The sequence below is a fragment of the Ohessyouella blattaphilus genome (genome assembly GCF_024721265.1).
In the GTDB taxonomy this organism is placed as follows: Bacteria; Bacillota; Clostridia; order Lachnospirales; family Lachnospiraceae; genus Aequitasia; species Aequitasia blattaphilus_A.
This window is the reverse complement of record NZ_JAMXOC010000010.1, coordinates 1-57671: the sequence shown is the minus strand read 5'-3', so window position 1 is coordinate 57671 and position 57671 is coordinate 1. Positions and strand designations below refer to the sequence as shown.

Below are 57671 nucleotides of genomic sequence, written 5' to 3'. Positions count from 1 at the left end.
TTCGGATTCAAAGCCAACAGCTCGATCAAATCAAACTCCTTGGCTGTTAAATTAATTTCGTTTCCACCTATAAAGACCGAGTGACTATCGCAGTCAATGCGCATGCCGGCCTTTTCGATGACTCGCTTCTTGCTTCCATGGTTCTCGCTCTTTTCCGTTCGGCGCATAATAGCCTTCATCCGGGCCTTCACCTCCAGGATATTAAAGGGTTTGGTTACGTAATCATCAGCACCATAATCGAGGCCAAGGATTTTGTCCATATCCTCGCCCTTTGCCGTCAGCATAATAATCGGCACATCAGAAAACTCACGAATCTGCTGACACACTTCGAGACCATTCATCTTTGGCAGCATCACGTCCAGCAAAATAATATCATAGCTATTGTCCTGCGCTAGCTCTAAGGCCGCTTCACCGTCCATCGCCGTGTCCACTTGCATATCGTCTTGTTCAAGGCTGAAGCGAATCCCCTTTAATATTAATTTTTCATCATCAACTACCAATACTCGTTTTGCCATGCTCTCTCCATTTATACCTTTATTTTATCTTTCAGGCGATTAAACGTACTCTCGCCAATCCCTGACACTTCCTGTAATTCTTCGATCGTTGTAAACTTCCCCGTTTCTTCTCTATACAAAATAATTGCTTCTGCTTTTGCCTCGCCAATCCCTGATAAGCTCATCAGCTCTTCTTTAGAAGCCGTATTTAGATTAATCAGCGTCTCTCCCGGAGCACCCTCGCTCTCGGCAACCACCTCATCCGCCTTTGGTACGTACAGGCGCATCCCATCACTGAGCACCTCTGCTAGATTAAGCAAAGACGCCTCGCCTTCGCCGGTCACACCACCGGCGGCCGCAATCGCTTCGAAGACTCGGGCTCCTTCTTCTAGCTCATAGACTCCAGGATTTATTACCTGACCGCAGACGTGAACAAAAATCGGCACTGGCTCTTCCTCAGGAAGCGCTTCTGCCGCTTCCACTTCTGAAAGTTCAATGACCTCTTCTTTAGTCTCTTTTTTACACGCCAAAAGCAGGAGGGCTAATCCTGCAATTAATAAACCAATAGTTATTCTCTTTTTCTTCATACGCACATCCTCAATAAACTCGCCAAATCGCTTATTAAGTTTCTCTTATGCACGCTTCTATTGTACTATATTCCGTTGTAAAAAAGCTATAGGGTTTCTTTCAAAATCTGGATCATCTGATCCACATGTTCTTTTTCGATAACGAGTGGTGGCACAAAACGAATCGTATTGCTACCGGCGCCAATTAATAAAAGCTTCTTCTCAAAGGCTTTTTGAATATACGCTCCAGGCGCTTCCTTAAGCTCTACCCCTTGCATAAGCCCCACGCCCCGCACCTCTTTGATAATCGGCTTCTGGGCCATTAACGCTTTCAGAGACTGCTCTAGGTAACTGCCCACCTCTTTTACATGGGTTAGAATATCGCTTTTCTGAAAGATTGTGGCGACCGTTTGCACCGCCTGAAGAGCTAACGGATTCCCGCCGTACGTCGTCCCGTGATCCCCTGGTGCTAAAGAATTCGTAGCCAGCTTCTCACTTAGACCAAAGGCGCCGACAGGAAAGCCATTGCCAATCGCCTTAGCCATAACGAGGATATCCGGTTTTACGTCGTATTGCTGCCAAGCAAAATAGGAGCCCGTTCGTCCCATCCCGCACTGAATTTCGTCATATATGAGCACCAAGTCGTGCGCATCGCAGAGCGCTCTAACACCTGCTAAGAACTCCTTTTGACTTGGGAAGATTCCCCCTTCACCTTGTATTGGCTCTAAGATAATCCCGCAAGTCTCGTCATCAATCAGGGCCTTTACGCTCTCCAAATCGTTCATCTTCCCAAAGCTTACTCCCGGTACTAACGGCTCAAAAGGCGTGCGGTAGCTTTCTGTTCCCGTTACCGAAAGGGCTCCGAAGCTACGCCCGTGAAAAGAATGCTCTAGGGCGATAAACTTATAGCGCCCGCTTTCTTTCCCGTAGGCGTATTTACGAGCGGCTTTAAGTGCCCCCTCAATCGCCTCTGTCCCACTATTGGTAAAAAAGACTCTCTCCATTCCCGAAAGTTCCAGAAGCTTCTCCGCCGCCGGTGCTGTGTTCTCACTATAATAAAGATTAGAGGTATGAATTAGCTTGTCAAATTGGGCTTTCATCGCCTCTTTATACTCTTCATTGCTATAACCAAGTGAGGACACGGCAATGCCCGCACCAAAATCTAGATACTTCTGGCCGTCGGTATCATATAAATATACGCCTTCGCCGCGTTCAAAAACCACGGGGAAGCGATTATATGTATGCAAAATCGCTTTTTCTGCCGCTTGAATATACTCCATCTTTACTCTCCCTTATAGAACTTGGTATTCTCATCGTCTAAAATCGCCGTGCCGATCCCTCTATTGGTGAAAAATTCAAGTAACAAGCAATGAGGAATGCGACCATCTAAAATATGCACCCGGGATACTCCTGACTCAATCGCTTCAATACAGTTGTTTAGCTTCGGTAGCATTCCGCCGCCGATAAAGCCTGAAGACATTAATTCTTTTGCTTCTCGGACGTGAAGCTCAGAGATCAGGGTTTCTGGATCTTCTGGATCCTTATACACCCCTTCAATATCGGTAAGGAAGGCTAACTTCTCCGCTCCCATGGCTTTAGCAATCACGCAAGCTGCGTCATCCGCATTGATATTATACGTGTTAAACTCATCATCCATGCCGATTGGGCAGACAATCGGGAGAAAATCCTTTTCCAGGAGGTCGTTCAAAATCTCGGAATTCACTTCCGTCACTTCTCCCACATAACCGATATCCTCGCCATCAGCTAGCTTTTTCTGCACTTTTAGAAGACCGCCGTCTTTTCCGCTTACACCGATAGCGCGAACGCCTAGACTTTCTACTAATTGCACTAGGTTCTTATTGACCTTACCAAGAACCATCTCCACTAGCTCCATGGTATCGTCATCGGTTACTCGCAACCCGTTAATGAACTTCGGCTCCATCCCTACTTTTCCGACCCAGCGACTGATTTCTTTGCCGCCGCCGTGAACGATAATCGGCTTAAACCCAACTAATTTTAACAAGGTCACATCTTTAATCACTTGTTCCTTTAACTCATCATCTACCATGGCGCTACCGCCGTATTTCACCACAATAATCTTACGGTTAAAGCGCTGAATATAAGGAAGGGCCTCAATTAAGACCTCTGCCTTATCTAAATATTTTTGCATTTCGTGTTTTTTTACCATCTTATTAGCTCCTATAATCTGCATTGATATCGATATATCCGTGGGTCAAATCACAGCCCCAGGCCGTACCCGTCTCCTGCCCCTGCTTCAAATCAGCAATCGCCTTTACGTATTCCTCTGAGAGGATCTTGGTTGCCAATTCTTCACTATAATCGGTAGCAACGCCACTGGCCATAATCTGCACGGTGCCGGCAGCACTTTCAAAGAATAAGTCCACCACCTCTGGGTCAAATTCTTCCCCGGCGTAACCCATCGCACAGAGAACCCGGCCCCAGTTCGCATCGTGTCCGGCAATAGCGGTCTTCGTAAGATCGGAGCACACCACCGACTTAGCAATCACTTGAGCTTGTTTCTTTGTTTTCGCCCCTTTCACCGTTACTTCAAAAAGAGCCGTTGCGCCTTCGCCGTCACCGGCAATGGCTTTTGCTAAGTATTCATTCACCTGATGAAGGGCTGCCTTAAAATCATCATACGCCTTCGTCCCCGGAAGAATCTCTTCATTTTCCGCTAGACCATTGGCTAATACTAGGACCGTATCATTGGTGGAAGTATCACCATCTACAGAAATCATGTTGTAAGTATCACTCACATCTTCACTAAGGATTTGCTGAAGCACTTCCTGACTAATTAGAGCGTCGGTGGTAATAAAGCTAAGCATGGTGCACATGTTCGGGTGAATCATGCCGGAACCCTTGGCCATTCCCCCTACCGTTACTTCTTTATCACCGATATTAAAAGCAATTGCTAGTTCTTTTTCTTTCGTATCTGTGGTCATAATCGCCTTAGCTGCAGCTGTTCCCGCGGCCACATCACCTGTCTTTGCTTTTGCAAGCGCCTCGATCCCTGAAAGCATCTTCTCTACCGGTAGTTGCATACCGATGACGCCTGTGGAACCCAGCAAAACCGCCTCTGAGATACCTAATACTGCCTGTGCCTTCTCGGCTACCACTTGACAATAACCATCCCCTTCGGCGCCGGTACAAGCGTTGGCAATTCCCGAATTCACCACAATCGCCCCGGCCTTTTCTTTCGCCTGCACAATCTTCATATCCCACTTAACCGGTGCTGCTTTTACCACGTTGGTGGTAAAGGTGCCGGCAACCACGGCTGGCGTGGTACTGATGATTAGGGCCATATCCGTTCTATCTTTATATTTAATATTTGCCGCTACCGCCGCTGCCTCATATCCTTTTGGGCTAGTAACGCCTCCTTTAATCTCTCTCATAAGCTATTCCTCCTCATTATTAAACGCCACAATGTTCTCCGTATTCAAAATAAAATCGTAACAGTTTAAATCTTCTCTTTTCGTCCAACCAATACCGTTCCAAAAGGCGTTACCACCATCATTTCTGACATAGGCAAGCAAAATCACCTTGGTAATGTCTTCCACTTTTAAGGCCTCCATTGCCTTTACCACCATGGCTCTGCCGATCCCTCGGCGGCGATAGTGCTTGTCCACACACACGTGGTAAAAACTAGCCACCCGGCCGTCGTGTCCACAGAGGATGCTCCCGACAATCTTACCGTCATATACCGCCACCATACTGGTGGTAGGATTACGCTTTAAGAACCTTTCTACATATTCCTTAGAATCGTCTACCTTCTTCATGCCAAAGCCTTCAATACGCTTCCACAGACGATAGACTTCTTCGTAGTCCTTCTCATTCATTACTCTTATCATTACTCTACCTCTAGGGGAACATCGGCACAAGGTCAAGTCCCATATTTTCTGGAAGTCCGAAGATCAGATTCATATTCTGAACAGCCTGACCAGCGGCACCCTTCACTAAATTATCCATCGCTCCCATCATAATCACTCGGTTTGTCCGAGAGTCCACTTTTACATTCACATCCACATAGTTGCTGCCCTTTACCCAGCGAGTCTCGGGACACTGTCCGGAAGGTAGTAAACGAACAAATTTCTCTTGCTGATAATGCTCTTCGTATAGTGAACGAATCTCTTCTTCACTAACTTTTTCCTTTAAGGTTCCATAGGCGGTAATCAAAATCCCCCGATTCATCGGCACCAGATGAGGTGTAAAGTTAAGCACTACCGCTTCCCCGGAAGCGTAGCTTAGCTGTTCTTCAATTTCCGGAGTGTGGCGGTGACTGGCCACACCGTAAGCCTTAATGCTTTCGTTCACTTCACAGTATAGATTATCCACCTTGGCACCGCGACCGGCACCACTGGTTCCCGACTTAGCATCGATAATCAAAGTGTTCATCTCGATGAGTCCCGCCTTGGCTAAGGGATAGATAGCTAAAGTTGAGCAAGTCGGATAACAACCAGGATTGGCGATTAATCTCGCCCCTTTAATCTGCTCCCGGTTTATTTCACACAAACCGTAGACAGCTTCGTTAATTAACTCCATGCTTTGATGGGAGATTCCGTACCACTGCTCGTAAGTAGCCACATCTTTGATCCGATAATCTGCACTCAAATCCACCACTTTCGTCTTTGCCAAAAGCTCTTTCGTCAAAATCCCCGCTAGATACCCTTGAGGCGTGGCGGTAAAAATCACGTCCGCTTGCTGGGCTAATTCTTCGAGATTATCGTCAAGGCATCTACCTTCTACGAGTTCAAACATATTTCTATATACACTGGCATACTCTTCACCTATATAACTGCGTGATCCATACCAGATAATCTTCACTTCCGGATGTCCTAATAAAATTCGTACCAATTCGCCGCCGGCATACCCGGTAGCGCCAATGATTCCTACCTTAATCATACTCATACCTTCTTTCCCGTCTTAAGAGCTTACGTTATGCAAAAACGAGCCTATGAAAAGGCTCGTTATAAGCTTTCGCATAATTATACATCATTTATGCATATTATGCAACATCTTTATTTTCTTATCTGACCATTACCAAAGATAACAAACTTGGTGGTGGTTAGCGCTGCTAAGCCCATCGGCCCGCGGGCGTGTAGCTTCTGGGTACTGATACCGATTTCGGCACCGTAGCCGAATTCACACCCATCGGTAAACCTAGTTGAGGCATTTACATAGACCGCGGCTGCATCCACTCGTTCCTGGAAAAGGTCCGCGTGCTCTAGGTGATTCGTCACGATCGTCTCCGAATGCCCCGTATTATATTCATTAATATGAGCAATCCCTTCATGGACGTCACCGACAATCTTTACCGAGATAATCCCGTCTAGGTATTCACTTCCCCAGTCATCAGCCGTCGCCTTTACAAGTTCTGGACTGATTTTTCTCGCCTCTTCATCACCGCGAATTTCAATTCCGTGCCCCGCTAGTCTGGCGACAATCTTTGGAAGCACTTGGCTGGCGATTTCCCGGTCGATAACCAAAGACTCACAAGCATTACAGACGCCTAATCGCTGGGTCTTGGCATTTTCAATAATATTTACCGCCATCTCCTGATCAGCAAAGCGGTCTACAAAGACGTGGCAATTCCCCGTTCCCGTCTCGATGGTAGGAACTGTACTATTTTCCACTACCCGGTTAATAAGACCCGCCCCGCCCCTAGGAATTAGCACGTCTAGGTATTCATTTAGCTTCATCATCTCATCAGCCACTTCGTAGCTGGTATCCTCTACCAAGATAATTCCGTCCTGAGAGATTTTACAACGATTAAGCCCTAATTTAATGGCGCTTGTAATTGCCTTATTGGAATTGATCGCATCTGAGCTCCCTCTTAAGACCGCTACATTATTCGTCTTAAAGCAAAGACCAAAAGCATCTGCTGTGACATTGGGTCTGGATTCGTAGATAATTCCCACCACGCCTAGGGGAACTCTCTTCTTTCCAATCCGCAGACCATTGGGACGAACCTTCACTTCATCAAACGCCCCCACTGGATCTTCTAACAGACTGATTTCCCGCAGGCCCTCGGCCATGGCGGCGATTCGCGCCTCATCTAAGTACATTCGATCAATGAGAGAGCTCTTCATCCCGGCTGCCTTTGCCGCTTCCACGTCTAGGCGATTACCGGTCATAATCTCGGCTTCTTTCTCTTCTAAGGCATCCGCTACCGCCAAAAGTGCCGCTGTCTTTTCCTCCTGACTTAAGTACGCAATGCTCTTCTTCGCCTCTTTCGCCCGTTTACCAATTACTTGCATGTAACTCATCCTCGCCACCTCCGTGTCTGCGCTTATTCACCTTATCCATATGCTTCTTGTAGATATCTTTGATCGGTGCCACCTCATTCTCACCCTTATATTCGCTATTTGCCGCCAGGAACAAGGTGCCGATCTTCTTTCCTGCCATCACGTCATTAATGGTATAGATACTCTTGCCATTTGCGATTACCATATCCGCATTGGCTTTCGTCGCAATCTTCGCGGCCTTAATCTTTGTCGCCATGCCCCCAGTCCCTACAGAACTTTTCGCACCGCGTCCCATTTTCACCAGATTGCTATCGATATTGCTAACTGTATGGACAAAGCGAGCATTTGGATTCTCTTTCGGATCGTCGGTGTAAAGTCCATTGATATCACTCATTAAGATTAGTAGGTCGGCTTCCACAAGCGCTGCTACGTAAGCTGCCATGGTATCGTTATCACCAAAATTGCCGTACTTCTCCTCATCTACCGAAATAGCGTCATTCTCATTTACAATAGGAATTACCTTCATCGCTGAAAGTTGATCAAAGGTCTCCTTTGCATGCTGGGCACACGTCTTGTTGGCGATAGACTCCTTCGTTAGAAGTACCTGAGCCGTCAAATACCCATATTCAGCAAACAGCTTCTCATAAATCATAATCAGCTTCCCTTGACCGACAGCCGCACAGGCCTGAGCTGTCGCCTTATCCTTAGGGCGCTCTTTCATTCCTAGGACATTGCGCCCGATCCCGATGGCACCTGAGGAAACGACGATAACTTCCTTCCCCTTGTTAATCAAGTTGGTCAGAATGCGCACGAACTTCTCTAACTTATCTAAATCGATATTCCCTGTCGCTTCATGGGTAATGGTTGATGTCCCTACCTTAATTACAATCTTTTGTTTATCCTTTAATGTCTCCCGTACATCCATAGCTCTCTTCTCCTTTAAACCTAAAGTATAATCGCATTTGTAGTTTGTGAACATAAAATAGAATTTGCGCTTGGCAAATTCTGGCGCCTTCGGCGTGTGCATACGCACAAAATACATTACGCCGAAGTGCGCATCCTCGCGGAGCGCTTTTTATGTAACAGGAAAGTTCAAAGAACTTTCTTGTTACATAAGAAAGACAGGGCTAAAGTTCACACTTTAGCCCTGTCCTAAAATTTTCCTAATAACAAATTTAAACAGCTCTACATGTATACCTTATCCTGCTTCTTACCATGTGAAATTTTTCTACGCAAAATAACCCCAGCGGGACTGGGGATACACGGCACAAAAATAACACTGCTTGCAGTGAGTGCAGAGGTTTCTTCTTTTAATTCATTTATCGCAGAAATGTACTTTTTCATCCGTCTGCTCCTCTTTACATGTGGTCCATTAGTTTTTCTTAATTATACATAAGTGTGTACTTTTGTCAAGTACAGTGTTAAACTTAAGGACGATTTAAGAAAATACTATTGCATATTTATTAAATATGTTGTATATTTATTTACAGTTCTAAATTCAGAGGAGGATTTTAAAATGAAAGAAAAAGTTGTACTTGCCTATTCAGGGGGACTTGACACTACTGCCATCATTCCTTGGCTTAAAGAAAATTTTGATTATGAAGTAATCTGCTGTTGCATCGACTGCGGACAAGGCGAAGAATTAGACGGTCTAGAAGAAAGAGCAAAGCTTTCCGGAGCTTCTAAATTATATATTGAAAACGTAATTGACGATTTCTGTGATAACTACGTAATGCCTTGCGTGAAAGCCGGTTCTGTCTACGAAAACAAATACCTATTAGGAACGGCGATGGCTAGACCGACGATTGCTGCTAAGCTTGTCGAAGTCGCTAGAAAAGAAGGCGCTACCGCTATCTGTCACGGTGCTACCGGTAAGGGAAATGACCAGATTCGCTTTGAACTGGGAATCAAAGCCCTGGCACCTGATCTTAAAATCATCGCTCCTTGGCGAATGACCGACGTTTGGACAATGGAATCTAGAGAAGACGAGATTGCCTACTGCAAGGAACACGGCATCGACCTTCCTTTTGATGCTAGTCACAGCTATAGCCGTGACCGTAACTTATGGCACATCAGCCATGAAGGCTTGGAATTAGAAGACCCTGCTGTAGAGCCAAACTACGATGACCTACTTGTGCTCGGCGTCTCACCTGAAAAAGCCCCAGACGAAGGCGAATACATCACCTTAAGCTTTGAGGCCGGTGTTCCTACAGCCATAAACGGCGTTAAGAAAAAGGTATCGGAAATCATCACTGATTTGAATGCTATCGGCGGAAAACACGGGGTGGGCATTATCGATATCGTAGAAAATCGCGTAGTTGGTATGAAATCACGGGGCGTCTATGAGACTCCTGGCGGTACCATCTTAATGGAAGCTCATGATCAACTAGAAGAACTGGTACTTGACCGTGATACCTATGCGGTAAAGAAAGACTTGGGTAATAAATTCGCCCAAGTTGTCTATGAAGGAAAATGGTTCACGCCACTACGTGAAGCGATTCAGGCTTTTGTAGATGTGACCCAGAAATACGTAACCGGAGAGGTTAAACTAAAGGTGTATAAAGGAAATATCATCAAAGCTGGCACCACCTCTGACTACTCTCTCTATAGCGAATCCCTAGCTAGCTTCACAACTGGTGAGCTATATGACCACCACGACGCGGAAGGCTTTATCAATCTTTTCGGACTTTCACTTAAAGTTCGTGCACTTAAAAAGCAAGAGCTCGACAGCAAGAAATAAAACAGCGTACAATTATCCCCTTGGGTGCATGCCCAAGGGGATTTTTTAGAAAAACGTGCTTTTCTCTTGCTAAAAACTCAGAAAAATGTGTTTTTTTTACTTATTTTTCTTAGAAAAACGTGTTACAATAATTTTAACAGAAAGGGGATGATACCATGAAACGAAATGCAATGCAAAATTTGATAAACTGGAAAGCTAATTCTGAGCGTAAACCCTTAGTCTTAAAAGGTGCACGACAAGTGGGAAAAACTTGGCTAATGAAAGAGTTTGGGGAAAATCATTACGCCAACTATGTCTATTTCAACTTCGATGAAGATGATGAACTAAAATCCATTTTCGAAGTTAACAAAAATCCTCAGCGGATTATCGAGTTGCTGTCTTTGATAATCGGCGAAAAAATCACTCCTAACGAGACACTCATTATCTTCGATGAAATACAAGAGTGTTCTGAGGCCCTCAACGCTCTGAAATATTTTAAAGAAAAGGCAAACGACTATCATATAATTGCCGCCGGAAGCCTGCTAGGAACCCTGCTTGCAAAACCAAAGTCTTATCCTGTTGGTATGGTTAATCTCCTCGATATTTCCCCTCTTACTTTTGATGAATTTCTCGCTGCTACTAATCCGTCTCTTTATTCTTACTATGATAGTATTCAAAAGAATCAACAAATTGAGGATATTTTTCACCAACGATTATTAGAAGCTTATAATAACTACCTCATTATTGGTGGAATGCCAGAATGTGTTAATTCATGGATTACTCATAAAGATCCTGTCATGATATCTCAAATACAAAAGGAACTAATCGAGGTCTACGAAAACGATTTTTCCAAACACAACGGAAACGTCAACAGTGGACGAATCCTAATGGTTTTCCGTAGTATCGTTGCCCAGCTTGCTAAGCCCAACGAGAAGTTTATGTATGGGTCTGTGCGCACCGGCGGAAGAGCACGTGATTTTGAGGAAGCGATTGAATGGCTAGTTTCCGCCGGAATGTTGTATCGTGTTTATAATGTCTCTAAAACAGAGCATCCTCTTGCCGCTTTTGACAAACTTGATCAGTTCAAACTATTTCTCTTTGATACTGGCCTTCTCAAACATATGGCCGGTATTGATAATGGCGCTATTCTCTTAAAAAGCGATTATCAATTCAAAGGACCGCTAACAGAAAACTATCTTCTTCAACAGCTTCATGGACAATTTGAAGTTGCACCACGTTATTTTTCCGATAAAAACAGCGAGATTGATTTCATCCTCCAATATGGCACAGAAATAATTCCCATCGAAGTGAAAGGTGGAGAAAACAAATCCGCACCTTCATTTAAAAGATACATTGGGGAACACCATCCTGGGAACGCTTTACGTTTCTCAAAAAGAGGGTATCGAAAAGATGGGGCTATTACCAATCTGCCTCTATATCTTGCGCGGAAGACCAAAGACATCCTTAATGAATATTAAGCTAATCCCTCGTATTCCATTAATCTCCTTTTGTTAGAATAGTTTAACGTTAAAGGAGGTAAATGAATTGCAAGAAAATATGATTATGTACAACCGTTTTTTTGTCGAAAACGAGCTTTACGCCCCCCGGTTAGCATCCAAGAAACCGGCTAAAAAGACCGCCATTCTAACTTGTATGGATACCCGCTTGACCAATCTCTTATCCGCCGCCCTAGGCCTTAAAGATGGGGATGCCAAAATTATCCGTAACGCCGGTGGTCTTGTCTTGAATGAATACGATACGACGATTCGTAGTCTGTTGGTCGCCATTCTGCAGTTTGATATTAAATACTTAGCCGTTATCGGCCACACCGATTGTGGTGTTAGCAAGCTTGCACCAGCTAATATCCAAAAGGAGCTAATCGATCGAGGTATCTCGCAAAAGGTTCTTGACGATTTTTCCAGTAAATGCTCCGCTTTTGCCGATTGGTTCACTGGGTTTAACACGATCGAAGAGGAAGTTAAAAAAAGTGTAAGGCTCCTCAGGAATCACCCGCTCATGCCAAAAGATGTAAGCATCCACGGGTATGTGATGGAGACGGAAACAGGTGCTCTTTCCCACGTACTTTAACCCCCTTCGAAGATTTAAAGTTCCTTATCAATTAGAAAAAGTTCCTTGGTTTTGCAATTCACTGCGAAACCAAGGAACTTTTTATTGTCTTATATAGAACTAGAACTGAATCACACCGGTAAAGATACCTACTACTAGGCAAGCAACACTAACATTCCACATCCAGCCAAAGCATCTTTTAATATGCGCTTTAATATCTACTCCTGCCAGGCCAATACCTAAGTATGTTGCCGGTACCACAGGACTAATAAACGTAGCACAGTTGCGACAAACTACCATAGCAATCGCCGTGTGTGCTGGATTGACACCAAACGCATTTCCTACCGTAATCAGTACTGGTAACAAGCCGAAGAAATAAGCGTCTGTACAGAACATCATCGATAGAGGTACCGATAACACACCAATAATAATTGGTAAGAAACGCCCCATTGAGGCTGGAATCAAGCTAGCGATAGCCGTTGCCATGTTGTTCATAATTCCCGAACTTTCCAAAACCCCTAAGAATACACCTGCAGCTAAGATCGTAGAAGCCATCATGAGAGCCGAACTTGCATGAGCTTTTATTCTTTTATTCTGGGCTTTTGAACCCGAGTAATTCACTAGAAGCGCTAGGGCACATCCAATCATGAAGGTAAAGTACGCTGGTAAATCTGACAAAAGCACAAGGGCTAAGATTACACTAAGGGTTAAGATTACATTGAAAACAAAAAGCTTTGGTCTGGCTAATTCTTCTTTATCTACCTCTTCTGTCTCCTCTAATTCGGAATAGTCTTCGACTTCCAAGGTGCTATTAATACCGGCACCACGCTTTTTTTCCACATAGCCCCAGAATAGTGCTGTACCAACGGCAATGACTATTCCCGCTATTTGCATAGGGATAAGCTGTAGCCACAAAGCATTTGCTTCTATTCCCAAAACGGTGGCGGCCCGCATTGTCGGTCCTCCCCAAGGTAAGAGATTCATAACTCCCATAGCCGTCACGCAGATTAGCAACAAGGTTGTCGGACGCATCTTTAACTTTTTGTATATTGGTAGCATAGCCGGAATCGTAATCAAAAAGGTAGAAGCACCGCCGCCATCAAGATGTCCAATCATTGCGATAAGACACGTCATTAGCGTAACACCGATTACATTATTACCTACTTTTTTAACCAAAGCATTGATAATCCTGTCAAACATCCCTACATCGTTCATAATCCCGAAAAACAATACCGAGAAGATGAACAGAGCCGCCGTTCCGTGGACACCAGCTACTCCTTCTTTCACAAATTCTCCCATTTCTCCAACGCTAAATGTACCTGTCGCAATTAGGACCACCGAAGTGACCAACCCCACACCAATAAAGGCAATAGAGGGAATCGTCACGTTCCTAAGCAATAGGACAATCACCATTAGGATTGAGGCAAACCCTAAGGCCGCCAACATTACTTCACTCATATACTTTCCTCCTCAAATTTATTTGATAAGTGAAGTATAAAGCGTTAACCTTACAGAACTAATCAGCTACTCTTAATACTTATTAAGAATGCTTCTAGCTTTTTCTAAAATCGCCACATCTGATAACGGTTTCTCTAAATAATCGTCAATAAGCCCCTGATTCTTCGCCTCTAGAACCTCTCGGTCTACCACATCTACGGCTATTAGTTTGATCAATTCTGGATATTTTCCTTTAAGCGACATCGCGAAAGTAATTCCATTTTCTCCACCAATGCTCTGGTCTAGGATAATAATACCCGTCTTTTCATTTAGTAGCTTCTCGGCTTCGGTGTAAGTGCGAGTAGTAAAAACCGTAATTCCAATCTTGGTTAGATTTTTTTCTAGCATGGACAAAACTTTCGGATTATCATCGACGATAACGATGCTTTCTTCATTACCACTTCTAGCATCTTGCGCCTCCTGAATATACGCTGCCGATACCAAGGGCAAAAAGATGGTAAACGTACTACCAACACCCTCTTCACTAGATACCAAAATCCTGCCTTTATGAGACCTGATAATCTGATCTGCTAGGGCGAGACCTAGACCCGTCCCTTCGCCCGCTTGCTTCGTGGTGAAAAAAGGGGTAAAAATCTGCTTAATAACCTCCTCGCTCATACCGCTACCGGTATCTTGTATTTCGATTTTTAAATATTCCGTCCATACCTCACTCTCAAAGTCTGTCCTTTTGGCAAGGGAGCTACGAATCCAAATGGTTCCTGGATTCTGACCAATTGCTTGAATTCCATTCAACACGATATTAAGCAAGACTTGACTTATCTGCGTACGATTCCCTAGGATATATGCGTTTTCTGCAACCTTCTCAGCCACTAATTGAATGTTATCTGAGCAGATAGACTGCACCATCTTAAGGGAGCGCTCCATCACTTCTTGAACGGATAATTTACGGAAAACCGTCTCCATATTCTTCCGGCTCATTGAAGACAATTGATGAATAATCTCCTTCGCTTTTAAAGCGGCATCTTGAATTTCTTTCACTTGCTCTTGTTCATCTACTCGGCCTTCCATCTCCAGCAAGAGCAAATCCGCATAACCAAGGATTGGTGTTAGCAGATTATTAAACTCATGAGCAATACCGCCTGTCATCGTCCCCATAATCTGCAAACGCTGGCTATGAGCGATATTTTCTTCACTTTTACGCATTTTCTCTAGCACATCGGTTAGCCCCGTTAAATACTCAATTTTTTCCGTATCTCTCTGTCTCTGAATCAGCAGACGGCCAATGTAGACAAGAACTAAGATCAATAAAACCGTGGCTGTCGCAAAGAGGATGACTAGCTTCATATACCCCTCAGCGATCGGCACATAAAAGTCGTCATAATCAATGACCGTACTCACAATTAAGAAGGTATCTCCAATCACTGCCGGTACATAAGCGCTTATCTTCTTAACCCGCGCGCCATCGGCGCCTTCTGGCCCATCCATCTTTTGCCACCAATAGGAGTAGTATTCACTAATCCCTTGCTTTCCTTCTCGCTGCTTTTCAATCATTTTTTCCAGACTGGAATAATCAGCTGAGGGATAAAGCTCCATTCGCCCCTCAATAACATTCAGCCCTAATTGATCATCCGTCGGGTACATTAAAATGACACCCTCACTATCCTTTATAACCGCATAACCATTTGTCCCCATAGGTACATTCGCCATGATAGACTGATAATATTTCTTGCCATCGAGAAGAATGGAGATATAGCCGCCAGCCGCTAGCTTACGCTTAATCGCCAGATACTTCTCTTCATTATCTAGAGCTACTAGTTGCAAATTTGTCTTTTCGTCTATCCGTGAATCTGAAAGCACCTCTTTAATGCCTTGGCCTAACGTGCTACGCACGAATGCCAGGTTATTGTCCTCCAAGACGATATCATAAACAAATAGCTCATGAACCTTAACGTATACGGCCACGTTTTCCCACGCTGCTTCTGAGGAAAAATCCTCATTTTGCGTCTCGCACAAATAATCCAAATCATAGATATAAGAAGGTAAATTCGCCTCCATCCCTTCACCGATTGACTTAGCAGTCAAGAGCATTTGTTCTTTTTGCTGCTGAATCATTTGCCCTTTATAGTCATTCCAAATATTAAACCCGATATAGAGAAAGGAAAAGAAGATTACGACACCGCCAACTATCAGTCCCGCGTTAATATACTTACGATTGTTCTTCCCTTTTTCCATGACTCACCTACCCTTTATTGACTTGCCACTTGGCTACCTTTATAATTGTATTATATCTTATGAAACTTACGATGTGGAGAATATTATGGCAAACAGAGTATTAATCGTTGATGACGACCCGGCAATTCGCAAACTATTAGAAAAGGTAATGCAAAGCAACGATTTAAGTTGTACCCTTGCAGAAAATGGGCATGAGGCGCTCGCGCTCTTAAAGGATCATACCTTTGATATCGTCCTTTTAGATATCTCTCTAGGCGATATGGAAGGCTTTGAAATTATTAAGCATATGCGCTCTCAAGGAATCAATACTCCGGTAATGGTTATTAGTGGCCGCAATGAAGACTTTGACTCTTTATACGGTCTTTCTCTCGGTGCTGATGACTACATCACCAAACCCTTTCGCCCTGTCGTCGTCGGTGCGAAAGTAAAGGCCATTTTACGGCGCAATCAACAACTCATGGACGAACATAAGACCATGATTGAGCGCGGTGAATTCTCTTTCGACACCACTACCATGCGTTTCTATAAAAGCGGTGAAGAGATTATCCTTTCCTATAAAGAAAGCGCTCTTATGTCCATGTTCCTCCATCATCCCGGCCAAGTCTTCACAAAGGATATGATCTACGAGCAAGTCTGGGGCACAGACATCGCTGTCGATGATAACGCCATTATGGTTTATATCAACCGCCTCCGTAGCAAGATTGAAGCAGACAGCAAAAAGCCCACCCATATCGTTACCGTTAGAGGGGTAGGCTATCGTTTTATACCATAATTAATATTAATAACTAGCACACAATACTATGAATAAAAATCGTCAGGGCCAAAAGATCGGCACTACCTCCAGGACTGATGTTACGCTGGATAAAATACCTATCCACTTCCTTACACTTACTCATATCTGCTCCTTGGAGACTAAGCGCTAGTTCTCGTACTTCAAGCAGGGTTTCTCGGTTACATCTTGCTAAGATATTCGCATCTTCTACTACTGCCATTAGGGAGAATAATGTTTCTTGCTTTACCCTGTTCCAATCCTTCCCTAGCGCAAGAGCCCTCACCATCTGGGGCATGGCCACCTCTGTAACACTCCGATAACCACTTAGCGCTTCTCCTCTTGCACCAGCGCCTCTTTTATTTCCTGCTAACTTGGCCACTTCCTTTTCTAGGGTTAAGCGTACTAGCTTCTGCTCTTCCTTAATTAAATTCTCAAGACTAATGGACCTTTGTTGTCTTAGGCAAAGACCATAAGCAGCACAAAAAATTCCTAACGAAAAGATTAATCCTTTATGGGTATTAACTCCCTTCGTCTGCCCGTACATTGCTTGCTCAGCGATCTTTCCCCACTTCCTAATTTCTCTAAAAATATCCTCATAAGGCCCAATTACATGAGCACCGGCAAAAGCCATCTTTGAAAAATAAGGGCGAAGAGTTGAGGCACTCACTTCGAAAAGCCGAACATCCATATCTTGATGGGCACCATTTGAATACAAATCAACTAGCCCTGGCTTAACGGTAGTATACACCTCTTCTAAAAGCGCTTGGTAAGCCAGATTGGCCACCTCTTCGCACTCCTTTTCATAACCGTAACTTATCTCTTGCACCTTCATGCTTTATCACCCCTTTAGTTTAAGTACTGACGAATGATTTCTCCGGCTTTACCTGCCACTTCTTCTTGTGAATGGGCCACGCTCCGGCAACAAAGCTTCGCATCTTGTCCACAAAGTAGACATTTACGCGGCTCTCTTCCAATTTCTACCCGGGAGATACTGCTGCCTTTTTCCATTACGTCAATATCAAAAAGACGACCCAGCGGATGATTTTCCTCAATCTCCACCATCTTTTCCTTCATTTCTCTGATGCTACTGCCACCTAAAGCGTAGATAGCACTATTACCAGCCCCGCAACACTGAGCTTTCTTTCGATAAACCACAAGACCGAGGTCGTGAAAAAGAGATTCTATCGTTTTACACCCATAAATAAACGCCCAATAACTCTCTTTCGTCACCTTAACTTTCCCCGGAATATTCATCCCAAAGCTTACCACTACCGCCTGCTCGTATTTCTCCATTAAGGCCTTTTGCAACTGGTCTTTCTCCTCACGAAAGTCTAACACTTCCTGCAGATTTACCACTCTTTCTTCCTTAATCATCTTGAACCACCTCGTTTTTACGCTCGCTTTTTTACCTGACGAACTACATCCATAATGGTACCGTCCCGACTTTCGATAATCCCTACCACCCGGTCCTCAAAAGCAACCTTCTTCGGTTCACCCGCAATGGAAAAGGCAATATCACGTAACTCTTCAATCGTCTTAAAAGGTAACTTAACCTCTTTCATGCAGTCAATCAGATCCTGTCTAGCTGGATTAATGGCAATCCCATAATCGGTAATAACCACATCAATCGATTCTCCAGGAGTCGTAACCGTTGTTACCTCATTACATACCGCCGGCGTTCTTCCCTGTAAGAGCGGCGTCAGCACAACGGTACACTTTGCTCCAGCCGCCGTATCTGGGTGTCCGCCCTGGGCGCCAGTAATAACCCCGTCAGAACCTACTACTACGTTGCAATTAAAGTTCACATCTACCTCTAGGGTAGCAAGAATGACAAAATCTAATTTATTAACAATGGCTCCTTTATTAAAGGGATTGGCATACTCTGAGGCAGAAATCCGAAAATGCTTCATGTTTTGCACCGACTTTACGGCATCTAAGTCAAAATCCTGGGTATCAAGGAGACAATCCACCTGGTTATTAAGTAGCAAATCACACATTGGTTTCGTCAACCCACCAACGCCAAAGCCCATCCGGATATTTCGTTCCTTCATAACTTTCGCTAGAGAGATCGTAGAAGCAATCGAAGCGCCACCAACTCCCGTCTGATAGGAAAAGCCATCTTTAAAGTAAGGGGTATTGATAACAAACTGAGTACAGTAATCGGCCATCATCAGCTTACGCATATCCGTTGTCGGTTTCGCCGCACCTGTGGCAATTTTTTCTGGATTACCAATGGCCTCCACTTCTACCACATAGTCCACCTTGGTCATGGAGATATGGGCTGGAAAATTAGGAAAGGGCACTAGGCAATCGGTAATCGCCACCACTTTATCGGCATAATCGCCATCCACCATAGAATAAGATAAGACGCCACAGTTTGAAACCCCACCGATTCCCCGACAATTCCCATAATCATCACAAGTCGGCGCCCCGATAAAGGCGATATCAATCTTAACTTCGCCGGACTCAATCGCTCGTACGCGACCGCCGTGTGAGCGCATAATGGCGTATCCTTTTAATTTCCCTTCGGAAATAGCCTGGCCTACTCGGCCTCTTACACCAGATGACTGTATCTGGGTAATGGTACCATCTTCAATATAATCACAAAGGGGATCGTGAGCTTTCCCTAAGGAACTGGCACAGATGGTAATGTCCTTAATACCTAACTCATGCACCTCTTTCATTACCATATTGACGATATAATCTCCATCCCGGAAATGGTGATGAAAGCTTAAGGTCATACCATCTTTGATCCCACATTTAAGCAAAACGTCACGAATACCAGCAACCAACTTATCTCCACCGGAGCGAATAACGCACTTCGTTTCCGGTCCTTTTTTTTCATAAACGTGCCCATCATAATAACGTACCCCCTTGAATACTTCTTTTTTTGTCGTCTCGATTACTTCTTCCGGTATATCTCGTCCCACATTATTCAGCATTTTTCATTCCTCCTAGTAAATTCCTGAGGCCTTAGCCATATCTAGAACCCGCTTTGCACCGTCATAAAAGGCAATATCAATCATCTTTCCATCTACAGTAAATACGCCAATGCCTTGTTTCTTCTTCTCGTCGATTTCCCTGACCACTTTTTCCGAAAAAATAATATCCTTCTTTGTCGGTGTGAAAATATCATGGACGATTCCGATTTGTCGCGGATTGACAATCGATTTACCGTCAAAGCCCATCAGTCTTATGGTCTCTACCTCTTGGCGAAAGCCATCCATATTATCAAGATCGGTGAAAACCGTATCAAAGCACTGCACTTTCGCTGCCCGAGCGGCAATAATAAGTTGCTGCCGAGCGCCCATTAACTCCACACCAGTTCCGGTAATGTGCGTCTGCAAATCCCTAGTGTAATCCCCTCCTGAAAGAGCTACTCCAAACATTCTCTCCGAGGCTTCACACACGTCTAAGGCTTTCATTACCCCTCTAGCAGATTCAACAGCGGCCATAATCAGAACTTTACCCGCCGGAATGTGATAGACTTTTTCCGCTTTCACAATTTCTTCTTCCACTAGTTTAATCTGCTGGGGACTCTCGGTCTTTGGTACCCGAATGGCATCGCAGCCACTGGCAACGGCACACCGCACGTCTTCCCGCCAGTATGGTGTGTCGAGACCGTTGATACGCACCACCTTTTCGCAGCCCCGATAATCAATGGTGGTTAACGCGTGAAAAAGTGAGTATCTGGCTGCATCTTTTTGATTCTCAGCCACCGCATCCTCTAAGTCGAAAATAATCGAATCTGGTTTATAGATATACGCATCCTTAATAAGTCCTGGTTTCTGAGCATTTAAGAACATCATGGTTCGTCTTAAACGTTTTTTATTTTCGTTCATGCGATTTCCCTCCATGGACCCGTCTGTCCGTTAGCACGATAAACGGCACATTCTACCCTGGCTCTAATGGTACAGTCTAAAGCCCCTTTATCAACGACAGTGATTTTCACACTTTCTACTGCTAACTTATCTAGAGTTTCCCTAATTACGTTCTCAATCTGTTCCCCGTATTGACTGATTACACTGCTAGTTAGTTCTAATTCAACCTCTCCTTGGCCGCTTTCTACGGTCACTTGACAATCGCTGGATTCTAAAGTTCCTGCTACAGCTGGTTTTACTATCTTCATGGAAAGCACCTCCTCCTTTATCTGTGCTTTCATTCTAAACTCGTTACCTTACAGGTAAAGGCACCTAATCTTAAAAAAAATTAAGAAAGGAAGCAGCGCTCCCTTTCTTAATTTTGTACTAATAATTCTTCTATTTTTTTCTCAAAGGCTTTGTCCTGTTCGGCGCTTCTTTTGGCAGGACCTTTCAGGCGCCCACCACTCATCCGCACTTTCTTCGCCGTATGCCGCGCCAAAAGCAGGGAGTCGATGTTGTAATCGGTATATACCATGCCGTTTTGACTAATCGGAATGCCTTTTCTTGCCAGGCACATGGCGGCCAATCCATAGTCCTGGGTTACAACAATATCCCCTGGCTGTACCATATTAACAAGAGCAAAATCCACGCTATCGCTTCCTTTGGAAACCGTTATGGTCCTTGCGCCCTCTACGGAAAAGGTATGAGATGTATCACAGAGTATGATACATTCCTTTTTATATTTCGTTGCCAACTGGACAGCGATCTTCACTACTGGGCAACCATCAGCATCGATTAGAATCGTCATTGCAATCTCCTGCTTTTAAAATATACGCGAATCGAGAAGAATATCAAACTACCAAAAGTGGCAATTAAGGTGGCACTCATAAACCACACCCCAAGGTTGCGACCAAAAATACTAATCCCCTGGACATATACGAACATTACCATCATTGTAAATTTTATGGTAATCAGGATATTACCCACCTCTTGGTGAACAACGTCTTTGTTGCGCTCCGTCATCGTAACCCCTGTATTCCACGTCCGCGGTTGTCGCTCCACTAAAGATATAATGAGGTATATGGCAATTAAAAACACCTGCACAAAGATTAGCTCGCCCTTACTTCCATAGCGATCCACTTCACCGGAAGCCCCGTAATGGGCTGGGACAACATCTGGAATATGAGACCAGTAGGCCACCAGAAAAAGAGTGGAACCGGCAACTAATATTAGGCTTAAGATATTTAGGATTTTTTGATAGATGCGCCATCCTTTTGTCATCTCAAATACACTCCTCTCCATGAATATTTCTCACCACTAGTGTACCATTTTCTGCTTCCCTTTGGTACAATATATGCAAAAGGAGGTATCACAATGAGTATTTTAGGCACATATATGGTCCCCCATCCGCCCCTTATCATTCCCGAAGTAGGTGAAGGCAAAGAACGAGGAGTCGCCGAGATAACTACAGCCTTTCATCACGTTGCCGAAAGAATTAGTGAGCAAAAGCCAGAAACTATTATCGTCATTAGCCCTCATCAAATAATGTACCGCGACTATTTTCACATCTCTCCAGGGAAAAGAGCCAAAGGCGATTTCTGGGATTACGGAGCTGAAGGTATCACGATTTCCGCAGATTACGACCGAGAATTTATCGCTAATCTCGAGAAGCTGGCAATCGCCAGAGACTTTCCAGCCGGCACCGAAGGCGAACAAACTAAAAGACTTGATCACGGTACCATGATTCCCCTTTATTTTATTAATAAATACTATCGTGATTATCAGGTTGTGCGAATCGGACTATCCGGTCTTTCTCTTACCGAGCACTATACACTAGGACAAATCATTAAAGAAACCGTTCAAGTCCTAGAAAAGGATGTGGTTATTATCGCTAGCGGCGATTTATCTCATCGGCTAAAGGATTCCGGTCCCTATGGCTATAACCCTGCCGGCCCCAAGTACGACCAGCAAATAATGGAAGTCATGGGCAGTGCCGATTTTGAAAAACTCTTTGATTTTTCCGAGACTTTTCTTGATGAAGCCGGGGAGTGCGGGCATCGTGCTTTTACTATAATGGCGGGCACTCTAGACCGTACAGCCGTTAGCAGTGATGCTTTAGCATATCAAGGTCCTTTCGGCGTCGGGTACGGAATATGCACCTACAAGCCTTTAGAAAAAGACCTTTCCCGTAACTTTAAAGAGCAGTATCTGGCAAAAGAAAAACTCTGGTTAGACGAACATCGAACCAGAGAAGATATTTATGTCAAACTTGCCAGACAAGCGATTGAACTTTACGTAACAACAGGACAGCAGCTTACGCTGCCTGAAGATTTGCCAAGCGAGTTCTATGAAACCACCGCCGGGACCTTTGTATCTCTCAAAAAGGACGGTCGGCTACGAGGTTGTATCGGTACCCTCCAGGCAACGAAAGAAAATTTAGGTGAAGAGATTATCGAAAATGCCCTTAGTGCTTCCACTAGAGATCCTCGCTTTGACGGGGTCTCCGAAGACGAACTAGATAAGCTTATTATCAGCGTTGATGTCCTCGGTCCGATGGAAGCAATCACCTCCGAAGCTGACTTAGACGTGAAGAAGTACGGCGTAGTCGTCACCTCAGGTTATAAACGCGGGCTACTTCTACCGAATCTAGAAGGCATTGATACAATCGCTGCCCAAATAAAAATCGCCAAGAACAAAGCTAGTATCACCGAGGACGAAGAATATTCGTTGGAGCGCTTTGAAGTCGTGCGCCACGAGTAGTTCTATTTCCCTACAAGGAGGAATCGCTATGCGAACTACATGTAATGTCTGCTTTCATATGTGTGAATTACTCCCAGGGCAAACGGGCTTTTGCAATGGGCGGCAAAATATCGACGGCAAAATCATCCCTCTTAACTACAGTAAAATCACCGCCCTTGCTCTTGATCCTATCGAAAAGAAACCCTTACGTAACTTTCATCCAGGTTCTTTGATTCTCTCTGTTGGAAGTTACGGTTGTAATTTGCGTTGCCCTTTTTGCCAAAATTTTGAAATCTCCATGGCCTCGAAGGCAGATATAGAAACTCAGGAGATAACACCCGAAGAACTCTGTAACCTAGCCCTTATGAAGCGCGAAAGCGGCAATATCGGCGTCGCCTATACCTATAATGAACCGCTAATCGGCTACGAGTTCGTAAGAGACACTGCCAAGCTAGTAAAAGAAGCCGGTATGGTAAACGTCCTCGTGACAAATGGCACCGCGAGTCCCCAGGTACTCAGCGAAATAAGCCCCTATATTGACGCAATGAACATCGACCTAAAAGGCTTCACGGATGACTTTTATAAGAAAGTCAAAGGGGATCTCGAGACAGTAAAGCGCTTTATCACCGAAGCCCACCAAAGCGCCCACATTGAAGTCACCACACTCGTCATTCCCGGAATGAACGATAGTGAGGAGGAAATTGGGGCTCTAGCAAAATGGCTTGCTTCCCTTGATGCAGATATCCCCTTGCATCTATCACGATTCTTTCCCCGCTATCAAATGCTAGATAATGAAGCCACCGAAATCGCAAAAATATACCGCCTAGCGGGAATCGCCAGACGGTATCTAAAGTATGTCTATATGGGAAATTGTTAGTGGTTTCATTATACTTCTTCTACCAATTTATCCAATACATATGAACAAACCTCTTGATGTATGAATCATGTCAACACCTCCACATATTTCATTACCTCATCTCTAACCCCCAGTTTCTCAGCATAACGGACGAGCGCTTGTAACTTCCTATCTGAAACCGCCATGTATTCTTTAATTGCAGCTTGAAAGATTTGGACATCCATTTTCTTTCGGTTAATGATTGTGTCGCAGATGGTTCGTTCTTGATCATAAACAATAATCATGTTTCCATATCCTGATTCAACCATTGTTGTCCCCATTTCATATAGCTCATCTTTCATCGTTCTTACTTTAATGTGCTTCTTACGCAAATGAACGGCATTATACCCCTTAGGAACAGTAACTTCTATTCTTTGGTATTCTCTATCTGTCAATCCATGAATATAGAGAGCTGTTTCGCCTGAAAAAACAATCTTGGGATTTGCTTTTTGTAATAAATAGAGTTCATCTGGCAAACATCCGGAGCCGCATAAATTCCATGACCTACTCTTTCATACCCATTTTCCTTAACAAAATTTGCCATGTAGGTTTTTGAAATGTCGTGACAAAGAACATCTGCTGTAAATAAATACCCATTATTATCATCTGCAATTTTTTTCAAAACTTCTTTTTTCATAATATCACCTTGTTTACTTTCATGTTTATAATATGTCATTTTTAAACATAAAAGTAAATCAAAGAATAAAAAGCATCCACCCCAGACTAGCCGTAAGCTATTTAAAACTTGGCTTTAGGGTGAATGCTTCACTATTACTTCTGACAATTTTTACAGTAATATGTTCCTCTACCACCAACCGCTTCTTTCGTAAGCTCCCGGCCACAAGTAGGGCAGTTTTTCTGACCATGGACTAAGAGATGGTCTTGGTAACCTCCACTTTCGCCGTTGCTGGAAAAAGTATGGATCGTCGTACCTTTGTAGCGAATGGCCTCGGTGAGAATAGTCTTCGAGGCTTCTAAGATTTCCTCTGCTTTCTTTTTGCTAAGCTTCTTTCCTGGTGTCTTGGGACTTAAGCCTACGCGGAAGCAGACTTCATTGGCGTAGATATTGCCAAGACCGGCTATCACACTTTGATCTAAAAGCAGTGATTTAATAGGTTTCTCACTCCTATGAATCCGCTGGTAGAAATAATCGCTAGTGATGTCCCAAGGCTCCGGTCCTAGTTTCATGAGGGAGGGTTCTTTTAGATAATCCTGTTTATCTACTAGCTTAACCCGTCCGAATTTTCTCACATCGAGATAGCGAAGTCTGGTGCCGTCCTCTAAGAAGAAGCTTAGGTGCTCATGCTTATCCCGGGGAAAGGCAGCATCTACTAGCTCATACTTGCCTTCCATTCGCAGATGGGAGATAAACGCGTCCTGGCTTAGGATAAATATCAAAAACTTGCCTTTGCGGTCGATACTTTCAAAGCTTTGACCGGTTAATCTCTTTGCGAAGTCGGCGGCGTCACCATCGACAATCTTCTCGTAATATACTTCTACCTTGACAATCTCTTTGGGAACCACGGTATCTATTAGCATCCGTCTTACTGTCTCTACCTCTGGTAGTTCTGGCATCCGCTCACCTTCCTTCTCTATTAGCCCTTAATATTGCCTTTTTCCACATGAGGCTTTACAAATTCATTGAATGAATATTCCCATAAAGCCTCGGTATTCTTCGCCGTTTCATGGTTGCGAACGAGAATCTGACTTAGGGTTACCCCGTGTTCCTTCCAGCTTTTACCACCGGCTGCCGCATTTAGCATCATCGGTTGTAAGCGGTCAAGAGCTACCGCGTACTTCGCATCTGCCGAGGTCCCTTCTTCAAATTCATGCCAAAGGCTGAGAAAATGGTCTCGTTGCAGTTCTGGCAGCATCCCGAAGATTCGCTCTGCCGCCTTCTCTTCCCGCTCTTTTTGGGTCTTTTTCGCGTCTTCGTCGTAGGCATAAGTATCGCCGGCATCAATCTCTACTACATCATGAATCAAAATCATCGACAAAACCCGACCAATATCTACGGCTTCTCCTGCATACTCCTGCAAAATTAGCGCAAACATCGCCATGTGCCAAGCGTGTTCCGCATCGTTTTCCTTCCTGCTGCCATCTGCTATATAAGTCTGGCGTCCAATCTTCTTCTCCTTGTCAATCTCTAGTAAAAAATCCATCTGCTGTTTTAACTTATCCACCTGAACTTCCTCCTATGCACTTTGATCAAATTGCGAGTTATACAGTTGCTCATAAAAGCCACCCTGCTGAATCAATTCGTCGTGTGAACCTTGCTCGATGACATCGCCGTCTTTCATAACGAGAATCATATCGGCATCACGAATCGTTGAGAGCCTATGAGCAATAACAAAACTGGTACGCCCCTCCATCAAGTTGTTCATCGCCTTTTTAATCCGCACCTCTGTCCGCGTATCCACATTACTGGTCGCTTCATCAAAGATGAGAATCTTCGGGTTCTGCAAAATCGCCCGGGCAATCGTAAGCAGCTGCTTCTGCCCTTGACTGACGTTACTTGCCTCTTCGTTTAACTCCATATCATAGCCACCTGGTAGCGTCTGAATAAATCGGTGAGCATGGGCAGCTTTAGCAGCGGCCACCACCTCTTCATGGGTGGCATCAAATCTTCCGTATTTGATATTCTCTTCAATTGTTCCTTTAAATAGCCAAGTATCTTGAAGAACCATGCCGAACTGACTACGCAGGTCATCTCTAGCATACTCTCTAATATCGTGGCCGTCTAGCTTAATAGAGCCGCTATTAACATCGTAAAAGCGCATCAATAGCTTAATCATCGTGGTCTTACCGGCACCAGTTGGTCCGACAATCGCTACCGTCTGACCCTGCTTAACCTTCGCTGAAAAGTCATTAATAATAATCTTTTCTGGGTCATAGCCAAAGCGCACGTGATCAAATTCGATATTACCTTCCACCCCGGCGATTGATAGCGGTTTCTTCGTACTCTCTACTTCTTCGGGCTCTTCTAAGAACTCAAATACCCGCTCCGAGGCGGCTGCCATTGACTGTAGCATATTAGCCACTTGAGCCACCTGCTGAATCGGTTGGGTAAAGCTACGTACGTATTGGATAAAAGACTGGATATCACCCACTTCAATCTTACTCTTAAGAGCAAGATAACCGCCGAGAATAACCACCACCACATAACCTAAGTTAGAGATAAACTGCATAATCGGCATCATCATACCTGAAAGGAACTGAGATTTCCAGGCTGACTGATAAAGCTTTTCATTGGTCTCATCAAAGGTCGCGATAACGTCCTTTTCTTTATTAAATACCTTGACAATATTGTGTCCACTGTAGACCTCTTCCACTTGACCATTGGCATCTCCAAGATACTTTTGTTGGTCCATAAAGAAGCCTTGGGATTTATTTACAATTACCGAAATCAGTCCCATAGATACCGGTAGAATCAAAAGTGCCACTAAGGTCATCACTGGGCTGATGCTTAGCATCATCACCAAAACACCGATGATCGTCGTTACCGAAGTAATAATCTGGGTTGCACTTTGGTTAAGACTCTGGCTAAGGGTATCCACATCGTTGGTAATTCTGGAAAGAATCTCCCCGTGGGTCTGCTTATCAAAATAATCCATCGGTAGACGATTAATCTTTTCCGAGATTTGCTTACGCATTCGATACGTAATCTTCTGGGTCATCCCTGTCATAATAAAGCCTTGAATAAAGGTTAAGACCGAGGACAATACATACAGTCCTAAAAGGAAAAGGAGAATCTGACCAATCTTACCGAAATCAATGCCGTCGCCGCCCTGTACTTTAGAGACTAAGCCGGTAAATATTTCGGTGGTGGCTTTACCGAGAATTTTCGGTCCCACAATATTAAAGATGGTACCGCCTACGGCAAAGATAACCACAAATATCACACTTATCTTATACGTTTCCAAATAGCCAAAGAGTTTTTTCATCGTGGGTCCAAAGTTCTTCGCTTTTTCTCCTGGCACGCCCCCCGGAGGGCCACCTGGTCCCCGACCAAATCCTGGGCCTCTATTTTGTTTCTTTGGTTCTGCCATTTTTAGCCCACCTCCTTCATGTCTTCTGCAAGCTCGCTCTCTGATAACTGAGAAGCCGCAATCTGATGGTACGCTTCACAATTTCTAAGGAGTTCTTTATGGGTGCCTTCGCCAACAATCTTGCCGTCGTCTAGCACTAATATTTTTTCTGCATGGGCAATTGTACTGATTCGCTGAGCGACAATAAGTACCGTAGCATCCTTCGTCTTCTTTGCTAGCTCTTTTCGCAGGGTTACATCGGTCTTATAATCAAGCGCGGAGAAGCTATCATCAAAAATATATATCTTCGGATCTCCCGCTATCGCTCTGGCAATGGATAGGCGCTGCTTTTGCCCACCAGAAACGTTCGTACCACCTTGGGCAATTGGACTATCGTACCCATTTTCTTTTTGTGTAATAAATTCTGTAGCTTGCGCAATGTCCGCTGCTTCCTTCATCACTTCTTCGCCATTTTCTGGATCTGAATAAAGAATATTCGAGCGAATTGTTCCGGAGAAGAGCACGCCCTTTTGAGGAACGTAGCCGATATCCTTTCGGAGATTGTGCTGAGTCACTTCCCTAATATCTACACCATCGATTAAGATCTGCCCACCGGTCACATCGTAAAATCTGGGAATCAAGTTAATCATCGTCGACTTACCGCTACCAGTACTACCGATAATAGCCGTGGTTTCTCCCGGTGTAGCCACAAAGGAGACCCCTTCAATAACATCTTCCTCTGCATTGGGATAACGGAAATGCACGTCTTTAAATTCGATTTCCCCTTTGCCTGACTCTGGTAAGGTCTTGGGACTTTTAGGATCTTTAATCATCGTCTCACTAGTCAAGACTTCATCCACGCGAACGGCCGAGACGGCAGCTCGTGGTAGCATAACGGAAATCATACTAATCATTAAGAAGGACATGATAATCTGCATCGTATACTGAATGAAAGCCATCATATCACCTACCTGCATCGTTCCTTCGTTAATTCCGTGAGCGCCGTTCCAGGTGATCAATACGGTGATACCGTTCATAATCAAAATCATCATCGGCATCATAAAGGTCATCGCCCTATTAACAAAGAGCTGGGTTTTCATGAGATCCTTATTGGCTTTATCAAACCGCTTTTCTTCATAGTCCTCGGTATTAAACGCCCGAATAACCTGAAGGCCTGTTAGAAGTTCACGGCTTACAAGGTTGACTCTATCCACTAGCTTTTGTACTAGCTTAAACTTAGGCATAACGGCGATAAAGAGGGTCATCACCACCGTTAGGACAGCGATAATGCCCACACCGATAATCCACACCATATCTACATTTGTATGGAAGACTTTCCAGACACCACCAAGAGCCATAATCGGTGCCATCAGGACCATTCGCAGCATAATTATCGTAATCATCTGAATCTGTTGAATATCATTAGAGCTTCTGGTAATTAGTGATGCGGTAGAGAACTTATCGTACTCACTATTGGAAAAGCCCACTACCTTTTTATAAACATCACCACGTAGTCGCTTACCGACACCGGCACCTGTACGCGCGGCTAAGAAGCCGACGATTACGCTGGCTACCATCCCGATAGCCGCTAACCCTAGCATCTTCGCACCAGTCTTAAGGATATAGTTATTTTGCATTTTTTCCAGATTTACATTGGCGTTTTCGTATGCGCCTTGGATATACACCGCTGTTGCCTGCTCTAGCATCGTATCTGGGATATCCTTTAGCTTATCTTGAATCGCTGCCGGGTCCATGGCCGCCTGAGCATTTGCTCCCGCTTCCCCGGATTTGTCTGCTTCGGCTGCCGCCTGAGAGGCTGCCATAATGAGAAACATCGGCTCTTCTACAGCATCTTCTAGCTTCTCGCGCTTGGCGTCGTTATCCTTAACAGACTTCTTTAGCTTTAACACTGGGACCTTTTCGGTCGAGTGTTTCTCATCCTTTTCATAACTCTCTTGCAGAAGCTCAGCGGTCTCGGGGGATGACACCATCTGGAGCTTTCCCATGTCCTCTTCACTTATGTAGTGGGGGACTTTTTCGCTAATACCCTTTTGCTGAATACCAACGTTAACGATATTAGACGTATAGGTAGGTAGCGACAAGTCGCAATATACCTGCACGATTAATACTAACAAAATCGCTAGAACGCTGGCCCCAAAGGGCTTTAGAAACTTAATTAATTTATTCATCTACTTGTTTTCCTCGCTTTCTGTGGGGTGATTTGTGCTCGTGCATATCTAGGTGTACTTCTCGCATCACCTCGTACACATCCTTCTCCTCATTGTCTTCCAAATTGGAAATGACTTGAAGCAATAGACGTCTAAAGATTATTTTTTCTTCTGCCGTCATATTCTCACAGATTAGCTGATCCATTCCTTGGATCGCATCCTCAATTTTCTGAACCTGAGCTAGGCCCTTTTCCGTAATGCTAATACGAACTATCCGCTTATCTTCGGAATCTAAGGTTTTTTCAACCAATCCCATATGTTCCAGTTTCTTTAGTGCTACCGTCATAGAGGGCGCCGTAATACACGAGCGCTTCGCTAGCTCCGCTTGGGAAAGCTGGCCCGCGGCTCGCAGACTATAAAGGATTCGCGCCTGACCTGGCTTAGCTTCTATGGTATTCATCCGCTTCATTGACCGATAACCTAAAAGGTGTCCCAGCGTCGTTATCAGCATAAAAAACGGTGCACTATTACCCTTTTTCATTTTTTTCACCTCTTTTATTGATTAGATGTCTAACCAATACTTTAACTCATCTTTTTTATTTTTTCAAGACCATTCGTCGCTTAATTTAACTTTATACTTTTTTAATAATTGTTAGACAGAAAACGAAATAAGACCCTAGGGTCTTATTTCTGAAGTGGTTCTCTAGTTTGCTAATTTCTCCTTGGCTATATCCATACTTTCTACAAAGAAAAAGCTTTTTCCACGATTGCATTCGATTAGGAACGCATCAAAAGAGGGTGTGGAGTACTCGCTAAAATCGCCGACCACCGCTACCTTCTTCCCGTAGTTTACCATCTTCTGAAGTACCTCTCCGGCAAATCCTGTGGATAACCAGTAGAACTCCTGAGGAAACATCTCCTTTTTCATAATTAACTTGTTGCATCCATCCTGATAATCTATGGTTCCCGCCAAATCAAGCATCTCTCCTGGACTTTTAATCTGTACGTCATCGCTAGCAATCGCAATTTTATCGTTGTTTATTTCAATAATTTTATAATTCATAATTTGTACCTATGCTTCTTCCTTCGTAATCATTACAATCATATCTAACATGGTTTTGACAAAGTCGATTTCACCCCAAAGAGATACACGTACGATGCTCTGAGCTTCAATATACTGCGAGCGTAGAGACGAGTTCGTCAAATCATCTGGCTTTGCATTCATCGTCGCTGACAGCAAATTGATAATTCTAAGAGCCTCTTCTTCATCTAATACCTGGATATCAATAACCGAGGAGCTAGTAATCTTACGAGAGGTAAATACCCGTTCATCCCCTGTCTTATTCGCTTCAAGAAACACACTCAAATCATGACCACTGATCCGCCACGCTTTACCGACCTTTACTGCAGGTAGTTTTCCTTCCCTTATATATCTTTGAATCGTCTTCGGATGAATACCAAGTGTCTTCGCCACATATTCTACCGATAAATAGTTCCCTTCCATAGCAAAAAGCTCCTTTCTGTTCCTTTTAAGGTAATTATAAGGAACAATGAGGAGCTTGTCAAGTTTTTTTATGGTTCTTATAGTTCATCTGAATCTAAGACAATGGTAAAGGGACCGTCATTCACTAACTCCACCTGCATCTCGGCGCCAAAAGACCCTTTCTCTACCACCGGTACCTCTTCTTTACATTTGCGAATAATATACTCATAGAGAGCTTCGCCAAGAGCTGGTGAACCGGCCTGAGTAAAGCTGGGGCGATTCCCTTTCTTACAGTTGGCATATAGGGTAAACTGAGAGATAAGGAGTAAGCTACCGCCTACCTGCTCTAGAGATAGATTGGTCTTTCCTTCACTATCTTCGAAGATCCGCAGACCGATCAGCTTACGCACCATCTTATCGGCGATAGCTTCCGTGTCTTCATCGGCAACACCAATAAGCACCATGTAGCCTTTGCCAATTTCACCGATGACTTCACCAGCTACTTTTACACGACTTTCGGTTACTCTTTGAATAACAAACTTCATCAGCCTACTCCTTCACCATCTGCACATAGGGCAAATCTTCATAGCCGAGGGACTCATAAAGCCTCTTTGCCCGGTTGTTATCTGGCTCTACCTCTAGGCGGATTCTAGAAACCTTACTTTCAACATTCGCCTCCATAAAGGCAAAGAACTCTTTGCCAAGGCCCTGCCCTCTAAATTCCGGTAGCATAAAGAGCTCTTCAAGCCAAGCCACCTTGCCACCCACCTCTTGGGAAAACGTAAAGCTAAGCAGGGCGTAACCGGCAACCTGATTATCACTTTCTAAAATATAGGCCTTCACATAATCGCTAGAAGACATTAATTCATTCCACGTATTTTCAATATATTCATCAGGAATGCTATGAAGCACAGCCTCTGACTGATAAAAAGCTCTTACTAGGTCTAGATACACATCCTTATCCTTTGGTTCCACACTTCTAATCATGATACTTCTTCTCCTTCTAATTCTACTACCTTTGCTTTACTTGGTAGCTGCACTTGAGCAATTAAAATTGCCCCAAACATCAACAAACATCCCAGTAGCTCCTTTGGACTTAGGTACTCTTTTAGCACTAGCCAACCAGCCAATACGGAAAAGCATGCCTCCATACTTAAAATCAAAGAGGCCACCGTGGCCTTTACATACCGCTGTCCAATAATCTGTAACGTATATGCCACCCCACAAGAGAGCACGCCTGCATATAAAAGGGGACCAATCGCCGGTACAAACGTCGAAAGCTTTGGACTCTCCGAAAAAAGAATCACCGGTAGGGATAAGCCGCCTGCCACAAAGAATTGTAAGCAGGACATCTTAACTCCCGGCGCTTTCATGGTGAAATGATCAATCACCATAATATGTACGGCATAGACAAGGGCTGATAAGAACAGGATCATGTCCTCTTTTGCCAAGACAAATTCCTCTGAGACGCAGAGAAAATAAAGTCCCACAAAAGCCAAGCCTACAGCTAACCAAATCTGCAGTCCGGTTTGTTTCTTCATAAAGAAGCAGATTACGGGTACGAAGACAATATAAAAGGCGGTGATAAAACCTGTCTTACCGGCAGTGGTATAACGAATTCCGATCTGCTGCAAGGTACTAGCCACAAAAAGCACTATGCCACAGGCAAGTCCGCCGATAAGCAAATCCTTACGCCGGTAGTTTGCCTTAGGCCTTTCTCCCTTTCTATCTGATCTATCTAAGAACCAGATACAAGGGAGTAAGGCGATTCCGCCAATAATACAGCGAACGCCATTAAATGTAAATGGAGGCAGCATATCTGCCCCAAGACTTTGAGCTACAAACGAGGTCCCCCAAATAAAGGACACTAGTGCTAACATAATAATTCCTTTAACCTTCATAACTATTCCTTTTTCATTCCTTTATTCCTCGAACTTTATCCCTTCTTTAAGTATGGACGTACACTTCGGACAGCGCACCGCCTGATACGGAATGGTCGAAAAACAATACGGACATTCCTTTGTTGTCGGCTCACTATCCATCTCTTCCTTCTGTTCTCCTGGCATCATCTTCCCTGCTGTCTGTGACAGACTGTTCATACCCTTGATAATCAGAAAGATGACTAACGCCATAATTAGAAAACTTAAAATCGCTTCGATAAACTTTCCATATGCTAGGGTCGCCGATCCAATTTTTACAGCCAGCTTATCGACACTTTCTACATGAGCCACCATATTGATAAGGGGCGTGATAATGTCTTCCACTAGGGAGTTTACGATTTTTTGAAACGCACCACCGATAATCACACCCACTGCCAAATCAATCACATTTCCCTTACTGATAAATTCCTTAAATTCTTTCAAAAAGCTTTTCAATGTTTACACCTCCAGTTATTAGACCTACTGTCCATTCTAGCCTTTAAGATACAGTTCTTCAACCACCAAATCCTCTAACGCATTCATATTCTCCCAGGAATGTTCAAGCTCCCGGGAATAACTGCTACTAATATTTTCCAAAAGCTCCCTTGCTTCTTCTGGCTGCTCACACTCCAGATTCGCCTGCCAGAGGCTGCGAATCAGCTCTACATTAAAGAGTGCCATCTTAACAATTGCCAGTGGATTCGCACTATAGGCAGCCCCCGTATAGTAACTAAGAATAAAGTACGCCAAAAGCTGGCGAAAATAGAAATCAAATTCTGGCAATTTTTTCGTTTCTTTACGCTCTGGTGCCGCTAGACTCTGATCTGCCATTTGTACAAATCCTGGATCTCTGAATTCGCAGTGGACTTTCATTAGCTTCCAGCCTCCTCGCACCTCTCTCCTATAATCACCAGCAAAGTCACTGGTAAGAGAACGCTTTTGCCAAAGGTTTGCCGCCTCTACCTCTTCAAGATCTTCCTCGTCCGTATAAGACTGAAGGATTTCACCGGCTCCCAGTAGCTGTCCTCGTAGCTCACTGTAGGATATCTCTGAATCGTAGATTAGTCGTAGCAGCTCTTTTCTAGTTTCTTTCAGAAAACGGTAAAGTACCGTATCGAATTCCTCAAAGAACTCAGTCTCCTCATCCCTTGTATGTGTAAAAAAGAGGGGTTTCTCTTGGGCTAGTAGTAAACGAATTCCTTCTGGACAGGAGATGGATATCGTCAGTTCTCGCTCTCCTTCAAACTCCTCTACGTGACGGGGGTACATCCGGCAGGTATCGCACAGATAGGACGCACCGCACTCCTTATAGATTTCACACAGATTGTCTTTTCTTAGAAAAGCACAACGCCCTTCTCTATCTTGATAAAAGCATTCTTGCTCTAAGTCGATACCCTCAAGCAGGCTTCCACCTATGGCTTTATATTTATCTAAGCTTTCCTCATCGATGACAATCTGCCAACCGGCACAGCATGTCTCGGGGCACTTGTCTGCTAAGCATTTAAATTGATCATAATAGTTAATTTTATAATATTCCATAGCTCCCATTCTACAGGAAAAAGCGGCCGCTAACAAGCGACCGCCTTCATTTCATACTTTATTTATATTTTTTGAGCCATTCCATAGCAACCCCTACGTAAGTCGCCGTTCCCACTGGCATAGCCCCTTCATCAAAGAACACTTTTGGATGGTGGAGCGGATATTCATACCCATCCTCGGAATTCCCAGCACCTAGTGCTAAGAAGACCGCCGGAACTCTGGTCGAGACGTGAGCAAAATCTTCTGATCCCGTCTTAAAGATTCCTGACTTTTCTCCCAAATCGAGAATCTGATCCTCTGATAATATCTGAGGCAGAAGTTCTTTTACCTGATCCACCATCACTGGATCTGAGGCCATTGCCGGACACTGGGTAGGGAACTTAACCGTCGCTTCTGCCCGGAAGGTCCTAGCAATCCCATCAGAGATTTCTTCTATCCGCTTCAGTACAAACGCTCTCACGCTCTCATCTCTCGTTCGAATGGTGCCGCTCATAAAAGCGGTATCTGGAATTACATTCGATACCGCGCCGCCGTGAAGCTGTCCCATGGTTAGGGCAAGTGAGGCGCCTGTTGGCATTTCTCTAGCGTGAATCGATTGCAGAGCCTGATAGATATGGGTAATCACATTTAAGGGATCCACCCCGGTATTTGGCATCGCTCCGTGACAACCTTTACCTTGGACGTGAATTTCAAACCAATCTGCAGCTGAGAAGTTTGACCCAGCCTCTGGCATAATAACGCTTCTTGAAGCTAAAGGCATTCCAGAAAAGACGTGGACAAAGGCTGCGGCATCGACTTTTGGATTCTCGAGAATACCGGCCTCTACCATTTCAATGGCGCCTAAGAGGCTTTCTTCTGCCGGCTGAAACATCAGCTTAATAGTCCCCTCGATTTCGTCTTCATGTTGCTTTAAGATACGGGCAGCGCCTAAGAGCATCGCCGTATGCATATCGTGTCCACAGGCGTGCATGCTTCCTGTCTCTGACTTGAATTCATGATCTCCTTCTTCTTGAATTGGCAGCGCGTCCATATCGGCCCGTAATAAGAATACTTTACCCGGCTTCTTGCCACCCACTAGCGCCACCACGCCTCTGGCACAGTCTTGGGGCTCATAGCCCATCTCTTTTAGCTTTTCCATAACGAAGGTCTTCGTCACCGGCAGATCTAGTCCGATTTCCGCGTGTTGGTGAACGTAGCGCCGATTGGCAATAATTTCTTCCTCAATTGCTTTTGCTTCCTCTAAATATTTCATTATAATCCTCCATTTATTTTTATTTATGCTCGTTCCGACACTTCCCGTGCGCCTGCTTTCTGGGCTTGGCCTCTTTTATATAAGAAGAAGGACCAGGCCAAAGAGATGAATAAGAACAATATCATCATCGGACCTTGCTTACTCATAAACGTCCCGTAGGATAAGCCCACGGTTAAGACAACTGAAATAAGCGCCGGTAGCCAAGACGTCCGTAAGTCCCGGACGATTACCGGAAAGCCAAGGGCTCCCATAATGGCAGGCATGACGTTGGCAAAGGCCGGTGCTAAGACAGGGCTATTCAGCAGTGGTAAAAGCTGAGCGGCTAAAACCATGCCCACAAAGAGTACCGCTGTGGTTACTAAAGAAGAGATCGCAATGGAAATCATCGAAATTGCATCCCCTTCATCAGAACCCGTTTCTACACCAGCGATTTTACGACCGCTAGTAGCGGCGGGAATCTTCATATTCATGACGTTACCTGTGACAAAGGATAAATACTGGCCACCAGCACCGATAATCGGTAGGTAGGACAAAAACTCGATTACCGCTACCGGGCCAAAGACCATCAAGACCGAGCCGATGGCAGCAAAGGTCGTGCCCCAATCAATTTCTTCTTTAAAAAACAACGAGGTTAAAAAAGGAACCCCAAGAAGTGCTACGATAATTAAAAATGACGATATACGTCCGACTAAATGTACTTTTCTATTGTATTCACTCATGCTCATTTTCCTCCTATGAAATAATAATCGCCATCGCCATACCCATGATCATCGCCATTGGGAAGGAGAAATCAGAGAGCCACTTAAGGCTTAGTTTCTTAGATATCCAGTCTAGTAACACCACCGCAATTCCCGCTGTCAGACAGACAACGATTCCCACCGGATCCTGGAAATTAACGGCGCGAGGTACGAACATGACACACATCAAGCCAATAAACATAGCGCCCGCCGCTACCTTCATAAAGCCCCCACTTGACTGGGCACTTTTTACACGGCCGTCATAGAACTTAAGCAGTAACACATTTACCAGCGGCCAAACAATACTCACGCCGCACATTACCCAGACGGCGCTGATAAACGCTGGACCCGATACACTAGCATCCCCCATACCTTCGTATCCAAACATTCTCAGGGTCATATCTGCAGCGGCTGACTCATAGCTTACCGAACCGATAACTGAGAGTCTAAGCCAAGGCACGTACTTTCCTAGTGACGGCATAAGCGCTGCTACCGTAATTACGATTGGCAGTGATGGTAAAAGTGAAAACACTGCACTATTGACCATCGCTTTCTTGACGTTCGTCTGGTTCATGTTCAGTTCTTTCGTTCTTTTTAGCCCCATCCTCACAAAGATAACCGACTGTCCTACCACTAATAAAATAGGTACCAAACAGAGGATAAATAGGGTTTGTGAATTGGCAATTTCTAAAAAATTTTTCATTTCTTCCCTTCCTTTCCTGAATATACTAATTGCTTATTATAATATCTAGGTATTGTCTGATTATAAACAGCGACTCTTTGTCTCTATTAGTCAATTATTAACGTGTTTTTCCTAAAGGCTTTCCGCGCACAAAAAAAGACAGTCATTTCTTGTCATGACTGTCTCTTCTTCGTTATCATATAGAGAACTACCGCATTATATAAGAGATCGGTATTAAGAACATAGCTTCCGTCGTAGATATTTTCATCATACACGCTTAGACCATTGGCGATATTGTATTGGATGTATTCAAACACCTCGCCATCGTTAAAATCGGGATAACCGGCATTGGTAATCTGGGTAATCGCCCCAGACTGCTGCTTGTTACAGACCACCTTCTTAATCTGGTACACCCCGTCGGTAAGATTGGTAAGCTTGATCTCTATATTTTCCGTTAGAGAATCGGTAATCGTATCATCCACAGAATACGTCGGATTAAGATACTTAGGATTCCAAAGAAGAATGGCATAATCGCCGCCTTCCGTAATCGAGGCAATTACATTTTTTTCACGATAAATCATGTGACTGCCGATTCGGTTCATAATTTCTAGCACTGGATAAATGGGGCGTCGCACATCGTCTAGCATATGAAGGGCTAAATCCGACATGGTCTCCTCCTTAGAGTAAATCGAGGCTACCGAAGAATCCGCCCAGTAACCAGCTCCGCGAATCACCTTATTCATCGCTAGCAAAGCATTGACAATCAGGGCTGAGCGAAAATACAGGATACTTTCGGTGGCAATACTGCCCTTCAAGGTGTTCCACTCCACTAAGTAAAGGGGCGGAACTTGGATACCAAGATTCACGAAACACTCCTTTACGGCGGTTACCATCTCTTTATGATACCCTTCCATAGACGAATACAAAAGTTTATTTTTTAAATACGTCCCTTGTATACTTGCCGGAAAGATACCGAAGGTAAAGAAGTCTGGCATAATCTTCTCCTGCTTTAGCGCTCCCAAAACCTTCTGCAAGTGCTCCCGACTCTCTGTCCGATCATCGCTTAGACCGTAATAGCCAATATGAATCTTGGGATAGGCTTTTTTAAGTCTGTGCCATACCTTTCGGTAAAAGGCAAATCGATACTCCTCACCAAAATCTTCCTCATAGCAAATATTAAACTTCCAGCTTTCGATAAAGTTCCGGGGATAAACCGCCGAAATGCAGCGGATAAAGATATCAATTTTCTTATCTAAGTCCACCAACATATTGGCGCTCGAATCTTTCTTATAGATGGCTTCCGGCACAATTTTAATCATCGGAATCAGCTGTTCGCTGCGCAGCTTATCCACTAAGCGAAAGAACTGATTGCAGACCACTAAGCTGTAATCCACACTCTCGACCACAAAATTATATTCCAGTTCAAAGTATACGTACTTAAAGCCTAACCGCTCTCTTAGCCTAGGCAGCTGCGCGTACAGATTTGTATAACCGGCTGTAGTTACCCTGCCAATATTAAGAATATTTTCCTGAGGCACCAATACGTCTACTAGCTTATCGGTCATGGGAATTTCATAGGCGGTCTTATTCAGCGTGCGACTACCGGTATTCATTTCATACTTCTTTAAATACCGCATCACATCCTTAAGCTCAATATCCAGTTCAAAGCTAATGTCGGAAGCATAAAACCGCTCCTCATCCCCCTTGTCTTCGCTTTGCCGCAAATGGTGCTTCCGGTAATTTCCCGGGGTTTCCTGATATTCTTTCTTAAAAGCCTCACTAAAGGATTTGCCGTTGGCAAACCCGTGATCAAGAGCGATTTTTATCAGCGAATCGTCGGTTCCCACCAGACTTTTAACTGCTTTTTGCAGGCGAAATTCCGTTAAGTACTCATGAAATCCTTTTCCCACCTTCGCCTTAAAACGTCGTGAAAAATACTGGGGCGACATATACGCAATCTTAGCCACTTCCTCTAGCTTTAGGGACCGGGCATGGTTCTGCTGAATATATCTTAATATCTCTTCTAAGCTATTCTCGCCTCTTTGCTTCTCTTGTTCTATTTCCTTATCAAAAAAACGAGTATAGAGGATAAAGATAAATCGCAGTAACTCTACCTTAAAATCCAAGTAATACCCGTCTTCTTTGTTCGAAATAATATAAAGCATACGAATAAGGGCATTTTTAAGCCCGTAATAGTGGCTATTCTCATCTGAATGACCGATGCAGTGACAAAAGATAGACCGGTTAGCAAATTCCTCGTTCTCTCGGCTAATATAATCCTTTTCCACCCGCAAGATAAGCGCCACATTTGCTCCTTGCGGAATCACTTCATGGCGCACATTTTCGTTAATAACAAATAAATCTTCCCCGTTAAGGGTCGTACTCCCCTCTTCTAGCACAACCTCCACCGAGCCCTTCAGCATAAGGATACACTGAATCCCCGTGTGCACATGAGAGGGCGCATAGTCCATCGACAATAAACTAATCTTGACCTCTTTCGTAAACATACTCCATCTCCTGCTCAAAATCAAACTCTTCCGTCAGCATCTGCACCCCTAACTCACAGCTCCAAAAAGGGAGCGCCTGAGACTGGCTATGATACGTAAGCACTTCGACTTCCGGCATCTGTATACTTGCCTGTTGGAGAAACTCCTGCTCTTCTGCTAAGAACTCCTGGTAGCCGCTCTCAGCATAAATCCACCTGATAAAAGTTAAAGCTGCCTCTTTGTTCTCACTAGCCTCATTTATGCTAAGGAAGGTCTTTCCATAGGTAACCACTCGGAACGGTTCCTCTTTCGTATCCCGCACTGGCAAATAGAAGCACCCCAAATTCTCCAGTTCTTCTTCACTCAAGTCTTCCTTTATCTTCTGGTACTCACTGCCCGATAAAGTCATCATCCCCACTTTTTTACTGGCAAATAAGCTGGTCACTTCACTTCTTCCAAGGCTTAATAAGTCCCCACTCACCGCCTCGCTTCCTAGAAGCTGATACACCTTTTCATAAGCCCTATAAATGTCACCCGTCTCCGCTACCGGCAAAATTTCCATGTAGGGATAACAAGGCCAAATATCCTTAAAGCCGCAGCCAAGAGCGATAAACTCAGGATCTTCACTGCCTACCTTCTCGGTAAGCGCAAACGCTGTCTCTACAAACTCTGACCACGTCTCCGGTACGGCTAGTTCTTGCTCCGCAAATAAATCTTTCCAGTAAAAGACGTAGTCGGTCTCCATTTTTAGCGGAATTCCGTACACTGCTTCTTCATCGGCATACTCTAAGGCCTCAGGAATCTGGCCGACAAACTCCGAATCTAGGGCCGTTAAATTCGCCCACTTCCCCTGATTAAGAGCAATGGTTCCTGCCTCATTCACCACGATATCCGCCAGTGCTTCCGGCTCTGTCTCTTCAAGTTCTTCGTAATACTTAACGATATCTTTCGTTTTGCTCTTCTTAATTTTTATTTCTGGATACTCTTCTTCAAAGGCCTTGATCACTTCTTTCGATAAAAAAAGGTCAAATTCGTCGTCCTTTAAAAGGAGCGTTACCTCCTGAGCTGTTTCCTCTACTACAGGCTCCTGGGGCTTCTCCTCTTTTTTCGGCTCTTCCTTTTTCGTTTGGCAACTAGTTACGAGAAATAGTAACGTTAGTACTATTCCCAGCAACAAAAGTATCCGCTTTTTCATCTTAAGTCCTCTTTATTAGTTTTCTGAGTACCGTACTCCTAACCACATTTTCATTTCTTTTAACATCTTCTCATCAGGAGTAATAAGCACCTTGGTACGCTGGGCATTCTGTGAGAGTACTAAGCAATACACTTTCAGATTCTCACCGTACCCTTGAGCATCGATGGTCTTCGCTGCCTGGAGGTTGTTAATCGCTGGCGTTCCCGCCGGTACCATCTTTTCAAGCTCTTTTAAGTCGACTTTAAACACTTCTTTACGCTTTGCTTGGTTGTAGATTGCGTCGATGGAAAATTCGGAATTTACGATTAGATATTCATATTCCACCCGCATTTTAGGGTAAACAAAATAGTAAGCCAATCCCAACAAAACGATCACTATCAATAAAGAAAAAGAGGGTGGCACAAAGAGTAGCACCGCAAATACAACCACCACTAGAGCCGCGATAATCAGCGTTATTTTCTTCATATCGGTCTTGCCTTTTACCAGTTGTTCATAAAATTTCTCGTTCATCTATTTATCTCTCCATTTCTAAATAATCCAAAACCATCATGCCTACTTTAAACGTCAAAGCATCGCCAAAGACACGGATATCAAGCCCCGTCTTCTTCTGAATCTGCTCCAACCGGTAAATCAATGTATTACGATGCATATGCAAGCCTCTGGCCGTTTCGGCAATATTTAAATTGTTTTGCAAAAACGTATTGGCCGTTATCCGCATCTCTTCTGTTAGCTCTGCGATAAACTCCTCACCAAAGGTCTCATCTAAAAAGTTGTGACACTTCTCCGGAGACAACCCGTCAATCAGCTGACCAACCCCCAACTGATCGCTGGGAAACACGTTACTTCCGAAGGTAAATACCGTTCCCAACCTTAGGGCCAGTTGGCATTTTTCGTAGACCTTGTGAAGCTCTTCGTACTTGGTGAAGACTTCGCTATACGCCACTACCACCTTAATCATCAGCTCCATATTAATGGTATCGGCAAGCGTATGAGCTAGGGTGGCAATGTCCTCTTTCCTTTTCGGATAGTATAAAAGCGCCACTTCTTCTCCCCCAGGGTATACTATCTCGATACTGGTGCGGGTGGGAAATAACTGCTTTAAGACCGTCTCCACTTCTTTATGGGATTCCGCCTTTGCTTGCAACAGAAAGAGGAACTTATCCCCCTCAGCGTTTAGGTGAAAGGCTTGCCCCCGCTTCTGGGCCTCCTTATCCCTTATCTTTCCTCGCAACAGGCTAAGGAGGAAGTCCTCTTTATTATATCGCTCCTTATAGGCCTTTAGCATGGCATTTATCTGGGTCACGCTGTGCTCTTCATCAACCGTATCGGTGATGGCAAGCTTAAGACCGGTCAGCTTCTCTAATTCAGTTAACGATTTTTCTAGTTGCTCACTTCGTTCCATGCTAAGACTCCATTTCAGAAAAAGGGCTGCATCAACTCGTGCAGCCCTTTTAGATTATACAATTATATTAAATTATTAGTTTGTAATCGTCAACTCTGTTTCTTTGTCGAAAACGTGAACTTTTTCCATATCGATAGCAAAATCGATAACATCACCGGTCTTAGCCGTTGTTCTTGGATCCACACGAGCTGTCATGCTAGCACCTTCTAAGGTAAAGTACAAGAACACTTCTGCACCAAGTAATTCGTAAACGTTGATTTCTGCTTTTACGGTGCTGTCTTTATTGGTCTCTACCATTACTTGAGCATCGCTTAAATCTTCTGGACGAACACCCATAACTACTGTCTTGCCATCATAACCACCATCGATTAATGCTTTGGCTTTCTTTGCTGGTAATGGGAAACGGTAATCCGCAACCTTAAGAACTACGTCTTCGCCTTTCACTTCTACCACTGCATCAACAAAGTTCATGTGAGGAGAACCGATAAAGCCAGCTACGAATAGGTTGTCTGGTTCGTTGTATAATTTCTGAGGAGAATCTACTTGCTGAACCACACCGTCTTTCATAACAACGATTCTCGTTCCGAGGGTCATCGCTTCGGTCTGGTCATGAGTTACGTAGATCATCGTTGCTTTCAAGTTATTGTGAAGCTTAGCAATCTCGATACGCATCTGTACACGAAGCTTAGCATCCAAGTTTGAAAGAGGCTCATCCATAAGGAATACTTTCGGGTTACGAACGATAGCTCGTCCCATTGCAACTCTCTGTCTTTGTCCACCGGAAAGCGCTTTTGGCTTTCTGTCTAATAATTTTTCCAAGTCAAGAATCTTCGCAGCTTCTTTCACCTTCTTGTCGATTTCATCCTTTGGCACTTTTCTAAGTTTCAAACCAAATGCCATGTTATCGTATACGGTCATGTGAGGATATAGCGCGTAGTTCTGGAATACCATCGCGATATCTCGGTCTTTTGGCTCTACATCGTTCATTACCTTGCCGTCGATTTCTAAGGTTCCGCCAGAAATATCTTCAAGACCAGCGATCATTCTAAGAGTGGTAGATTTACCACAGCCTGATGGTCCAACGAAGATGATAAATTCTTGATCTTCAATTTCTAAGTTAAAGTCTTTTACTGCTTGGAATCCGTTAGGATATATTTTTTGAATTCCTTTTAATGATAAATTTGCCATTTGAATTTTCCTCCTGAAAATGCGTCACTTTTCTACTAAGGTCAGTATATCTATTTCTGCATTTGGAGACAATGTGACGGCTAACCAAAAAAAGTTCTTTTAAATGTACACAGTAACTAAAAGCCCCCACCAGTTACGGTGAGGGCTCTTTCATAAGCTCTTAAGCTTTGTTATCGCTTCCTAATACGTTAACGATTTTGTGCTTAACTAAAGTATGAATGTTGTTGCGTCCTTCAGCTAGGTAAGAACGTGGATCAAAGGCTTCTGGTTGCTCAGAAAGCACCTTGCGGATACCTGCTGTAAAGGCCAAACGTAAATCAGAGTCGATATTAATCTTACATACTGCTGATTTAGCTGCTTGACGAAGCATATCTTCTGGAATGCCGATAGCATCTGCTAAGTTACCGCCGTATTTTTGGATTTCTTGTACGTATTCTTGAGATACAGAAGAAGCTCCGTGAAGTACGATTGGGAACTGTGGCAATCTCTTAGAGATTTCGTCTAGGATATCAAACCGAAGCTGTGGGTTTTGACCTGGCTTAAATTTGAAAGCACCGTGGCTCGTTCCAATAGCAATTGCTAAAGAGTCAACACCGGTACGGCTAACAAACTCTTCTACTTGAGCTGGATCCGTATACTGGGCATCTTCTGCTGCTACGTTAACATCATCTTCGACACCTGCTAACTGTCCAAGTTCACCTTCTACTACTACGCCCTTAGAGTGTGCGTAATCTACTACCTTTTTCGTTAAAGCAATGTTATCCTCAAAATCATGATGAGAACCATCTATCATAACTGAAGTGAAGCCACCGTCGATACAAGACTTACAGATTTCAAAATCTGCGCCGTGATCTAAGTGAAGAGCGATTGGAATATCGTTGAGCTCTAATGCCGCTTCAACTAATTTTACTAAGTATTCGTGTTGTGCGTATTTTCTAGCACCTGCTGATACCTGCAAAACGATTGGTGACTTAAGTTCACCTGCTGCCGCTGTGATTCCTTGAACAATTTCCATATTGTTCACATTGAAGGCTCCAATTGCATAACCACCCTCATAAGCTTTTTTAAACATTTCTGTCGTTGTTACTAATGCCATTTCTTTACCTCACTTTCAACTATTTCTAATAAAATTGACCTGCCCCTAATTTTATAGCAATTCTCCCCTAATGTAAACCTTTATTGCAATATTGACAAAAAAAAGACGAAAGCTTCTCACTTTCTCTTTCGTAAATTGACCCTCCGCCTTCTCGGTGTTAAGATTAAGGTATCTAAAACTCATGAGGAGGTTCTCTATGAAAATGAAAATAAAAATCACAGAAAATGGTCCCTACCACGTTACTGGCGGCGTTCCTCTTAAAGAAAAAATCATCACGAAGGTGGGCAAACACTACATTTTTGAAGATGGCTGTGAGTTTCCCCTGCAAGAGGAGTACTACCTCTGCCGCTGTGGTCACTCAAAAAACGCGCCCTTTTGTGACGGTGCTCACGTAGCCTGTGGCTTTGATGGCACGGAGGTAGCCGATAAGACCCCTTACCTGGATCGCCTAGAAGGCGTTGTTGAGGGTGAGGAAATCGAATTACTAGATGATGGCCGCTGTGCTTTTGCTCGGTTCTGTCACCGGGAAGGTGGCGACGTCTGGGGGCTAACGGAAAACGACGAGGATGGCAATAACAAAGAGGAAGCCATTATCGCTGCCAATGAATGTCCAGCCGGTCGTCTCGTCATGATAGATAAGGAAGGTAAGCCTCTCCTTGACGATCTTGAGCCCGAGATTATCATCGCCCAAGACCCAGAAAAGAACTGTAGCGCCAGCATCTTTGTCAGAGGGCCTATCGAGATCGAAGGCGCCGACGGCACGATTTATGAACAGCGTAATCGCCGCGCCCTCTGTCGCTGCGGGCATTCTAGCAATATGCCTTTTTGCGATGCGGCTCACGTACCTACTCAATATCACGACAGGAGTACTATTTAATGAAATCACTTGTAATCGCTGAAAAGCCCTCGGTAGCTAGAGATATCGCCCGGGTGCTCAAATGCAGCAAAAAGCTACCAGGAGCCTTTGAGGGAAATACCTATATCGTCACTTGGGCCTTAGGCCATCTAGTCACCTTAGCGGACCCAGAAAATTATGACGCCAAATACAAGGCCTGGAAAATGGAAGACTTACCGCTAATTCCGAAGAAATGGGATTTGACGGTTATCCCTGGCACCGCCAAACAATATAAATCAGTAAAAATGCTTCTATTTAGAAAGGACGTCGGTGACATTGTCATCGCTACGGACGCGGGCCGCGAAGGGGAACTGGTTGCCCGCTGGATTCTTGATAAAAGCGGGTGCCGTAAACCCTTAAAACGGTTGTGGATTTCCTCGGTCACCGATAAGGCCATCCGTGAAGGCTTTACCAGACTAAAAGACGGCCGTGCCTATAACGATCTCTACGCGGCTGCCGAAAGCCGAGCCAAGGCTGACTGGCTTGTAGGCATTAACGCCACCAGAGCGTTGACCTGTAAGTATAACGCCCAGCTCTCCTGTGGCCGTGTTCAGACCCCTACGCTGGCAATGATTGCCGACCGGGAGACAAAAATTCGCAATTTCAAACCGGAAAACTACTGGAGCCTCGACGTCCTTGCCAAAAATATACATTTCACTTGGCAAGATGCTGCATCTGGCAGTTATCGGAGCTTCCAGGAAGAGCGGTTACAAGACCTTGCGAAACGCTTAAAAACAGGCACCTTAAAAGTTAAAACCATTGCCAAGACTCATAAGAAACAAGGAGCCCCGGCTCTTTACGATCTAACAGAGCTACAAAGGGAAGCCAATAAGCGCTTTGGCTTTTCGGCGAAAGAGACGTTAAGTATCGCTCAGCGCCTGTACGAAAACCATAAGGTCCTAACCTATCCAAGAACCGACTCCCGCTACCTAAGTAGCGATATCGTGCCCACGCTAAAAGAACGGTTACAGGCGATTCGCATCGCTCCCTATCAGAGCCTGATCGGGCCGCTTTTGCGACCCCCCATAAAGGCGAATAAAAACTTTGTGGATAACAGTAAGGTTAGCGATCACCACGCCATTATTCCTACTGAGGAATACGTGCAGCCAGAGCATATGTCTAACGAAGAGCGCAAAATTTACGACTTAGTCGTCCGCCGCTTTATCAGCGTCCTCTATCCTCCTTTTGAGTACGAGCAGACCACCATCACGGCTACTTGCGAAGGGGAAGCGTTTATCGCCAGAGGAAAAGTCGTTAAAGAAATGGGCTGGCGCGCGGCCGTCGGTGGTGAGATTACTAACGATAACGAGACAAACGAAGATGTAAAAGAGCAAGCTCTTCCCGCCCTTAAAGAAGGGCAAGAGCTTACAGTCTCCCAGACAAAGCTAAATGCCAAAAAGACCACACCCCCTGAGCGCTTTACGGAAGGCACCCTTCTAAGCGCCATGGAAAATCCTGCCAAATATCTAACTATGGATAGCGCCCAGGATAAGAAAACCCTAGTGCAAACCGGGGGCCTTGGTACGGTAGCCACTAGGGCTGACATTATTGAGAAGCTCTTTTCTAGCTTTCTGATTGAAAAGCGAGATAAGTACCTGCAGATTACGACGAAAGGTAAGCAACTATTAGAGCTGGTTCCCGAAGATCTTAAAAAGCCCGAGCTTACCGCGAAATGGGAAACGGAACTGGGAGCGATTGCCGAAGGCAAGAAAAAAGCTGCCCCCTTTATTGGCGAAATCGAAGGCTATACTAAGGAATTACTTGGAGAGATCAAGCGTGGGGAAGCCACCTTTAGACACGATAATCTAACGAATAAAAAATGTCCTAACTGTGGCAAACTCCTCCTCAGTGTCCAGGGAAAGAACGCTCGGATGCTAGTCTGTCAGGACCGAGAGTGCGGCTACCGGGAGACCATCGCCCGCACCTCAAACGCTCGTTGTCCTAACTGTCATAAGAAGATGGAGTTGATTAAAAAAGGGGACAGTGAAACCTTCGTCTGTAAATGCGGCCACAAGGAAAAGCTGGAAGCCTTTAAAGCCCGTCGCGAAAAAGAAGGTGCTGGTGTATCGAAAAGAGATGTCCAGAAGTATATGAAGAATCAGCAAAGCGAAAGCGTTGGTTCCTCTTTAGGAGATATGCTTAAGAATTTAGATTTGAAATAAAAAAAGGGTAGAAATAACTTCCACGAGTTGTTTCTACCCTGATTTTTATCACTTAAGACAGTTCCGCTAGCTCTTCCCAAATTGGTTCTGAGGCCTTGACTATCTTTTTGTATATTTCGAAGATGCGCATATATTTATGGTGATTTTCGGCATTCGGCTGATACGTCTTCTTCATCCGCACGCAGCGCCTTGCTGCCTCTTCTTCACTGGCAAAAGCACCTACGCCCACACCGACCATTAACGCACCGCCAAAGGAAGACTCGGCGTTCTCTGGTTGCTTCACCTCTAGACCAAAGATATCGCTAACAATCTGGCTCCATAGAGCGCTCTTAGCACCACCACCGATAATCACAATATCTTCCATGTTCTCCGTAAAATCCTTTAGTACCTGGAGACAGTCGTATAAGCTAAAGGCTACGCCTTCCAACAAAGCTCTCGCAAAATGACCTTTCGTGTGCATCATACTGATTCCAAAGAAGTTACCACGGGCATGAGAATTAAAGTGGGGACACCGCTCCCCTAATAAATACGGGTGAAAGATAAGCCCCTGAGCCCCTAGCTCTACTTCTTCTGCCTGCTTACTCATTATTTCATAGATATCTTCACCGGCTTGTTCTGCCAATTCTTTTTCTACCGGGTAAAGAGCATCTCGCATCCAGCGATTAGCGGACGCACAGCTGTTGGTAGCGGTCACGGTATACCATTTTCCCGCCACAGAATACGGGTATGTAAAAGACTTTGGATGAGGCTTCGCCGAATTGGTAACTAAGTTAACATTTCCGGCGGTCGCTAGCTTAACGATAATCTGCCCTTCTCGTACAGCGCCGGCACTAAAGTCCTCAGCCGCCGTATCGGAACATCCAGCAATGACCGCTAGTCCTTCTGGAAGACCTGTTAATTCGGCAATCTCTGCCCGTACTTTTCCGACAATCTCTTGTGAGCCGCGAATCTCCGGTAACACCTCAAGGGGTAAGCCAATCATTCCGCAAAGCTCTGGTGACCACTCCTTTTTAATCGCGTCGTAAAGTAAGCTTCCCTGAGCGTCTACCACATCTGTACAAAAGTCACCCGTTACCCAGGAGCGAACATAATCTTTGGTAAACATCAGTTTATCAATCTTCTCGTAATTCTCTGGTTCATTATCTCTAATCCACATCAATTGTGGCAGTGTCCAAGTGGGTGTCGGCATCTGCATGCCGATTTCATAGATTCGTTCACCGTACTGCTCTCGCAAAACATTGGACTGCTCTACACTTCGCTGATCATTCCACATGATACAGCGGCGAATCACCTCGCCTTTGCTATCTAAGAGGACGGCATTGTGAGTCGAAGCGGTCACCGCCAGACCGAGAACACCTTCAAATCCATCTGTCATCTGCTCCCGGCACTTGGTTACTGTGGTGATAAAAGCGTCAATCCAAAGAGCCGGATCCTGCTCAGACCAACCAGGCTTGCTGTGCTCAGAAGGGTACTCTTTAAAAGCCGTTGCACAAATATTGCCGTCCAAATCAATCACGGTCGCCTTACAGCCACCAGTGCCAAAATCTACACCAAAAAGCTTGTTCATAAAAAACCTCCGTTAATATTTTTTTACAACAAGCGCTTTCTCTAATGCTTCAAAATTAGCAATTGCTCGATCGCCTTTACACAAAGCCACCCCGGTATAAAGGGTATCGATAATCGTCAGTTCTGCCATCCGCGAGGAAATCGCATACGTTCGGTAGCGGGTCTCCTGAGATCTGGTTAGCAAGCGAATATCCGAGGCGTTGGCAACGGGCGAGTTCCCACTACTGGTAATCGTAATCACCGTTGCTCCTTGTTCTTTGGCTAGCTGAATGGCATCACCAGCATCTTTTGAACTACCGGAGTGAGATATCGCCAATAGCACATCCTCAGCGGTCAGCGAAACCATGGCAATCATCTGCAAATGGTCATCCGTATACGCCTGGACATTCATCCCGATTCGTAAAAACTTATGCTGAGCATCTAAGGCTACCGCCCCTGAGTTACCATTACCGATAATCACTAGACGCCGGCATTTACAAATAGCCTTAATGCTCTTCCCAACTGCTACATCGTCTAAGGATTGTTGGGTCATCGTCAAAGTCTGAATGGCACTGGAAAATATCTTATCGATAATCACTTCGGCGGAAGCATTTGGCGTCAATTCTTCATGGATTTTCTCCTGAGGCGATACTAGCTCTGTGGCCACGCTAACTTTTAAAGCTTGAAAACTGGGATACCCTAGCTTTGTGCAAGCTCGCGTCACCGTAGCCTCACTAGTACCCACCGCTTCTGCAAGTTCTGTGATAGAAGCATAAATGAGCTCCGCCTGATTCGCCTTCATATATTCGACCGTTTGCCGCTCTTTTTTTGACAGTGAATCTAACTTTTCCTCAACACGTTCAAGAAAGGTACCTGTTGTTGCATGATCTTCCATATTCCCTACTCCTTCACTGAATTCATTATCTGAATTATTACATAACTCCTCTAGAAGGGGCAAGGACAATTAATTATAAAATATCGACTACCTTACCTCTTTCACCTGGCATAGTGAGCATTTCTAACGCTTTCGCCACATACCGCTTACGAGATGTTTTTTCGTCCTGTTCACTCAAACTTGGATTGCCCACCGGACAAGTAATGGCAAAGCCGCGTAAAATTCTCGAGGTACCAACCGACTTAGCGATATCCACCACGGCACATATCTGAGTCACCGGAATACCAACGCGTTCAATTTCTTTCGCTATCGTTGCGCCGCAACGAGTACTGGTGCCTCAAGTAGAGGTTAAAATAACGGCATCAATTTCTTTTTCCAGTAGTGCCTGGGCAATCTGCTCACCCTTGGCTTTCGAACCGGACACCGACGCACAGTTACCACAAGCCACATACACCTCGGGCTCGAGCACGCCAATTTCACCAGCGGCCTCATACTCTCGTAGCACATCTACAGGAAATAGGCGATTGGGATTTTCTAGTACCCAAGTACCGTCGTAGCCACTGTGAATGACAAAGTGCTTATCCGCTAAAAGTTCATCCCAGTCATAATGTCCCCAAGTTGTACTGCCATTGGGTTTTAGATGATCTGGATTGGCTTCCGGGATTAATCCCCCGTCAGTAACTAACGCTAACTTTATCTTGCTTAAATCTTTCACCGCCGGCGCTGGCTCTACCTCATCAAAGTGAGGCGGCAAAAGCTCGCTAACAAACGGCTCGCCTTTAATCTTATTAAGAACCATCTCGATCGCCCGATGAGCTGCGTTTTCCGGTTGTTCTTCATTTAAAATAATGTCTCGCTTAATATAGCCTTCCTTGGCAGCACTGCCAATAGGTTCCTGGCGCAACAGACGTAGACCAATATCGGCCATCACTGGTGCCACTTTACGAAGCTGGGATGATAGTATCCCTGTTTCGACAATGTAAGTATCCTTACGAAATAGGTCCACCGCCGGATTTTCCGGATACATTCCCGTAACTGTAGGAATGTTTAATTCCTTTCCCACCGCGGCGGCCATATTGCCACAGCTGATTCCGTATCTTCCTGCATTAAAGGCCGGACCGGCAATCAATAAATCCGGTTTTAATTCAGCCGCTAAAGCCACCCCTTCAGCAACTGCCCCTTCAGTATTTTCAGCGAAGTAATTGTCACCGCAAATAATCGTTCCTACAACTTCACATTCATCTTGCAATAACTTTTGAAATAACAATCCCGGTCCTACGGCTTCTGGTTTCACACTAAAGCCCACATGAGCCATCTCTTCGCCACCGATTTGACCAAAGAACTGATTAATATAACAGACTACACGCCATTTTTTATTTTCCATCTATCTTTTCCACCCTTCCTTAATAATCCACAGCCATACCATAAGAAAAACCAATCTGACTCATTAAGCCAACCTGTTTCATATAAGTAGAGCGAACCTGGCCCTTCGCTGGATCGCCAGTAGCAATTTTGTGACCGCCGATAACCCCGTCATCACCGCTTAGATAAAGAGCATCTTCTGGTCCGCCAAGCAAGGTTTCTACCGGTGGCAAGGTAAAGTTATGGTAATACGTACCTGAACATACAATGCCATCCACATTCTGTTCGCTAATCAGACACTCTACATCAAGATTGCTCTTACCGTTTAAGATTTGGATAATTGGCACAGCCTTTATCCCCAATTTTTCAGCCTCACTGGCAATGGCACCTACACATAAGGTCGAAGCGCCGCCAACCCCTTTCGTAACAATTACACCATCTGCATGTAGCTCTTCCTTTAGTAAGTTTGCTGCCATCTTCGATACCAAATAGCGATGCTTGGCCTCTACCGACGTAACCGTAATCAGAACACCGGCAAAATTAATATCTTTACCATGGCGACGCATTAGCTCTACAATAATGGGATGATTTTGAATCTCGTAAGTGGTCACGCAGCGAAAGCCTCCACAAAGCGAAATCGCGCCATCGAGAACTTCTGTCGGCCGCATAATCAGCGGTAAGCTATCCGGTATGGCATTGCCATACACCATCGGCTCTCGGTAGTTCTGAGTATCGTATTGCTTTGAGTATATTTGATAAGAATAAGCAATACTCGGAAGATCCGGATATTGGGTCTCGTTATCAAAAGTCTCTGTGCTCTCTGGGGCTACACCAAGCGTAGTCTTAGCAATTAACACACTGGTCTTATAGCCCACTCGGCGAAGCCCTTCCCGGTAGTCCCGGAAATCTGCTCCTTCTTCTGCCATCGGTTCAATCACTAGCTGAGGCATCTTGGCATAAGGATTTATCTTCGCGCACTCGCCACTCATATCATAAGAACCCCATTTTCTAGACCAATACGTGTTATTTTGACAAAGGGTAATTCCCATCCCCTTCGCGGCTCTCGTGACACCTGAACCGGCAATCTCGTAGTCATCGCTAAGAACTCCTGGCCAATCGATGTTTCCCGATACTTTACAGCGCGGTTCAACCACATCGACCACATTGATAATTCGCGTAGAATCACCTGGTCTGGCAATATCGATTTTTAAGGTTTCAAAGCAGGGCTCTTCTTTGGCAAAGTCTAGGATATCCTGCTTATTTATATAAAGAACTCCTTCCTCAAACCTCGTTTTTTCCCCAAATTGTAAATCTTTAATTTGTACTGTTTCAACAGTTAATTTCATAATTAATGAAACTCCTTTCGTACTTCCTACTCCCTACATAATCAAGTTCGGTACCACCGTCACCAGCGACGGGAAGAACCATATCAAAATCATTACCGCTAAGACAATTAGAACCACTGGGGCCGTATACTTAATGGCTTCTTTGAAATTCGCTTCCGCGATATTCATCGATATAAATAAGTAGAGGCCGACCGGCGGTGTTAACCCTCCTACAACCGTTGCCACTGAGAATAACACGCCAAATACTAACGGATCTACACCTAGGGCAATGATAATCGGATACACGATTGGTAATATAACCGCCGTTGCTGCTAAGGTCTCCATAAAGCAACCAATCACCAGCATAATCACAATAATTATCTGCACTACTACCGTAGGGTTGGTGGAAACCGAAAGCATAAATTCCTGAATTTTTACCGCCAAGTTCTCTCTTGCAAAGATGTAGGAATAAATACTGGAAATTCCCATGAGCATCATCAGCATGGCTGATGATGACGCTGCTCTTTTAAAGATTTCTACCAAATCCCGGAGCTTTAATGTCTTGTAGATAAAGAAACCGCATATCAAACCGTAAAGACAAGCAACAATTCCTGCCTCTGTCGCTGTAAACACTCCCGAAATTACACCACCGATAATAATAAGAGGTGTAATCAGAGCAAAAAATGCTTCTTTAAACGCTTTTAGTACGGCCTTAAAGCTAAAGGTACCTGTGCCGTTATCCACATTGTGTTTCCGGGCATATAGATAGCACATTACCATCAAACAGACACCGATTAAAATTCCTGGTACCACACCACCTAAAAACAATTTTCCTACTGAAAAACCGGTCAGCGATGCAAAGACAATCATATTAGTACTCGGTGGAATAATCGGACCTAAAGAACCTGAGCCGGCAATTAAGGCGGCGATAAATGACCGTTCATATCCGACCTTTTTCAGTTCAGGGACAGTTAACGAGCCAACCGCGCTCATCGTAGCTGCTCCTGAGCCGGAAATACCAGCAAAAATCATGTTTGCTAGCACCGAAACCATTCCCATTCCCCCTTTTAGCTGAGAGATGCAAGCGCGACAGAAATCTAGAATTCGTTTAGATAGCTGCGCGCCACCTAGGATTTCGCCGGCTAAGATAAATAAGGGTCCTGCCATCAAGGAGAAGGAGTTCATTCCTCTAACCGATTGCTGCACTGCCATAAAAGTCGGCACGTCGCTCCCTAGCATAATCGCTAAGAGTCCCGAAAGACCGATGGCAAAGCACACAGGAACGCCAATTACTAAAAGAATCAATAAGGCTACTACTGCAATTATAATCATTTATTTTTCCCCCTCTCGGTATTGTTTCGCTAGCTTAGGAATTGTACTAGCGTATGAGCAAAGCATCATTACAATTCCAATTGGCACCGTCAAATAGATGTAGGAATACGGGATTCTAATCGCCGCTCCCATAATCTCGCCACTACGCATCACTAGCGCAATCGAGGCGGGTAAAAACATAAGCAAGAAAACCACACAAATTAATCTCGAGATAACAAATAACGCGGCTCTCATTTTATTGTTTTTCATAAACGTAATCAGAATATCAACGGATACGTGTCCATCCACACGAACGGTTAAGGAAGAACCAATAAACGTTAAGTAGATTGCCAGAAAGCGCATAGCTTCCTCGGTCCATGGTGGCGCCGCGCTAAAAATAAATCTGCCGAACACCTGAATGCTTCCTAATACCAGGATGCCGATAAATAGAATCATACAAAGAGCGGTCTGGATTTTTTCAATTATTCGATCAATTTTCATTAAAGATTTCATTAAACTTTCCTATCCTTTCTCTCGTTTTGTTTTCCTATGGAGCTTCCTTGACATTCACAGCTTCCATCCGTTCAATCAAGTCTCCTAATCCATAACCAATATATTCATCGTAAATCGGCTGACACGCCTCGCGCATCCGTTGCCGCTCTTCGGCACTTATATCATTTACAACTACGCCTGCCGCTTCGATGGTCTCCATCGCATCAATACCTAGCTGCTTACGGTCTGCTAGTTGCTTTTCTTGATTCTCCTGGGCGCATTCTTCGATAATTTTTTGTAAGTCCTCAGGAATCTCATTCCACTTTTCTTCATTGATCATTACAAGATAAGCTTGTCCTAAATGTCCGATATTCGACATGTACTTGCCGACTTCTTGAAGGTTCTGACTAACCAGACCCACATCATCCGCTTCTACCGCATCTGCTACCCCTTGTTGAAGTAGCGTATACGCCTCACTCCAAGCAGAAGTAACCGTACTCGCGCCTAGAGAGTTCCACAAGTCAACGTATAGCTTCGTCTCTGGCGTCCTTATCTTCAAGCCCTTTATATCTTCCAAGCAGGTAATTGGCTTTGTTTTCGTTAAAGGCTGGCGAATTCCGTTTGAATAAGCCATCAATAAATGCAACTGCGAATCTTCAAGCATCCCTGGCACTTCCTCAGAAACTATCGTACGAATAACCTCCGTCTGTGAGTCCAAGTCCTTGCTTAAGAAGGGTAAGTTAAACACTCCGAGCTCAGGCATATTAAAGGTCGAAGCCCAGTCCGATGCGTCTGCCACCGTAATATCTAGCGCTCCCATCGATACCTGTTCCATCATCTCTCTAGCTGAGCCTAGCTGACTAGCTGGGTAGATATTGATCTTAACTCTGCCATCGGTGCGTTCTTCCACCAATTCTTTAAATTCTTCCGGAGCAATATAGATAGCATGTCCAGGGTTTTGAAAGTGCCCAAACTCTAAGACAATCACATCGTCGTCCGCCTTACTTCCTTTATTGCCACAAGCTGTCATCGCCACTAGGGTGGCTGCTATTAATAACAGCGATATCAGTTTTCGTTTCATTCCTTTTTTCTCCTCTCCTACAAGGTTACTTGACCACAAGTAATGGAAATATTACTTCCTGTCATGGCTCTTCCCATCTCACCACAAAGTAACGTTACCCAGTTTCCGATTTCCTCAATTTCTAATAGCCGATGAGTGGGAATTAAGTCGGTGAAATACTTCTCACCCATTTCCAGACTTCCTCCTAACTCTTGAGCCTTTTTAGCAATTGACTGAGTCATCATCGGTGTCTTTACAAAACAAGGACAAAGAGCGTTTACCAAAATGTTTTCCGCTGCCAGTTCATTCCCCCAAATTCTCGTCAGGTGAGACACTGCCGCTTTAGAGGCCGAGTAGGCACTATATGTTTCCGTAGCTAGAAATGCCTGTGATGAGGAAATATTGACAATCCGGCCCCAGCTGTTCTTTCGCATATAGGGGACGGCATGCTTCGTGCAGTTAACCACTCCGTGTAGATTAATCTCCGTCACCTTGCGAAATTGCTCCATCTCTAGCTCGTCTACTGGCGCTTTATAAATCACACCAGCATTGTTGCAAAGAATGTCCAAGCGTCCCTGTTCCTTCACAATTGTCGCAAAAACCTCGCCAACGCTTTCTTCACTAGTTACATCCATCACCATTCTTGGGATTTCTGGATATAGCGATTGGCTACCTGAGTCTCCCTCGTCACTAAAAGCCACATCTGTTGCCATCACTTGGGCTCCAGCATCGTAAAGGGCATTTGCAATTCCCGCACCGTTCCCCTTAGCAGCTCCTGTTACTACAGCTACCCTGCCTTTAAGGTCAAATAACTCTTTAAACCGTTCTCCTTTTCTCATAACTTCCTCTCCATTATCCGTTTCCGTAAGCTATTGTATATATCCGCTTTTTCTAAGTTCTATTTCTGCATCTTCGGCCTTGCTTTCATTGACTAAGATAATCGGTCCCGTACAGCCCATGCCACTCTCGGCATAAATACCTACTTTCCACAGGGACTGCACTCCGTCTTCCAAATCCATGATCTCGATTCCCGCGATCTGAGAAGTGACCACCTCTTTCGGTGGCGCTTTTACCTCTTCAGCTTCGCTACTCTTACCAGCACTTGCCTCTTTTCTCGCTTTTAGAATCTCGTCTAGACCGGCTTTCTTAGCGGCTGCAAACTCCTTCTCGGCAACTGCCCAGATGTCCCCACGAACTAGCTCAGCTGCATATTTGATCGCACCTTCAATTACCGGAGCTCCAGAAGCTCTAGAAATAATCATCACCAGCTTGTCATACCCTTCCCCAATACCAGGGCCATAACCGTCACCAATCGCTTCATAGCTTCCACCAGTGTTAAACGAAGAGAGCATCTTGGTCATGATGTTACCGGAAAGCGAAT

The 57671-nt window shown here is 44.5% G+C and carries 58 protein-coding genes and 1 pseudogene (1 of these 59 running past the window's edge); 8 read left to right on the top strand and 51 right to left on the bottom strand.

Annotated features, from left to right (window positions below; all coding sequences use genetic code 11):
- The 10 genes from NHH16_RS08130 to NHH16_RS08085 all read right to left on the bottom strand — a co-directional run.
- Window positions 1-515, bottom strand: partial view of a response regulator transcription factor gene (locus tag NHH16_RS08130; RefSeq protein ID WP_262069095.1) — the 5' portion only. Its footprint begins 175 nt before the window's first position; 515 of the gene's 690 nt are visible here — the first part of the coding sequence; its start codon is at window positions 513-515; its stop codon lies beyond the left edge, outside the window.
- Window positions 516-526: 11 nt separating this feature from the next.
- The gene (locus NHH16_RS08125) at window positions 527-1081 is read right to left on the bottom strand and encodes a helix-hairpin-helix domain-containing protein (RefSeq protein WP_262069094.1); all 555 of its coding nucleotides are present in this window, start codon (window positions 1079-1081) and stop codon (window positions 527-529) included.
- 86 nt (window positions 1082-1167) lie between these two features.
- On the bottom strand, window positions 1168-2340 hold the full coding sequence (locus tag NHH16_RS08120; RefSeq protein ID WP_262069093.1) for an aspartate aminotransferase family protein: 1173 nt from the start codon (window positions 2338-2340) through the stop codon (window positions 1168-1170).
- 2 nt (window positions 2341-2342) lie between these two features.
- Window positions 2343-3248 (bottom strand): acetylglutamate kinase, encoded by a 906-nt coding sequence (gene argB, locus NHH16_RS08115; RefSeq protein ID WP_262069092.1) that lies wholly within the window; start codon window positions 3246-3248, stop codon window positions 2343-2345.
- 4 nt (window positions 3249-3252) lie between these two features.
- A complete protein-coding gene (gene argJ / locus NHH16_RS08110; RefSeq protein WP_262069091.1) occupies window positions 3253-4473 on the bottom strand; it encodes a bifunctional glutamate N-acetyltransferase/amino-acid acetyltransferase ArgJ in 1221 nt (406 codons plus the stop codon).
- A gap of 3 nt (window positions 4474-4476) precedes the next feature.
- A complete protein-coding gene (locus NHH16_RS08105) occupies window positions 4477-4929 on the bottom strand; it encodes a GNAT family N-acetyltransferase (RefSeq protein ID WP_262069090.1) in 453 nt (150 codons plus the stop codon).
- A 10-nt stretch (window positions 4930-4939) separates the two neighbouring features.
- Window positions 4940-5980 (bottom strand): N-acetyl-gamma-glutamyl-phosphate reductase, encoded by a 1041-nt coding sequence (gene argC / locus NHH16_RS08100; RefSeq protein ID WP_262069089.1) that lies wholly within the window; start codon window positions 5978-5980, stop codon window positions 4940-4942.
- Window positions 5981-6096: 116 nt separating this feature from the next.
- A complete protein-coding gene (locus NHH16_RS08095) occupies window positions 6097-7344 on the bottom strand; it encodes a glutamate-5-semialdehyde dehydrogenase (protein WP_262069088.1) in 1248 nt (415 codons plus the stop codon).
- A complete protein-coding gene (gene proB / locus NHH16_RS08090; RefSeq protein WP_262069087.1) occupies window positions 7319-8248 on the bottom strand; it encodes a glutamate 5-kinase in 930 nt (309 codons plus the stop codon). The genes NHH16_RS08095 and proB overlap by 26 nt, the downstream gene beginning before the upstream one ends.
- Window positions 8249-8508: 260 nt before the next feature.
- Complete coding sequence (locus tag NHH16_RS08085) at window positions 8509-8667, bottom strand: hypothetical protein (RefSeq protein WP_262069086.1); 159 nt, start codon at window positions 8665-8667, stop codon at window positions 8509-8511.
- A 172-nt stretch (window positions 8668-8839) separates the two neighbouring features.
- On the opposite strand from NHH16_RS08085, the gene NHH16_RS08080 reads away from it, so the two are divergent.
- From NHH16_RS08080 to NHH16_RS08070, 3 genes are all read left to right on the top strand, one after another.
- Window positions 8840-10063 (top strand): argininosuccinate synthase, encoded by a 1224-nt coding sequence (locus tag NHH16_RS08080; protein WP_262069085.1) that lies wholly within the window; start codon window positions 8840-8842, stop codon window positions 10061-10063.
- Window positions 10064-10218: 155 nt separating this feature from the next.
- Complete coding sequence (locus tag NHH16_RS08075; protein ID WP_262069084.1) at window positions 10219-11520, top strand: ATP-binding protein; 1302 nt, start codon at window positions 10219-10221, stop codon at window positions 11518-11520.
- Between the two features lie 67 nt (window positions 11521-11587).
- A complete protein-coding gene (locus tag NHH16_RS08070; protein ID WP_262069083.1) occupies window positions 11588-12130 on the top strand; it encodes a beta-class carbonic anhydrase in 543 nt (180 codons plus the stop codon).
- A gap of 99 nt (window positions 12131-12229) precedes the next feature.
- On the opposite strand, the gene NHH16_RS08065 is transcribed toward NHH16_RS08070, so the two are convergent.
- The gene (locus NHH16_RS08065) at window positions 12230-13567 is read right to left on the bottom strand and encodes a CitMHS family transporter (RefSeq protein ID WP_262069082.1); all 1338 of its coding nucleotides are present in this window, start codon (window positions 13565-13567) and stop codon (window positions 12230-12232) included.
- Between the two features lie 72 nt (window positions 13568-13639).
- Window positions 13640-15799, bottom strand: coding sequence for an ATP-binding protein (locus NHH16_RS08060; RefSeq protein ID WP_262069081.1), 2160 nt, complete (start codon window positions 15797-15799; stop codon window positions 13640-13642).
- An 85-nt stretch (window positions 15800-15884) separates the two neighbouring features.
- Between NHH16_RS08060 and NHH16_RS08055 the strand changes: the two genes are divergently transcribed.
- Complete coding sequence (locus tag NHH16_RS08055) at window positions 15885-16571, top strand: response regulator transcription factor (RefSeq protein ID WP_262069080.1); 687 nt, start codon at window positions 15885-15887, stop codon at window positions 16569-16571.
- Between the two features lie 13 nt (window positions 16572-16584).
- Here the strand turns inward: NHH16_RS08055 and NHH16_RS08050 are convergent, their stop codons facing one another.
- The 7 genes from NHH16_RS08050 to NHH16_RS08020 form a co-directional block, all read right to left on the bottom strand.
- On the bottom strand, window positions 16585-17403 hold the full coding sequence (locus NHH16_RS08050; RefSeq protein ID WP_262069079.1) for a triphosphoribosyl-dephospho-CoA synthase: 819 nt from the start codon (window positions 17401-17403) through the stop codon (window positions 16585-16587).
- 14 nt (window positions 17404-17417) lie between these two features.
- Complete coding sequence (citX, locus tag NHH16_RS08045; RefSeq protein ID WP_262069078.1) at window positions 17418-17945, bottom strand: citrate lyase holo-[acyl-carrier protein] synthase; 528 nt, start codon at window positions 17943-17945, stop codon at window positions 17418-17420.
- 17 nt (window positions 17946-17962) lie between these two features.
- Entirely contained in the window at window positions 17963-19513 is a 1551-nt protein-coding gene (gene citF, locus NHH16_RS08040; RefSeq protein ID WP_262069077.1) for a citrate lyase subunit alpha, read from the bottom strand.
- Window positions 19514-19525: 12 nt separating this feature from the next.
- Window positions 19526-20413, bottom strand: coding sequence for an aldolase/citrate lyase family protein (locus NHH16_RS08035; protein WP_262069076.1), 888 nt, complete (start codon window positions 20411-20413; stop codon window positions 19526-19528).
- Window positions 20410-20700, bottom strand: coding sequence for a citrate lyase acyl carrier protein (citD, locus tag NHH16_RS08030; protein ID WP_262069075.1), 291 nt, complete (start codon window positions 20698-20700; stop codon window positions 20410-20412). The genes NHH16_RS08035 and citD overlap by 4 nt, the downstream gene beginning before the upstream one ends.
- A gap of 107 nt (window positions 20701-20807) precedes the next feature.
- A complete protein-coding gene (locus NHH16_RS08025; protein WP_262069074.1) occupies window positions 20808-21242 on the bottom strand; it encodes a YaiI/YqxD family protein in 435 nt (144 codons plus the stop codon).
- A complete protein-coding gene (locus NHH16_RS08020; RefSeq protein WP_262069073.1) occupies window positions 21239-21715 on the bottom strand; it encodes a DUF1648 domain-containing protein in 477 nt (158 codons plus the stop codon). Before NHH16_RS08020 ends, NHH16_RS08025 begins: the two co-directional genes overlap by 4 nt.
- A gap of 93 nt (window positions 21716-21808) precedes the next feature.
- Between NHH16_RS08020 and amrA the strand changes: the two genes are divergently transcribed.
- Together amrA and amrS are read left to right on the top strand one after the other, a co-directional pair.
- Window positions 21809-23194, top strand: a complete 1386-nt coding sequence (gene amrA, locus NHH16_RS08015) for an AmmeMemoRadiSam system protein A (RefSeq protein WP_262069072.1) — start codon at window positions 21809-21811, stop codon at window positions 23192-23194.
- Between the two features lie 28 nt (window positions 23195-23222).
- The gene (gene amrS / locus NHH16_RS08010; RefSeq protein ID WP_262069071.1) at window positions 23223-24050 is read left to right on the top strand and encodes an AmmeMemoRadiSam system radical SAM enzyme; all 828 of its coding nucleotides are present in this window, start codon (window positions 23223-23225) and stop codon (window positions 24048-24050) included.
- Between the two features lie 65 nt (window positions 24051-24115).
- On the opposite strand, the gene NHH16_RS08005 is transcribed toward amrS, so the two are convergent.
- The 23 genes from NHH16_RS08005 to fba form a co-directional block, all read right to left on the bottom strand.
- The gene (locus NHH16_RS08005; protein WP_262069070.1) at window positions 24116-24544 is read right to left on the bottom strand and encodes a type IV toxin-antitoxin system AbiEi family antitoxin domain-containing protein; all 429 of its coding nucleotides are present in this window, start codon (window positions 24542-24544) and stop codon (window positions 24116-24118) included.
- Window positions 24460-24705, bottom strand: a complete 246-nt coding sequence (locus NHH16_RS08000; RefSeq protein WP_262069069.1) for a type IV toxin-antitoxin system AbiEi family antitoxin domain-containing protein — start codon at window positions 24703-24705, stop codon at window positions 24460-24462. The genes NHH16_RS08005 and NHH16_RS08000 overlap by 85 nt, the downstream gene beginning before the upstream one ends.
- A 134-nt stretch (window positions 24706-24839) precedes the next feature.
- Window positions 24840-25643, bottom strand: coding sequence for a DNA-formamidopyrimidine glycosylase (gene mutM, locus NHH16_RS07995; protein ID WP_262069068.1), 804 nt, complete (start codon window positions 25641-25643; stop codon window positions 24840-24842).
- A gap of 20 nt (window positions 25644-25663) precedes the next feature.
- Window positions 25664-26251 carry an HD domain-containing protein gene (locus NHH16_RS07990; protein ID WP_262069067.1) on the bottom strand — a complete coding sequence of 196 codons (588 nt, stop codon included), beginning with the start codon at window positions 26249-26251 and terminating at the stop codon, window positions 25664-25666.
- A gap of 12 nt (window positions 26252-26263) precedes the next feature.
- Entirely contained in the window at window positions 26264-28117 is a 1854-nt protein-coding gene (locus NHH16_RS07985) for an ABC transporter ATP-binding protein (RefSeq protein WP_262069066.1), read from the bottom strand.
- A gap of 2 nt (window positions 28118-28119) precedes the next feature.
- On the bottom strand, window positions 28120-30285 hold the full coding sequence (locus NHH16_RS07980; protein WP_262069065.1) for an ABC transporter ATP-binding protein: 2166 nt from the start codon (window positions 30283-30285) through the stop codon (window positions 28120-28122).
- Complete coding sequence (locus NHH16_RS07975; RefSeq protein WP_262069064.1) at window positions 30278-30805, bottom strand: MarR family winged helix-turn-helix transcriptional regulator; 528 nt, start codon at window positions 30803-30805, stop codon at window positions 30278-30280. Before NHH16_RS07975 ends, NHH16_RS07980 begins: the two co-directional genes overlap by 8 nt.
- Before the next feature lie 162 nt (window positions 30806-30967).
- On the bottom strand, window positions 30968-31327 hold the full coding sequence (locus tag NHH16_RS07970; protein WP_262069063.1) for a DUF4180 domain-containing protein: 360 nt from the start codon (window positions 31325-31327) through the stop codon (window positions 30968-30970).
- 9 nt (window positions 31328-31336) lie between these two features.
- The gene (locus NHH16_RS07965; RefSeq protein ID WP_262069062.1) at window positions 31337-31768 is read right to left on the bottom strand and encodes a helix-turn-helix domain-containing protein; all 432 of its coding nucleotides are present in this window, start codon (window positions 31766-31768) and stop codon (window positions 31337-31339) included.
- Window positions 31769-31845: 77 nt separating this feature from the next.
- Entirely contained in the window at window positions 31846-32292 is a 447-nt protein-coding gene (dtd, locus tag NHH16_RS07960; protein WP_262069061.1) for a D-aminoacyl-tRNA deacylase, read from the bottom strand.
- 4 nt (window positions 32293-32296) lie between these two features.
- On the bottom strand, window positions 32297-32734 hold the full coding sequence (locus NHH16_RS07955) for a GNAT family N-acetyltransferase (protein WP_262069060.1): 438 nt from the start codon (window positions 32732-32734) through the stop codon (window positions 32297-32299).
- Window positions 32731-33648 (bottom strand): DMT family transporter, encoded by a 918-nt coding sequence (locus tag NHH16_RS07950; protein ID WP_262069059.1) that lies wholly within the window; start codon window positions 33646-33648, stop codon window positions 32731-32733. Before NHH16_RS07950 ends, NHH16_RS07955 begins: the two co-directional genes overlap by 4 nt.
- Window positions 33649-33669: 21 nt before the next feature.
- Complete coding sequence (gene mscL, locus NHH16_RS07945) at window positions 33670-34122, bottom strand: large conductance mechanosensitive channel protein MscL (protein WP_262069058.1); 453 nt, start codon at window positions 34120-34122, stop codon at window positions 33670-33672.
- Between the two features lie 36 nt (window positions 34123-34158).
- The gene (gene fliB, locus NHH16_RS07940; protein ID WP_262069057.1) at window positions 34159-35205 is read right to left on the bottom strand and encodes a flagellin lysine-N-methylase; all 1047 of its coding nucleotides are present in this window, start codon (window positions 35203-35205) and stop codon (window positions 34159-34161) included.
- A gap of 58 nt (window positions 35206-35263) precedes the next feature.
- Window positions 35264-36457 carry a M20 metallopeptidase family protein gene (locus NHH16_RS07935; RefSeq protein ID WP_262069056.1) on the bottom strand — a complete coding sequence of 398 codons (1194 nt, stop codon included), beginning with the start codon at window positions 36455-36457 and terminating at the stop codon, window positions 35264-35266.
- Window positions 36458-36480: 23 nt separating this feature from the next.
- Entirely contained in the window at window positions 36481-37176 is a 696-nt protein-coding gene (locus tag NHH16_RS07930; RefSeq protein ID WP_262069055.1) for a hypothetical protein, read from the bottom strand.
- A 13-nt stretch (window positions 37177-37189) separates the two neighbouring features.
- A complete protein-coding gene (locus NHH16_RS07925; RefSeq protein ID WP_262069054.1) occupies window positions 37190-37897 on the bottom strand; it encodes a DUF5058 family protein in 708 nt (235 codons plus the stop codon).
- A 152-nt stretch (window positions 37898-38049) separates the two neighbouring features.
- A complete protein-coding gene (locus NHH16_RS07920; protein ID WP_262069053.1) occupies window positions 38050-40383 on the bottom strand; it encodes a helix-turn-helix domain-containing protein in 2334 nt (777 codons plus the stop codon).
- Window positions 40358-41557 carry an ABC transporter substrate-binding protein gene (locus tag NHH16_RS07915; RefSeq protein ID WP_262069052.1) on the bottom strand — a complete coding sequence of 400 codons (1200 nt, stop codon included), beginning with the start codon at window positions 41555-41557 and terminating at the stop codon, window positions 40358-40360. The genes NHH16_RS07920 and NHH16_RS07915 overlap by 26 nt, the downstream gene beginning before the upstream one ends.
- Before the next feature lie 15 nt (window positions 41558-41572).
- On the bottom strand, window positions 41573-42067 hold the full coding sequence (locus NHH16_RS07910) for a DUF6106 family protein (protein ID WP_262069051.1): 495 nt from the start codon (window positions 42065-42067) through the stop codon (window positions 41573-41575).
- 4 nt (window positions 42068-42071) lie between these two features.
- Entirely contained in the window at window positions 42072-42959 is an 888-nt protein-coding gene (locus NHH16_RS07905) for a PucR family transcriptional regulator (protein ID WP_262069050.1), read from the bottom strand.
- A 75-nt stretch (window positions 42960-43034) separates the two neighbouring features.
- Window positions 43035-44147, bottom strand: coding sequence for an ABC transporter ATP-binding protein (locus NHH16_RS07900; protein WP_262069049.1), 1113 nt, complete (start codon window positions 44145-44147; stop codon window positions 43035-43037).
- 160 nt (window positions 44148-44307) lie between these two features.
- The gene (gene fba, locus NHH16_RS07895) at window positions 44308-45243 is read right to left on the bottom strand and encodes a class II fructose-1,6-bisphosphate aldolase (RefSeq protein ID WP_262069048.1); all 936 of its coding nucleotides are present in this window, start codon (window positions 45241-45243) and stop codon (window positions 44308-44310) included.
- Window positions 45244-45439: 196 nt separating this feature from the next.
- On the opposite strand from fba, the gene NHH16_RS07890 reads away from it, so the two are divergent.
- Window positions 45440-46120, top strand: coding sequence for a CDGSH iron-sulfur domain-containing protein (locus NHH16_RS07890; protein ID WP_262069047.1), 681 nt, complete (start codon window positions 45440-45442; stop codon window positions 46118-46120).
- Window positions 46120-48300, top strand: a complete 2181-nt coding sequence (locus NHH16_RS07885) for a DNA topoisomerase III (RefSeq protein ID WP_262069046.1) — start codon at window positions 46120-46122, stop codon at window positions 48298-48300. The genes NHH16_RS07890 and NHH16_RS07885 overlap by 1 nt, the downstream gene beginning before the upstream one ends.
- A gap of 52 nt (window positions 48301-48352) precedes the next feature.
- Here the strand turns inward: NHH16_RS07885 and xylB are convergent, their stop codons facing one another.
- The 9 genes and pseudogenes from xylB to NHH16_RS07840 form a co-directional block, all read right to left on the bottom strand.
- Window positions 48353-49867 carry a xylulokinase gene (xylB, locus tag NHH16_RS07880; RefSeq protein WP_262069045.1) on the bottom strand — a complete coding sequence of 505 codons (1515 nt, stop codon included), beginning with the start codon at window positions 49865-49867 and terminating at the stop codon, window positions 48353-48355.
- 12 nt (window positions 49868-49879) lie between these two features.
- Complete coding sequence (locus NHH16_RS07875; protein WP_262069044.1) at window positions 49880-50740, bottom strand: MurR/RpiR family transcriptional regulator; 861 nt, start codon at window positions 50738-50740, stop codon at window positions 49880-49882.
- A gap of 73 nt (window positions 50741-50813) precedes the next feature.
- Window positions 50814-52124, bottom strand: a complete 1311-nt coding sequence (locus NHH16_RS07870; RefSeq protein ID WP_262069043.1) for a glycine/betaine/sarcosine/D-proline family reductase selenoprotein B — start codon at window positions 52122-52124, stop codon at window positions 50814-50816.
- Window positions 52125-52143: 19 nt separating this feature from the next.
- Window positions 52144-53448, bottom strand: coding sequence for a glycine/sarcosine/betaine reductase component B subunit (locus NHH16_RS07865; RefSeq protein ID WP_262069042.1), 1305 nt, complete (start codon window positions 53446-53448; stop codon window positions 52144-52146).
- A gap of 33 nt (window positions 53449-53481) precedes the next feature.
- Entirely contained in the window at window positions 53482-54759 is a 1278-nt protein-coding gene (locus NHH16_RS07860) for a TRAP transporter large permease (RefSeq protein WP_262069041.1), read from the bottom strand.
- Entirely contained in the window at window positions 54760-55251 is a 492-nt protein-coding gene (locus tag NHH16_RS07855; RefSeq protein WP_262069040.1) for a TRAP transporter small permease, read from the bottom strand. It abuts the gene before it with no gap.
- A 34-nt stretch (window positions 55252-55285) separates the two neighbouring features.
- Complete coding sequence (locus NHH16_RS07850) at window positions 55286-56311, bottom strand: TRAP transporter substrate-binding protein (protein ID WP_262069039.1); 1026 nt, start codon at window positions 56309-56311, stop codon at window positions 55286-55288.
- A 17-nt stretch (window positions 56312-56328) separates the two neighbouring features.
- Entirely contained in the window at window positions 56329-57129 is an 801-nt protein-coding gene (locus NHH16_RS07845; RefSeq protein WP_262069038.1) for an SDR family NAD(P)-dependent oxidoreductase, read from the bottom strand.
- A gap of 30 nt (window positions 57130-57159) precedes the next feature.
- Window positions 57160-57671: pseudogene (locus NHH16_RS07840) on the bottom strand (glycine/sarcosine/betaine reductase complex component C subunit alpha); the annotation flags it as partial.

Excerpts from the sequence above, each read along its gene's own strand:
- NHH16_RS08125 (WP_262069094.1), bottom strand. The coding sequence starts at position 1,081 with ATGAAGAAAAAGAGAATAACTATTGGTTTATTAATTGCAGGATTAGCC.
- NHH16_RS08120 (WP_262069093.1), bottom strand. The coding sequence starts at position 2,340 with ATGGAGTATATTCAAGCGGCAGAAAAAGCGATTTTGCATACATATAAT.
- argB (WP_262069092.1), bottom strand. The coding sequence starts at position 3,248 with ATGGTAAAAAAACACGAAATGCAAAAATATTTAGATAAGGCAGAGGTC.
- argJ (WP_262069091.1), bottom strand. The coding sequence starts at position 4,473 with ATGAGAGAGATTAAAGGAGGCGTTACTAGCCCAAAAGGATATGAGGCA.
- NHH16_RS08105 (WP_262069090.1), bottom strand. The coding sequence starts at position 4,929 with ATGATAAGAGTAATGAATGAGAAGGACTACGAAGAAGTCTATCGTCTG.
- argC (WP_262069089.1), bottom strand. The coding sequence starts at position 5,980 with ATGATTAAGGTAGGAATCATTGGCGCTACCGGGTATGCCGGCGGCGAA.
- NHH16_RS08095 (WP_262069088.1), bottom strand. The coding sequence starts at position 7,344 with ATGAGTTACATGCAAGTAATTGGTAAACGGGCGAAAGAGGCGAAGAAG.
- proB (WP_262069087.1), bottom strand. The coding sequence starts at position 8,248 with ATGGATGTACGGGAGACATTAAAGGATAAACAAAAGATTGTAATTAAG.
- NHH16_RS08085 (WP_262069086.1), bottom strand. The coding sequence starts at position 8,667 with ATGAAAAAGTACATTTCTGCGATAAATGAATTAAAAGAAGAAACCTCT.
- NHH16_RS08080 (WP_262069085.1), top strand. The coding sequence starts at position 8,840 with ATGAAAGAAAAAGTTGTACTTGCCTATTCAGGGGGACTTGACACTACT.
- NHH16_RS08075 (WP_262069084.1), top strand. The coding sequence starts at position 10,219 with ATGAAACGAAATGCAATGCAAAATTTGATAAACTGGAAAGCTAATTCT.
- NHH16_RS08065 (WP_262069082.1), bottom strand. The coding sequence starts at position 13,567 with ATGAGTGAAGTAATGTTGGCGGCCTTAGGGTTTGCCTCAATCCTAATG.
- NHH16_RS08060 (WP_262069081.1), bottom strand. The coding sequence starts at position 15,799 with ATGGAAAAAGGGAAGAACAATCGTAAGTATATTAACGCGGGACTGATA.
- NHH16_RS08055 (WP_262069080.1), top strand. The coding sequence starts at position 15,885 with ATGGCAAACAGAGTATTAATCGTTGATGACGACCCGGCAATTCGCAAA.
- NHH16_RS08050 (WP_262069079.1), bottom strand. The coding sequence starts at position 17,403 with ATGAAGGTGCAAGAGATAAGTTACGGTTATGAAAAGGAGTGCGAAGAG.
- citX (WP_262069078.1), bottom strand. The coding sequence starts at position 17,945 with ATGATTAAGGAAGAAAGAGTGGTAAATCTGCAGGAAGTGTTAGACTTT.
- citF (WP_262069077.1), bottom strand. The coding sequence starts at position 19,513 with ATGCTGAATAATGTGGGACGAGATATACCGGAAGAAGTAATCGAGACG.
- NHH16_RS08035 (WP_262069076.1), bottom strand. The coding sequence starts at position 20,413 with ATGAACGAAAATAAAAAACGTTTAAGACGAACCATGATGTTCTTAAAT.
- citD (WP_262069075.1), bottom strand. The coding sequence starts at position 20,700 with ATGAAGATAGTAAAACCAGCTGTAGCAGGAACTTTAGAATCCAGCGAT.
- NHH16_RS08025 (WP_262069074.1), bottom strand. The coding sequence starts at position 21,242 with ATGACGATTCTAATCGATGCTGATGGTTGCCCAGTAGTGAAGATCGCT.
- NHH16_RS08020 (WP_262069073.1), bottom strand. The coding sequence starts at position 21,715 with ATGACAAAAGGATGGCGCATCTATCAAAAAATCCTAAATATCTTAAGC.
- amrA (WP_262069072.1), top strand. The coding sequence starts at position 21,809 with ATGAGTATTTTAGGCACATATATGGTCCCCCATCCGCCCCTTATCATT.
- amrS (WP_262069071.1), top strand. The coding sequence starts at position 23,223 with ATGCGAACTACATGTAATGTCTGCTTTCATATGTGTGAATTACTCCCA.
- NHH16_RS08000 (WP_262069069.1), bottom strand. The coding sequence starts at position 24,705 with ATGAAAAAAGAAGTTTTGAAAAAAATTGCAGATGATAATAATGGGTAT.
- mutM (WP_262069068.1), bottom strand. The coding sequence starts at position 25,643 with ATGCCAGAACTACCAGAGGTAGAGACAGTAAGACGGATGCTAATAGAT.
- NHH16_RS07985 (WP_262069066.1), bottom strand. The coding sequence starts at position 28,117 with ATGGCAGAACCAAAGAAACAAAATAGAGGCCCAGGATTTGGTCGGGGA.
- NHH16_RS07980 (WP_262069065.1), bottom strand. The coding sequence starts at position 30,285 with ATGAATAAATTAATTAAGTTTCTAAAGCCCTTTGGGGCCAGCGTTCTA.
- NHH16_RS07975 (WP_262069064.1), bottom strand. The coding sequence starts at position 30,805 with ATGAAAAAGGGTAATAGTGCACCGTTTTTTATGCTGATAACGACGCTG.
- NHH16_RS07970 (WP_262069063.1), bottom strand. The coding sequence starts at position 31,327 with ATGAATTATAAAATTATTGAAATAAACAACGATAAAATTGCGATTGCT.
- NHH16_RS07965 (WP_262069062.1), bottom strand. The coding sequence starts at position 31,768 with ATGGAAGGGAACTATTTATCGGTAGAATATGTGGCGAAGACACTTGGT.
- dtd (WP_262069061.1), bottom strand. The coding sequence starts at position 32,292 with ATGAAGTTTGTTATTCAAAGAGTAACCGAAAGTCGTGTAAAAGTAGCT.
- NHH16_RS07955 (WP_262069060.1), bottom strand. The coding sequence starts at position 32,734 with ATGATTAGAAGTGTGGAACCAAAGGATAAGGATGTGTATCTAGACCTA.
- NHH16_RS07950 (WP_262069059.1), bottom strand. The coding sequence starts at position 33,648 with ATGAAGGTTAAAGGAATTATTATGTTAGCACTAGTGTCCTTTATTTGG.
- fliB (WP_262069057.1), bottom strand. The coding sequence starts at position 35,205 with ATGGAATATTATAAAATTAACTATTATGATCAATTTAAATGCTTAGCA.
- NHH16_RS07935 (WP_262069056.1), bottom strand. The coding sequence starts at position 36,457 with ATGAAATATTTAGAGGAAGCAAAAGCAATTGAGGAAGAAATTATTGCC.
- NHH16_RS07930 (WP_262069055.1), bottom strand. The coding sequence starts at position 37,176 with ATGAGTGAATACAATAGAAAAGTACATTTAGTCGGACGTATATCGTCA.
- NHH16_RS07925 (WP_262069054.1), bottom strand. The coding sequence starts at position 37,897 with ATGAAAAATTTTTTAGAAATTGCCAATTCACAAACCCTATTTATCCTC.
- NHH16_RS07920 (WP_262069053.1), bottom strand. The coding sequence starts at position 40,383 with ATGTTTACGAAAGAGGTCAAGATTAGTTTATTGTCGATGGACTATGCG.
- NHH16_RS07915 (WP_262069052.1), bottom strand. The coding sequence starts at position 41,557 with ATGAAAAAGCGGATACTTTTGTTGCTGGGAATAGTACTAACGTTACTA.
- NHH16_RS07910 (WP_262069051.1), bottom strand. The coding sequence starts at position 42,067 with ATGAACGAGAAATTTTATGAACAACTGGTAAAAGGCAAGACCGATATG.
- NHH16_RS07905 (WP_262069050.1), bottom strand. The coding sequence starts at position 42,959 with ATGGAACGAAGTGAGCAACTAGAAAAATCGTTAACTGAATTAGAGAAG.
- NHH16_RS07900 (WP_262069049.1), bottom strand. The coding sequence starts at position 44,147 with ATGGCAAATTTATCATTAAAAGGAATTCAAAAAATATATCCTAACGGA.
- fba (WP_262069048.1), bottom strand. The coding sequence starts at position 45,243 with ATGGCATTAGTAACAACGACAGAAATGTTTAAAAAAGCTTATGAGGGT.
- NHH16_RS07890 (WP_262069047.1), top strand. The coding sequence starts at position 45,440 with ATGAAAATGAAAATAAAAATCACAGAAAATGGTCCCTACCACGTTACT.
- NHH16_RS07885 (WP_262069046.1), top strand. The coding sequence starts at position 46,120 with ATGAAATCACTTGTAATCGCTGAAAAGCCCTCGGTAGCTAGAGATATC.
- xylB (WP_262069045.1), bottom strand. The coding sequence starts at position 49,867 with ATGAACAAGCTTTTTGGTGTAGATTTTGGCACTGGTGGCTGTAAGGCG.
- NHH16_RS07875 (WP_262069044.1), bottom strand. The coding sequence starts at position 50,740 with ATGGAAGATCATGCAACAACAGGTACCTTTCTTGAACGTGTTGAGGAA.
- NHH16_RS07865 (WP_262069042.1), bottom strand. The coding sequence starts at position 53,448 with ATGAAATTAACTGTTGAAACAGTACAAATTAAAGATTTACAATTTGGG.
- NHH16_RS07860 (WP_262069041.1), bottom strand. The coding sequence starts at position 54,759 with ATGATTATAATTGCAGTAGTAGCCTTATTGATTCTTTTAGTAATTGGC.
- NHH16_RS07855 (WP_262069040.1), bottom strand. The coding sequence starts at position 55,251 with ATGAAATCTTTAATGAAAATTGATCGAATAATTGAAAAAATCCAGACC.
- NHH16_RS07850 (WP_262069039.1), bottom strand. The coding sequence starts at position 56,311 with ATGAAACGAAAACTGATATCGCTGTTATTAATAGCAGCCACCCTAGTG.
- NHH16_RS07845 (WP_262069038.1), bottom strand. The coding sequence starts at position 57,129 with ATGAGAAAAGGAGAACGGTTTAAAGAGTTATTTGACCTTAAAGGCAGG.